The 57,671-nt window shown below is 49.4% G+C and carries 58 protein-coding genes and 1 tRNA gene (1 of these 59 running past the window's edge); 19 read left to right on the top strand and 40 right to left on the bottom strand.

Features of this window, described 5'->3' with window-relative positions; genetic code table 11:
- Positions 1–1,081: the 3' portion of a protein kinase gene (locus V3O24_RS03870; RefSeq protein ID WP_331306286.1), read on the top strand. It extends 641 nt beyond the left edge of the window; 1,081 of the gene's 1,722 nt are visible here — the last part of the coding sequence; its start codon lies off the left edge, out of view; the stop codon is at positions 1,079–1,081.
- 195 nt (positions 1,082–1,276) lie between these two features.
- On the opposite strand, the gene V3O24_RS03865 is transcribed toward V3O24_RS03870, so the two are convergent.
- The 9 genes from V3O24_RS03865 to V3O24_RS03825 form a co-directional block, all read right to left on the bottom strand.
- Positions 1,277–2,263, bottom strand: a complete 987-nt coding sequence (locus tag V3O24_RS03865) for a GTP-binding protein (protein ID WP_331306285.1) — start codon at positions 2,261–2,263, stop codon at positions 1,277–1,279.
- Positions 2,264–2,268: 5 nt separating this feature from the next.
- On the bottom strand, positions 2,269–3,963 hold the full coding sequence (locus V3O24_RS03860; protein ID WP_331306284.1) for a formylmethanofuran dehydrogenase subunit A: 1,695 nt from the start codon (positions 3,961–3,963) through the stop codon (positions 2,269–2,271).
- Position 3,964: 1 nt separating this feature from the next.
- Positions 3,965–4,954, bottom strand: coding sequence for a GTP-binding protein (locus tag V3O24_RS03855; RefSeq protein ID WP_331306283.1), 990 nt, complete (start codon positions 4,952–4,954; stop codon positions 3,965–3,967).
- Between the two features lie 44 nt (positions 4,955–4,998).
- The gene (locus V3O24_RS03850; RefSeq protein ID WP_331306282.1) at positions 4,999–5,667 is read right to left on the bottom strand and encodes a DUF1826 domain-containing protein; all 669 of its coding nucleotides are present in this window, start codon (positions 5,665–5,667) and stop codon (positions 4,999–5,001) included.
- An 8-nt stretch (positions 5,668–5,675) separates the two neighbouring features.
- Positions 5,676–6,461, bottom strand: coding sequence for a ZIP family metal transporter (locus tag V3O24_RS03845; RefSeq protein WP_331306281.1), 786 nt, complete (start codon positions 6,459–6,461; stop codon positions 5,676–5,678).
- Between the two features lie 36 nt (positions 6,462–6,497).
- Positions 6,498–6,704: a hypothetical protein gene (locus tag V3O24_RS03840; RefSeq protein WP_331306280.1), complete on the bottom strand. Its 207-nt coding sequence runs from the start codon at positions 6,702–6,704 to the stop codon at positions 6,498–6,500.
- Positions 6,691–7,899: a zinc metallochaperone GTPase ZigA gene (gene zigA / locus V3O24_RS03835; protein ID WP_331306279.1), complete on the bottom strand. Its 1,209-nt coding sequence runs from the start codon at positions 7,897–7,899 to the stop codon at positions 6,691–6,693. The genes V3O24_RS03840 and zigA overlap by 14 nt, the downstream gene beginning before the upstream one ends.
- A 155-nt stretch (positions 7,900–8,054) precedes the next feature.
- On the bottom strand, positions 8,055–10,100 hold the full coding sequence (locus V3O24_RS03830) for a TonB-dependent receptor (protein WP_331306278.1): 2,046 nt from the start codon (positions 10,098–10,100) through the stop codon (positions 8,055–8,057).
- 114 nt (positions 10,101–10,214) lie between these two features.
- Complete coding sequence (locus V3O24_RS03825; protein WP_104424726.1) at positions 10,215–10,727, bottom strand: transcriptional repressor; 513 nt, start codon at positions 10,725–10,727, stop codon at positions 10,215–10,217.
- 419 nt (positions 10,728–11,146) lie between these two features.
- Between V3O24_RS03825 and nhaD the strand changes: the two genes are divergently transcribed.
- Positions 11,147–12,571 carry a sodium:proton antiporter NhaD gene (nhaD, locus tag V3O24_RS03820; protein WP_331306277.1) on the top strand — a complete coding sequence of 475 codons (1,425 nt, stop codon included), beginning with the start codon at positions 11,147–11,149 and terminating at the stop codon, positions 12,569–12,571.
- A 118-nt stretch (positions 12,572–12,689) separates the two neighbouring features.
- Here the strand turns inward: nhaD and V3O24_RS03815 are convergent, their stop codons facing one another.
- Both V3O24_RS03815 and V3O24_RS03810 read right to left on the bottom strand, forming a co-directional pair.
- A complete protein-coding gene (locus tag V3O24_RS03815) occupies positions 12,690–14,159 on the bottom strand; it encodes a DUF1254 domain-containing protein (protein WP_331306276.1) in 1,470 nt (489 codons plus the stop codon).
- 10 nt (positions 14,160–14,169) lie between these two features.
- Positions 14,170–15,606 (bottom strand): hypothetical protein, encoded by a 1,437-nt coding sequence (locus V3O24_RS03810; RefSeq protein WP_331306275.1) that lies wholly within the window; start codon positions 15,604–15,606, stop codon positions 14,170–14,172.
- A gap of 301 nt (positions 15,607–15,907) precedes the next feature.
- Between V3O24_RS03810 and V3O24_RS03805 the strand changes: the two genes are divergently transcribed.
- Both V3O24_RS03805 and V3O24_RS03800 read left to right on the top strand, forming a co-directional pair.
- A complete protein-coding gene (locus V3O24_RS03805; protein WP_331306274.1) occupies positions 15,908–17,536 on the top strand; it encodes a copper resistance system multicopper oxidase in 1,629 nt (542 codons plus the stop codon).
- A complete protein-coding gene (locus V3O24_RS03800) occupies positions 17,529–18,203 on the top strand; it encodes a copper resistance protein B (protein ID WP_331306273.1) in 675 nt (224 codons plus the stop codon). The genes V3O24_RS03805 and V3O24_RS03800 overlap by 8 nt, the downstream gene beginning before the upstream one ends.
- A gap of 11 nt (positions 18,204–18,214) precedes the next feature.
- Here the strand turns inward: V3O24_RS03800 and V3O24_RS03795 are convergent, their stop codons facing one another.
- Together V3O24_RS03795 and V3O24_RS03790 are read right to left on the bottom strand one after the other, a co-directional pair.
- A complete protein-coding gene (locus tag V3O24_RS03795) occupies positions 18,215–18,925 on the bottom strand; it encodes a SprT family zinc-dependent metalloprotease (protein ID WP_308555386.1) in 711 nt (236 codons plus the stop codon).
- 87 nt (positions 18,926–19,012) lie between these two features.
- Complete coding sequence (locus V3O24_RS03790) at positions 19,013–19,408, bottom strand: group II truncated hemoglobin (protein ID WP_104424731.1); 396 nt, start codon at positions 19,406–19,408, stop codon at positions 19,013–19,015.
- Between the two features lie 139 nt (positions 19,409–19,547).
- On the opposite strand from V3O24_RS03790, the gene V3O24_RS03785 reads away from it, so the two are divergent.
- Positions 19,548–20,216, top strand: coding sequence for a Bax inhibitor-1/YccA family protein (locus V3O24_RS03785; protein ID WP_104424732.1), 669 nt, complete (start codon positions 19,548–19,550; stop codon positions 20,214–20,216).
- Positions 20,217–20,291: 75 nt separating this feature from the next.
- Here V3O24_RS03785 and V3O24_RS03780 read toward each other — a convergent pair whose 3' ends face one another.
- The 16 genes from V3O24_RS03780 to V3O24_RS03705 all read right to left on the bottom strand — a co-directional run bounded on the left by V3O24_RS03780 (position 20,292) and on the right by V3O24_RS03705 (position 33,228).
- Positions 20,292–20,711, bottom strand: coding sequence for a DUF2802 domain-containing protein (locus V3O24_RS03780; RefSeq protein ID WP_104424733.1), 420 nt, complete (start codon positions 20,709–20,711; stop codon positions 20,292–20,294).
- Complete coding sequence (locus tag V3O24_RS03775) at positions 20,711–20,875, bottom strand: hypothetical protein (protein WP_181049917.1); 165 nt, start codon at positions 20,873–20,875, stop codon at positions 20,711–20,713. The genes V3O24_RS03780 and V3O24_RS03775 overlap by 1 nt, the downstream gene beginning before the upstream one ends.
- Before the next feature lie 76 nt (positions 20,876–20,951).
- On the bottom strand, positions 20,952–21,803 hold the full coding sequence (gene motD, locus V3O24_RS03770; protein ID WP_104424734.1) for a flagellar motor protein MotD: 852 nt from the start codon (positions 21,801–21,803) through the stop codon (positions 20,952–20,954).
- A gap of 3 nt (positions 21,804–21,806) precedes the next feature.
- Positions 21,807–22,562, bottom strand: coding sequence for a flagellar motor protein (locus V3O24_RS03765; protein ID WP_104424735.1), 756 nt, complete (start codon positions 22,560–22,562; stop codon positions 21,807–21,809).
- A 31-nt stretch (positions 22,563–22,593) separates the two neighbouring features.
- Entirely contained in the window at positions 22,594–23,322 is a 729-nt protein-coding gene (locus tag V3O24_RS03760; RefSeq protein ID WP_104424736.1) for an RNA polymerase sigma factor FliA, read from the bottom strand.
- Positions 23,319–24,152: a MinD/ParA family protein gene (locus V3O24_RS03755; protein WP_104424803.1), complete on the bottom strand. Its 834-nt coding sequence runs from the start codon at positions 24,150–24,152 to the stop codon at positions 23,319–23,321. Before V3O24_RS03755 ends, V3O24_RS03760 begins: the two co-directional genes overlap by 4 nt.
- A gap of 31 nt (positions 24,153–24,183) precedes the next feature.
- Complete coding sequence (gene flhF, locus V3O24_RS03750; protein WP_331306272.1) at positions 24,184–25,749, bottom strand: flagellar biosynthesis protein FlhF; 1,566 nt, start codon at positions 25,747–25,749, stop codon at positions 24,184–24,186.
- Between the two features lie 16 nt (positions 25,750–25,765).
- Positions 25,766–27,865, bottom strand: coding sequence for a flagellar biosynthesis protein FlhA (flhA, locus tag V3O24_RS03745; RefSeq protein ID WP_331306271.1), 2,100 nt, complete (start codon positions 27,863–27,865; stop codon positions 25,766–25,768).
- 6 nt (positions 27,866–27,871) lie between these two features.
- The gene (gene flhB, locus V3O24_RS03740; protein WP_104424739.1) at positions 27,872–29,002 is read right to left on the bottom strand and encodes a flagellar biosynthesis protein FlhB; all 1,131 of its coding nucleotides are present in this window, start codon (positions 29,000–29,002) and stop codon (positions 27,872–27,874) included.
- A gap of 3 nt (positions 29,003–29,005) precedes the next feature.
- Positions 29,006–29,779 carry a flagellar biosynthetic protein FliR gene (gene fliR / locus V3O24_RS03735; protein ID WP_331306270.1) on the bottom strand — a complete coding sequence of 258 codons (774 nt, stop codon included), beginning with the start codon at positions 29,777–29,779 and terminating at the stop codon, positions 29,006–29,008.
- A gap of 3 nt (positions 29,780–29,782) precedes the next feature.
- Positions 29,783–30,052, bottom strand: a complete 270-nt coding sequence (fliQ, locus tag V3O24_RS03730) for a flagellar biosynthesis protein FliQ (RefSeq protein WP_104424741.1) — start codon at positions 30,050–30,052, stop codon at positions 29,783–29,785.
- Between the two features lie 34 nt (positions 30,053–30,086).
- Positions 30,087–30,845 carry a flagellar type III secretion system pore protein FliP gene (gene fliP, locus V3O24_RS03725; RefSeq protein ID WP_104424742.1) on the bottom strand — a complete coding sequence of 253 codons (759 nt, stop codon included), beginning with the start codon at positions 30,843–30,845 and terminating at the stop codon, positions 30,087–30,089.
- A complete protein-coding gene (gene fliO, locus V3O24_RS03720; protein ID WP_331306269.1) occupies positions 30,838–31,296 on the bottom strand; it encodes a flagellar biosynthetic protein FliO in 459 nt (152 codons plus the stop codon). The genes fliP and fliO overlap by 8 nt, the downstream gene beginning before the upstream one ends.
- Complete coding sequence (fliN, locus tag V3O24_RS03715) at positions 31,296–31,676, bottom strand: flagellar motor switch protein FliN (RefSeq protein WP_104424744.1); 381 nt, start codon at positions 31,674–31,676, stop codon at positions 31,296–31,298. Before fliN ends, fliO begins: the two co-directional genes overlap by 1 nt.
- Before the next feature lie 55 nt (positions 31,677–31,731).
- The gene (gene fliM / locus V3O24_RS03710; protein WP_104424745.1) at positions 31,732–32,727 is read right to left on the bottom strand and encodes a flagellar motor switch protein FliM; all 996 of its coding nucleotides are present in this window, start codon (positions 32,725–32,727) and stop codon (positions 31,732–31,734) included.
- 3 nt (positions 32,728–32,730) lie between these two features.
- Positions 32,731–33,228, bottom strand: a complete 498-nt coding sequence (locus V3O24_RS03705) for a flagellar basal body-associated FliL family protein (RefSeq protein WP_331306268.1) — start codon at positions 33,226–33,228, stop codon at positions 32,731–32,733.
- A gap of 132 nt (positions 33,229–33,360) precedes the next feature.
- Here V3O24_RS03705 and V3O24_RS03700 point away from each other — a divergent pair, with 132 nt between their 5' ends.
- Positions 33,361–34,305, top strand: coding sequence for an Hpt domain-containing protein (locus tag V3O24_RS03700; protein WP_331306267.1), 945 nt, complete (start codon positions 33,361–33,363; stop codon positions 34,303–34,305).
- A 51-nt stretch (positions 34,306–34,356) separates the two neighbouring features.
- Here the strand turns inward: V3O24_RS03700 and V3O24_RS03695 are convergent, their stop codons facing one another.
- From V3O24_RS03695 to adk, 3 genes are all read right to left on the bottom strand, one after another.
- Positions 34,357–37,335, bottom strand: a complete 2,979-nt coding sequence (locus V3O24_RS03695; protein WP_331306266.1) for a FimV/HubP family polar landmark protein — start codon at positions 37,333–37,335, stop codon at positions 34,357–34,359.
- Between the two features lie 54 nt (positions 37,336–37,389).
- Positions 37,390–38,412, bottom strand: coding sequence for an aspartate-semialdehyde dehydrogenase (locus V3O24_RS03690; protein WP_331306265.1), 1,023 nt, complete (start codon positions 38,410–38,412; stop codon positions 37,390–37,392).
- 124 nt (positions 38,413–38,536) lie between these two features.
- The gene (gene adk / locus V3O24_RS03685; protein ID WP_104424750.1) at positions 38,537–39,175 is read right to left on the bottom strand and encodes an adenylate kinase; all 639 of its coding nucleotides are present in this window, start codon (positions 39,173–39,175) and stop codon (positions 38,537–38,539) included.
- A gap of 200 nt (positions 39,176–39,375) precedes the next feature.
- On the opposite strand from adk, the gene V3O24_RS03680 reads away from it, so the two are divergent.
- Together V3O24_RS03680 and V3O24_RS03675 are read left to right on the top strand one after the other, a co-directional pair.
- Complete coding sequence (locus V3O24_RS03680) at positions 39,376–39,852, top strand: CBS domain-containing protein (protein WP_104424751.1); 477 nt, start codon at positions 39,376–39,378, stop codon at positions 39,850–39,852.
- A gap of 71 nt (positions 39,853–39,923) precedes the next feature.
- Positions 39,924–40,490, top strand: coding sequence for a DUF1415 domain-containing protein (locus V3O24_RS03675; protein ID WP_104424752.1), 567 nt, complete (start codon positions 39,924–39,926; stop codon positions 40,488–40,490).
- A gap of 1 nt (position 40,491) precedes the next feature.
- On the opposite strand, the gene V3O24_RS03670 is transcribed toward V3O24_RS03675, so the two are convergent.
- Positions 40,492–40,914: a lysozyme inhibitor LprI family protein gene (locus V3O24_RS03670; protein ID WP_331306264.1), complete on the bottom strand. Its 423-nt coding sequence runs from the start codon at positions 40,912–40,914 to the stop codon at positions 40,492–40,494.
- 4 nt (positions 40,915–40,918) lie between these two features.
- Positions 40,919–41,731, bottom strand: a complete 813-nt coding sequence (locus tag V3O24_RS03665; RefSeq protein ID WP_331306263.1) for a hypothetical protein — start codon at positions 41,729–41,731, stop codon at positions 40,919–40,921.
- 120 nt (positions 41,732–41,851) lie between these two features.
- Here V3O24_RS03665 and V3O24_RS03660 point away from each other — a divergent pair, with 120 nt between their 5' ends.
- Positions 41,852–42,151 (top strand): DUF2288 domain-containing protein, encoded by a 300-nt coding sequence (locus V3O24_RS03660; RefSeq protein WP_331306262.1) that lies wholly within the window; start codon positions 41,852–41,854, stop codon positions 42,149–42,151.
- Between the two features lie 101 nt (positions 42,152–42,252).
- Positions 42,253–42,690, top strand: coding sequence for an NUDIX hydrolase (locus tag V3O24_RS03655; protein ID WP_331306261.1), 438 nt, complete (start codon positions 42,253–42,255; stop codon positions 42,688–42,690).
- Positions 42,691–42,852: 162 nt separating this feature from the next.
- On the opposite strand, the gene gcvP is transcribed toward V3O24_RS03655, so the two are convergent.
- Together gcvP and gcvT are read right to left on the bottom strand one after the other, a co-directional pair.
- Positions 42,853–45,750: an aminomethyl-transferring glycine dehydrogenase gene (gcvP, locus tag V3O24_RS03650; RefSeq protein ID WP_331306260.1), complete on the bottom strand. Its 2,898-nt coding sequence runs from the start codon at positions 45,748–45,750 to the stop codon at positions 42,853–42,855.
- 197 nt (positions 45,751–45,947) lie between these two features.
- Positions 45,948–47,051: a glycine cleavage system aminomethyltransferase GcvT gene (gene gcvT, locus V3O24_RS03645; RefSeq protein WP_331306259.1), complete on the bottom strand. Its 1,104-nt coding sequence runs from the start codon at positions 47,049–47,051 to the stop codon at positions 45,948–45,950.
- Positions 47,052–47,295: 244 nt separating this feature from the next.
- Between gcvT and ychF the strand changes: the two genes are divergently transcribed.
- Both ychF and V3O24_RS03635 read left to right on the top strand, forming a co-directional pair.
- Positions 47,296–48,387: a redox-regulated ATPase YchF gene (ychF, locus tag V3O24_RS03640; RefSeq protein ID WP_331306258.1), complete on the top strand. Its 1,092-nt coding sequence runs from the start codon at positions 47,296–47,298 to the stop codon at positions 48,385–48,387.
- A gap of 53 nt (positions 48,388–48,440) precedes the next feature.
- Positions 48,441–48,517 (top strand) — tRNA-Met (locus V3O24_RS03635).
- A 173-nt stretch (positions 48,518–48,690) separates the two neighbouring features.
- Here the strand turns inward: V3O24_RS03635 and V3O24_RS03630 are convergent.
- The 4 genes from V3O24_RS03630 to V3O24_RS03615 all read right to left on the bottom strand — a co-directional run bounded on the left by V3O24_RS03630 (position 48,691) and on the right by V3O24_RS03615 (position 51,349).
- Positions 48,691–49,218 (bottom strand): GNAT family N-acetyltransferase, encoded by a 528-nt coding sequence (locus tag V3O24_RS03630; RefSeq protein ID WP_331306257.1) that lies wholly within the window; start codon positions 49,216–49,218, stop codon positions 48,691–48,693.
- Positions 49,211–49,393 (bottom strand): hypothetical protein, encoded by a 183-nt coding sequence (locus V3O24_RS03625; RefSeq protein ID WP_331306256.1) that lies wholly within the window; start codon positions 49,391–49,393, stop codon positions 49,211–49,213. Before V3O24_RS03625 ends, V3O24_RS03630 begins: the two co-directional genes overlap by 8 nt.
- Positions 49,394–49,521: 128 nt before the next feature.
- Complete coding sequence (locus V3O24_RS03620; protein WP_331306255.1) at positions 49,522–49,872, bottom strand: hypothetical protein; 351 nt, start codon at positions 49,870–49,872, stop codon at positions 49,522–49,524.
- A gap of 337 nt (positions 49,873–50,209) precedes the next feature.
- Complete coding sequence (locus V3O24_RS03615; protein WP_331306254.1) at positions 50,210–51,349, bottom strand: transposase; 1,140 nt, start codon at positions 51,347–51,349, stop codon at positions 50,210–50,212.
- A 365-nt stretch (positions 51,350–51,714) separates the two neighbouring features.
- Here V3O24_RS03615 and V3O24_RS03610 point away from each other — a divergent pair, with 365 nt between their 5' ends.
- From V3O24_RS03610 to V3O24_RS03580, 7 genes are all read left to right on the top strand, one after another.
- Entirely contained in the window at positions 51,715–52,467 is a 753-nt protein-coding gene (locus V3O24_RS03610) for a DUF2971 domain-containing protein (RefSeq protein ID WP_331306253.1), read from the top strand.
- A gap of 149 nt (positions 52,468–52,616) precedes the next feature.
- Positions 52,617–53,000 (top strand): restriction endonuclease, encoded by a 384-nt coding sequence (locus tag V3O24_RS03605; protein ID WP_331306252.1) that lies wholly within the window; start codon positions 52,617–52,619, stop codon positions 52,998–53,000.
- Complete coding sequence (locus V3O24_RS03600) at positions 52,976–53,836, top strand: DEAD/DEAH box helicase family protein (RefSeq protein ID WP_331306292.1); 861 nt, start codon at positions 52,976–52,978, stop codon at positions 53,834–53,836. The genes V3O24_RS03605 and V3O24_RS03600 overlap by 25 nt, the downstream gene beginning before the upstream one ends.
- 57 nt (positions 53,837–53,893) lie before the next feature.
- Positions 53,894–55,267 carry a Helicase associated domain protein gene (locus V3O24_RS03595; RefSeq protein WP_331306251.1) on the top strand — a complete coding sequence of 458 codons (1,374 nt, stop codon included), beginning with the start codon at positions 53,894–53,896 and terminating at the stop codon, positions 55,265–55,267.
- The gene (locus tag V3O24_RS03590; RefSeq protein ID WP_331306250.1) at positions 55,201–56,160 is read left to right on the top strand and encodes a helicase associated domain-containing protein; all 960 of its coding nucleotides are present in this window, start codon (positions 55,201–55,203) and stop codon (positions 56,158–56,160) included. The genes V3O24_RS03595 and V3O24_RS03590 overlap by 67 nt, the downstream gene beginning before the upstream one ends.
- A gap of 154 nt (positions 56,161–56,314) precedes the next feature.
- Positions 56,315–56,533: a hypothetical protein gene (locus V3O24_RS03585; RefSeq protein WP_331306249.1), complete on the top strand. Its 219-nt coding sequence runs from the start codon at positions 56,315–56,317 to the stop codon at positions 56,531–56,533.
- A 169-nt stretch (positions 56,534–56,702) separates the two neighbouring features.
- On the top strand, positions 56,703–57,392 hold the full coding sequence (locus V3O24_RS03580) for a hypothetical protein (protein ID WP_331306248.1): 690 nt from the start codon (positions 56,703–56,705) through the stop codon (positions 57,390–57,392).
- Positions 57,393–57,671: the final 279 nt, after the last annotated feature.

Raw genomic sequence — 57,671 nt, 5'->3', positions numbered from 1 at the left:
CACAGCTAAAGCGATCGTCGATCAAGCTTACCTGCAAGGCAGTACGGATAACCTCACCGTCCAGATCGTCAGAGTCGAAAACTTACCCAAACAGAGCGCTAACGAGCTTTACCAGTCGTTAACCGAGCTGCCGTTCCCGCCGGTATTGGAAGCGCGGATGCTGTTTGACGGCTATACCATTGTCAGGAAATTACACGCCAGCAGCCGCAGCCACATTTATCTGGCGGTAGATAACGAAACTAACGCTCAGGTCGTTATAAAAACCCCGTCTATCGACCTTCGGGGCGATCCGGCTTATTTGGAACGCTTCCTGATGGAAGACTGGATCGCCCGGCGCATCAATAATGCGCATGTGCTCAAACCATGCGCGCAGACGCGCAAGCGCAATTTTTTATACGTGGTCACCGAATTCATTGACGGACAGACCTTGACGCAGTGGATGATCGACAATCCGAAACCGGACCTGGAAACCGTGCGAGGGATTGTCGAGCAAATAGCGAAAGGCTTGAGAGCTTTTCACCGGCTGGAAATGCTGCATCAGGATTTGAGACCCGCCAACATCATGATCGACAGCACCGGCACCGTGAAGATTATTGATTTTGGTTCAACGAGGGTCGCGGGCATTATCGAAATGACCACGCCGATCAGGCGCGACGGCATACTGGGCACCGCCCAATATACCGCGCCGGAGTATTTTCTCGGGGAACAGGGTTCCGAACGTTCGGATATGTTTTCCCTGTCCGTGATTGCCTATCAAATGTTGACCGGCAAGCTGCCCTATGGCGCTGAAGTAGCCAAATGCAAGACCAAAGCCGCGCAAAACAAATTAATGTATGACTCTTTGCGTTATGAGAATCGCGAAATTCCAGCCTGGGTTGACGATGCGATCAGGAAGGCGGCGCATCCGAATCCTTACAAACGCTACGAGGACCTGACCGAATTCATTTTCGATCTGCGTCATCCGAATCAGGCGTTTCTGAACAAGACCCGTCAACCACTTTTGGAACGAAACCCATTGGCTTTCTGGAAAGGTGTTTCTTTTATCCTCGCGCTTATCATCATAGTATTATTGAATAACTGATGTTACGCACAGATAGTTTTGTCCTGTTTGCCGCGCTGCATGGATCGAGCGGGTAGAAAGCACTCAATTCGCGGCGCAGCGCGCCGTGCAAATCCAGAACCTGCTATTGCGTACCTAGACGGCTTTATTGTCCGGCTACTATCAGCCAGATTTCAGGCTTCCAGCTAACAAATTTGCGATTAGCGAAGGATTCATTCACACATTATGACTGCGCAATTGCGTCATCAGCTCTTCAGCCAAGCCCTTTACTTCACCTTGGGTAATAATAACCAGCCGTCCAACGCCGTCATCGGACGTTCTTACCGGCAGCCGCGTTGCCGGATAAAGCCTTCCGGAGCCCCCTTGCACCAGCAAGGGTTGGTTTTGCCCTGGCGTGTAAACCATGCCTTTTACGCGGACCAGCTGTTTAGGGTAATGGGCAATCAGGTATTCCAATGTTTTTTGCATCCGCTCCCACGGTAGCGGATGCTCAAGCTGCAAGGTGATGCTGCTGAAACCGTGATCCGGTAACTCGGGCAGTTCGGTATTACGCAGCCGCCTGAATTTGTTCGGCAAATTGAGCAGCGCATTGTGGTCAAGCTCGCCTTGCACTGCGGTCAGACGGGTTGCGGCGGGAGCCAAGACCGACAAGCGCGCATCCAGTTTTGCAATCGCTTCCGCTGTCGCCAAGTCGATTTGCGTCATGACCACCGTATCCGCCCAGGCGATTTGGGCCTGGGCTTCGGGAAAATAGTCGAAATGATCGGTATCCATGCTCGCCGAAACGGTGGCGATAACCCCTTGCAAGCTGTAACGCGCAGCCAGCCAACGTTCCCTTAACAAAATATCCAGCACCGGTTCAGGATTGGCGACGCCGCTGGTTTCGATGATCACCCGCTCGAAAGGCCTGTCCCCGGAATCCCAAGCCATGCGCAGGTTTTTAAGCAAGGGCGTTAACGAACCTATCACCTGACAGCACAAGCAGCCGCCGACCAACGTCGATAACGGTACTTTGTGCTCGCGCAGCAATTGTTGGTCGATCGGGGTAGCGCCGAACTCATTGATAATCACGGCGGATTGGGGCGCATGGCTCAATAAACGATTCAGTAACGTGGTTTTCCCGCTGCCGAGAAAACCGCTGATAATGAATACGGGTATGCGTTCAATAACGTTGGATGACCTGGCTAGACTGTAATTATTCATGTGATTTATTGATAAATGGTATTTGCGGCGGCTTCCCGACAGGCCGAATAAGGCTGTCCGGCATCATGGCTGACAAAGCGCTCGCTATCCGCCTGCCTGAAACTGACATCCGCCACCTTAAAATTATCCAGGCTCAGGTTATAAAAGCGGTCGTAGTAGGCCTGTAGTTCGCGTTTGATTTGCCGATCAAAAGGCAACTGAATCATTTGCGTGGCGCCGTTACGGCGCTGCTGTACAACGCCGTTTTTTACCGCCAATTCCCCGTTTTTAAAGACCAGGTCGGCAGCGCTGAACATTGCCTCCTTATCGGCTTCCGGGGTGTACACCGCAATATCGGCAATGGCGCCGGGCATTAAATGGCCTCTATCCTTTAAGCCTAGCATACGCGCCGCTGCGGTACGGGTCATAACGGCGATTTCATACAACGAAAACTCTTTTTTCAGCTCCTTTAATAAACTCATCGCGACCGCTTCCTGATTCAGTTCGGCCATGCATTCCAAACGAAAATCGTAATCCATTAACAGCCGGATCAAATGCGGATAGCGCGTAAACGGGCCGCCGTTGGGATGATCGGTAGTAAAAAACAGGCGCCACGGGTCTTCGGCCAGCAAAAATATTTCCAAGCCGATCAACCATTGCAAGCTGTTAACAAAACTTTTTTGCTGATAATGGTACGGAACAGCGCCGCCGCTGCCTTCGCATTCGGCATCCCACATCACCCATTTGTTGGGCGTCGCATCGTTACGGCGGCTGTATTGGGCAATCACATCGCCGGAAATAGTCACGGTCCGGCCAAACAACACCTGACCGACGTCCATCGTGATATTGCGATGTTGATTAAATCCGTCGATTAATTTGGCCGCCGCCGATGAAAAGCCCCGGCCGCCTTCGTTGCCATAGCCGTAAAACTGGATATGCGCCAAATGCATCGGCAAGCCTTGCGCGGCTTCCATGGTGGCGATAGCGGTATCGACATTGCCGGGAATACCCAAGTTATTGCAATGCACATGTACAGGGTGCGGCAGTTGAATGTCGCACGCCGCGCGTTGCAGCGTTTGCAAAATCTGCCGGGAACTCACGCCGTAATCCGGCACCACATCATCCAACGCAAAACTGCGCACATTCGATTTAAAGGCGTTGGCGCCGCCGGCATTGATCACCTTTAAACCCAAACAGCGGGTCGCCTGTAAGGTCCAGGCCACATAATCGTTGACCTGGTTTTGACTAGCCTTAGCGCGCAGCAGCCGCAACAGGAAATCATCGTTACCGAGAATGGCCAGGCCCGCGGTATCGATGATCGGAATGTCGGCCATTTGCAAGTGGGCATCCAGCGCGTTAGCGGGCAATACCGCCGGTTCAACCACGGTCGTGTAACCCATTTGCGCGTAGCGATAACCGGTTTCCGTGGTTGACCAGCGCGCGGTGCTGAACGCGTGACCCAGCTTGCGAGCCATGAAGTTGCGGTGCTGTTCGGGCAGCAACAAGCGCGCGGTGTTAACGTTGCCGCCGGCAATGTGGCTATGAATATCGATCGCTCCGGCCATGACGATTTTGCCGGAGACGTCATAATCGGCATCAATCCTCACGCCTGAACCGGGCTTGGAAACAATCGCGCCATCGCGGACAAACAGGTCTTGAACGGTGCCGTTCAGGCCTTGGGCGGGATCGAAAACTTGTCCGCCGGTTAAACGCGTCAACATCTCAAATGATCCTGCAACTGTCCAGCGCTTCGTGTATGGCCTGTTTGGGCAGGTTACGCCCGATAAAGACCAAGGTTGACCGGCGGATTTCATCGGCCGCCCAAGGCACGCCAATACTGTCTGCCAGCAGCATGTGTACGCCTTGGTAAATCACCTTGCGGTCGCAGCCCGCTATATGGACGATGCCTTTATAGCGCAATAAATCGTTGCCGTAATCCCTGACCATGACATCGATAAAGGCGATCATTTTTGCCGCATCGAAAGCCTTGTCGGTGCGGTATACGAAAGACGCGATACCGCCATCGTGTTCATGGCTGACGTCTTCCAGAAAATCGGGTTCAATTTCCAGAATGGCATTGAGATTGAAACCGCGTATGTCGAGAATTTCACCGATGTCGGTTTCGCCGAAATGAGCATGAGCGATAGGCGCGCGGGCGTTGATTGCGCGTAACCGCGCTTCCAATGCGGCCAGTTGTTCCGGCGTTATCAAGTCGGTTTTGGATAACAGCAAGCGGTCTGCAAAGCCGACCTGCTCTTCCGCTTCATGGCATTCAGCAAGTTGTTTAAGTGCGTGTTTGGCATCAACGACGGTAATAATCGCATCGAGCAGATAATATTCACCAATATCCTGCTCGACAAAAAACGTTTGCGCGACAGGCGCGGGGTCCGCCAGTCCGGTAGTTTCGATAACGACCCGCTCAAAGTGCAGCAAACCGTTCTCCCGTTTTTCGGCCAACTCGCCCAAAATCCGCACCAAGTCGCCGCGCACAGTGCAGCAAATACAGCCGTTGTTCATTTCAACGATTTGCTCCTCCCCCTGAATCAGCAGGTCGTTATCGATACCGGCTTCGCCGAATTCATTTTCGATGACTGCAATGCGGCGGCCATGTTCCTCGGACAGGATACGATTTAAAAGCGTCGTTTTTCCTGCGCCTAAAAAACCGGTCAAAATGGTGACCGGAACAGGTGTGGAGCGGTTAGAATCAGGCATGGATTATCCTATCGGTTATAAAAAATGAAGTTTGCGTAACAAACTCAGCCAAAATCCAGCGTCAATAACAAACGCCGGGGTGAATTGAGCGTCAATTTTGGCGAGCGATGTATCGCGCCATGCTGTTCATTGCCTTCCCATAAACCGCCTTTCAGCAAACCGATAGCATAAGGCGGCATCTTGTGGATCGCGTTAGTGTCCAAAATCAGGCCCGAGAGTTCGTCGCTTAAGCCGCCTGAACCGCTGCCCAATTTACGCCGGTCGGCATAAGCATCTTCCAGCCATTCGGTGCCGATGCCGCCGTAAGTACACACCAAACGACAAGTCACCGAATCGACATGAAATTTGGGACACATCGCATGATCCAAGGTATTCAAACGCAAGCCGACACGCTTCAACTCGAATAAATCGCAATAAAGCGCGGTTAAAGCGGCCACATCGTTGCAAAATTCCCGGTAACCCGGTAAATGTGCTGCCTGAGGCTGTAGGCTAAAGAAATCGAATGACGCAAAGTCAATGCTTTCAACAAAAACGATTGGATTGGGAAGTCTTAACACATGCTCGACAAAGCGGCTCAGTTCGTTATCAACCTGTCGCTCTACCAGGCAAAGATTGATGCCGGGTTGATAGATTTGGGCCAAATCGGCCACGTCGTCAGACAGGTAAGCTTGAGAATAAAGCGGCTTTGTTAAATGCTGCGCGGCAACAACCATGTTTGTCCTCATTGATTGAATAAAAAACGTTCCAGAATAATAATCGACTGCATGAAGCCGATACCGAATGCGAAAATTGTCGTTTGCCCAAACAGATGGGGCAACGTTGAATGTTCGTGTAAAGCGGGAATCATGTCGGTGGCGGCAATATAGATAAATCCGCCTGCCGCAATCGGCAGTAAAAATACCAAGGACGATTCCGCGACTTGACTGAACAACAGGGTAAATACCGCGCCGACGACAACCGTCAGCGAACAATAAAAGTTATAAAGAACCGCTTTGGCCGGTGGGTATCCGCCATAAACCAGTGCGCCGACATCGCCGATTTCCTGGGGAATTTCATGGGCAATAATCGCCAAGGTCGTGGTAAAGCCTAATACCGGATCCACTAAAAAACTGCCCGCAATCAAAATGCCATCGACAAAGTTATGGATGGCGTCGCCCATTAAGTTCATCTTTGCGATGGGTTTGATGTACCCGGATTGTTCCGATATATCAATGTGATGGTCATGCCGCCAACGCACCACTTTTTCCAGTATAAAAAAGATAAACACGCCTGCGAGGGTTAGCAAACAAACCGTGGAGACCGAACCCTGCCGGTTTACCGCATCGGGAATCAAATGAATAAAGGCGTCGCCCAATAACACGCCGACCGCCAAGGCGACCAGATAAGGAATAATCCGTTTTAATTGTTCCGCCTCGACCCATAAGGCGAACATGCCGCTCATTGAGGTCAGGCTGACCAGAAAACTTGCGCCGATAGCGCCCGCAACTATTTCAAATGAAAGATTCATCGTTATTCATTATTCGGAAATTCTTTTGGGATAAATTTACCGGCGTGAGCCGTAAATGAATTCGGCAATGGCATCCGGCAGCAGATGCAATACCGCATCCGCCAATAACACGCCACCCACTACAGCGATTAAATTCGACGCAATGCGTTTTAAACGTTTGTCCTTAAGCCACGGCGACAACAAGCCCAAGCTTATTAACAGGCCCGCGCCGATGGCATGAACAGTGCAATCAAGACTGCTCATCGGTCAACCATTCCGGGAAATTATCCCGGTAGGTTTGCCATGCGTCCTTACCGGCCGACAATTCCTCATCGTTCAACAAACACAGGTCCAATTCCCGGCACGCCTTATCGGCATCGATGTTTTGACCGATAAAGACCAGTTCTTGCCGGCAATCGCCAAAAGGGGCTTGCCAGTTAGCGCGAATATCCGCGACGTAATCTTCAGGCCATTCCGCTTCAGGCACCGACGCCCACCAGCGTCCGGCGCAGCCATGTTGTAGGGTTCCGCCGGCTTGCGACCAGTTGCCGACCCATTCTGGCCGCGAGGCCAGCCAAAAAAAACCTTTGGAGCGCAGCAAGGTGCCGTTGTTCCAATCGTCGCGATGCAGGTAATCGTAAAAACGCTCGGGGTGAAACGGCTTACGGGCGGCGTAAACGAAACTGGCGATGCCGTATTCCTCGGTTTCGGGCTTATGCGTACCGCGCATTTCTTGCAGCCAGCCCGGCGCCTGTTCCGCCTGTTCGAAATTGAAGCGTCCGGTATTGATGATTTTACGAAGAGGCGCTTGCCCCATGACCATCGGGATGATCTCGGCATCGCGATTCAGGGTGTGCAAAATGGCTGTCAGGTTAGCCAGCTCGTCACTGCACACCAAATCCGCTTTTGAAATCAGAATCACGTTACTGAATTCCACCTGCTCCACCAGCAAATCGGCGATATTGCGTTCATCCTCCTCGCCCAGTTCGGCATGGATGTCTTTCAGCGATTGAGCTTCCAGGTAATCCCGCATGAAGTTGACCGCATCGACCACCGTCACCAGGGTGTCCAGTTTGGATATATCCGACAAGCTAACGCCGTCTTCATCCCTGAAGGTAAAGGTTTCGGCGACCGGCATGGGTTCCGCGATACCGGTCGATTCAATCAACAGATAATCGAATCGGCCTTCCTTGGCCAGTTGCCCGACTTCCACCAGCAAATCTTCGCGCAGTGTGCAGCAGATGCAGCCATTGCTCATTTCAACGAGTTTTTCTTCGGCGCGATTGAGCGCAACCTCGTTTTTAACGAGCGCCGCGTCAATGTTGATCTCGCTCATGTCATTAACGATCACGGCTATTTTTAAGCCCTCGCGGTTGGCGAGAATGTGATTGAGCAGCGTGGTTTTGCCCGCGCCTAAAAAGCCGGACAATACGGTTACCGGTAAGCGTTTTTCAGTCATCACTATGCGCGCTCACGCTGTTGTTGGTTGATTTTGCTCGAGCAACGCTAAATAGCCGGCCCGCTTTATTAATAGCGATACCGTATAAGGCGCGGCCCAAGTATTCTTTTTGTGCTCAGGAATTACGCTGGCTTGATGGATTCTCGACATTTTCATCAGTAACTCACCCTAATGCCTATCTCGGCGCTGCGGCCCGGTTCCGGGGCGAAATTACGCAGATACGATGTCGAATTGCGGATGTTCTCGTTCAGCATGTTCTTGCCTTTTGCAAACAGCAGCATTTCGGAACCGCCAAAACTCGCCAAGCGGTATTGCGCACCCAAATCCAGCAACAGATAGCCGGGGGTGTTGGAGTCATGTTCGCCCACATGATTTTGCGCTTCGCCACGGGTTAACCGGGCATTGGTTGACCAATCGTTTTTCTCGTAGCTCAGTTGCAGCCCATAGCGCAGCGGCGGCATTCGGGGCACGTTGCCGCCCTGCTCAAAGGTGCCTCGGGTATAGTCGCCGAACAAAGTCAGATCGACCGCGCCGTAACGGTTTTCCATCAGCGGAAACACGGTTTTGGCTTCAAAGCCTTTGAAGGTGGCTGCGGCCTGCCGGCTTTCCAATACCGGAATACAGGTTCCAGAGCAAACATCCTCAAATGCTTCGGCGTCTTCGTTAAACAACGAGCCGGTTCGTTGCTGATAAATGTAGTCGTTGACCCAATTGTGGAAAAGATTCAGCTCCGCTGCCATCCAATCGGCATTGTAGCGATAGCCCAGATCCAGGTTATTGGACAACTCCTTATTGAGGCCGGCGTTACCCAATTCATAGCTGTGCGTGGCCTCATGAACGCCGTTGGAAAACAATTCCTGTATCTGCGGCGCGCGTTGCGAATGGGTGAATGCCAGACTAACCTGGTGCCGGTCGGTGATGTCCCACAATGCGGAAGCCGAGCCGCTGAGCGGTTTATAAGTCAGGCTGTTGCCGTTTTCCGGCGTTATGGTTTGCCATTCGCCGCGCGCGCCCAGCTCATAGGTCACATCGCCGATTTTGAACGATTCGACGTCAAACAAGCCGTAGGAATTAAGGTCGGTACGCGGCACCAGGGCTTCTGCGCCGATCGCGGAAAACTGGCTGTTGACCGACTGAAAACCCATCACGCCGTTTAATAAACCGATGGGCTTATGTTCAAGCTCCACGCGGCTTTCGTAGGATTTGTTCAAGAAAGTCGTGGCCGGGGTGCCGTTGTCCATTTCGACATGCTTGTAGTCGGTATAGCCGAATTTCATCCGCAGCTTTTCCGCCAGCGCGAACGGCCGGTTGAGCTGGCCTTTAAAATCGTACTTGGTTTGATTCAGATCAATAGTCACCGGCGCGCCGCCGCTGCCGTCCGGCGGGATGCCGTAGTTTTTCTCCAGGCTGTTGATCGAAACGCCGACTAAGCCCGCATCGCCGATTTTAGAGATGCCGACCGAGCCGCCGCGCGATCTCGCCTTTGAATTGTCAATCAGGCCGTTGGGATTGTTCACAATATTCAGACTGGAATCGATAGAGCGGGCGGCATCCTCGTCTATCGCAGAGCCGCCGATATGGGTGTTGCTCTGATCGCGGTAAAAACCGTCGACATGATAGGCCACGCCGCTTTTTCCGCCTTCCAGCTTGACGGCGCTGGAGGTCTCGTTGGTTGCCGAATCATAGCGCTGCTCGCCGGCGCCGCCGAGCAGCTTGTCCGGCACCTGCTCGGGAATCCGATTGTCGATCACGTTGACCACGCCGCCGATGGCGCCGTTCCCGTACAACAGCGTCGACGGCCCGCGCAACACTTCAATCCGTTCCGCCAGAATCGGTTCCACGCCGTTGGCATGATCCGGGCTTAATGACGAGACATCATTATTGCCCAGGCTGTTCTGCATGACCCGTACCCGAGGCCCCGATTGCCCGCGGATGACCGGCGAACCAACACCCGCGCCGAACGACTGGCTGGTAATGCCGAGTTCATTCTTCAGCGTGTCGCCGATGGTTGTCCCCGTTTTCATCCGCAACTGGTCGCCGGTCAGCACCGTTACCGGCTTGGCCGATTTGGCGGTGGACTGCTTGATGCCGGTACTGATAACGACGATGTCCTCCAGTTTGTGGGCGTCATTATCAGCCGCATGGGCATTGGTTGCTATCGCACTTGTCGATAAGAAAATAACAGTGAGTTTTTTATTCATGGTTTTTATTTATTGTTTAAAAATGTGAGGCATGGACTTGGCTCAAGACGCAGCTATATAATGTTATAACGTAACACCCGGTAAGCCTTCCTGCCTGCCAAAAAAATAACGGTATCAGTTTTGATCGCCCATCGTTTCCGCGCATTGTGCGCAAACGCCATGAATTTCGATGGCTTTGCTATGAACGATAAAGTCGGCCTGCTTGATTTCTTCCGACAGCGCCTGCATGACTTCCGGGGCCGGCCGCTCTTCCACTTCCTGGCAGTTATTGCAGATCAGCAATAACTGCTCATGCTGATGAGCGGAGCAATTGCAGCCGACAAATGCGTTGAGGCTCTCGACCCGGTGGATCAAGCCCTGCTCGATTAGAAAATCCAGCGCGCGGTAAATCGTCGCGGGCTTTGCCGCATCCATCAACGGTTTGATCCGATCCAGCAGCTCGTAAGCCTTAACGGCCTTGTGACTTTCCCAGATCAGTTCCAGCACTTGCTGGCGTATCGGCGTCAATTGCACGCCGCGCACCACACATAACTGAGCGGCTGTGCCCAATGCCTCGCTGACGCATTTTTTATGATCGTGTCCTAAAGGATGGGAATGGTTGTGGCTCGCTTCGGCTGATGTATTCATTGGGAAAAACCGTTTACTTGAAAACGAATGTTATATTATAACATTCGCTGGAGCTTTGCAATCACCTTCCCCACTTGGGCAACAGATACTCCACAGCCAGTCTCATCAACCTTCGCTCCTCTCCCAGTAAATACTTTCACCCATGCCCCTGCTATTTCAAATATAATAATTCCATTAAATTGGTCTAGATTTCCTCCCCAACTAATCTTCTATATTCTTGTGAGTCGCCTATGCAATTTGAAGTGTTTTTATCCATTTTTATCTTAATGATGATTGCCTTAAATGACGCATTCTTGCCCATCAAAACGCAGACACTGTTAAACGTATCAAGTGGACATGGCTACACTATGCGTAAAACTTCTCGACTATTTAAGTTATATAGCCCCCTGTTACTCGTCCTGTTTTTCCCTTCTGTATCAATGGCTGCCGAAGAAGCGCCCGGTGCCAGACCGATAGATTTGACCCAGCACTGGGCGGGCTATACGGCCCTGATAGTGTTCGCGATTGCCTATATTCTCGCGATGACCGAGGAGGTGACTGAGTTAAAAAAATCGAAGCCGATGGTGTTTGCGGCAAGCCTGATCTGGATCTTTATTGCCGCCATTTATGCCAGCGGCGGGATGAGCGAACAAGTCGGGGTTGCATTCCGCACGACTCTTGAAAGTTACGGCGAGCTGTTTTTGTTCATCATGGTGTCGATGACTTACTTGAATGCAATGGAAGACCGGGGCATATTCGACAGCCTGCGGGTCTGGCTGCTGAGCAAGAATTTCAGCTATCGGCAATTATTCTGGATTACCGGCTTTCAGGCGTTCTTTATCTCGTCCGGCTGCAACAACCTCACTACCGCCTTGCTGATGGGTTCGGTTATTTTGGCTATGGGTAAAGAATGCCCGCGCTTTGTCACTTTGTCCTGCATCAATGTCGTGGTCGCCTCGAATGCGGGCGGCTCCTTCAGCCCCTTTGGCGACATCACCACATTATTGGTATGGCAAAAAGGCGTAGTGCCTTTCGCCGACTTCTTTTCCCTGCTGATTCCGGCCATCGTCAACTTTGCAATACCCGCAGCAATCATGCATTTCTTTATTCCGCAACAAAGACCCGCTGCGGTAATGGAAGCCCAAGACATGAAACGGGGCGGCTGGATAATCATCTTCTTGTTCGTATTGACCATCATTACCTCGGCTTGCTTCGAAAACTTCCTGGGCCTGCCTCCCGCTGCCGGAATGATGATGGGCCTGACCTATTTGAAATTTTTCAGTTATTACCTGCAAAAAACCCGCGACTCCCATTCAATATTGATTCCAGTCGATTTGACCGATGTCAAAATCGATCATTTTGCGCCGATGAAATATATGAACAATCCGCAAGCCGAGGTAAATCAACAGCTGGCCAAAGAACTGCCTTTCGATATTTTCCAGAAAGTCGCTAACCTGGAATGGGACACCTTGCTGTTTTTTTACGGTGTCATGGTGGGTGTCGGCGGCTTGAGCTTCATCGGTTATATGGAAATGGCATCCTTTCATCTTTACGGCAGCATCGAGCCCACTATAGCCAATATTATGGTCGGTATCGCCTCAGCGTTCGTGGATAACGGCACCATCATGCTGTCCGTACTGACCATGGCGCCTGATATTTCTGAAGGCCAATGGCTGCTGGTAACATTGACCACCGGCGTGGGCGGCAGCATGTTGGCTGTTGGTTCCGCCGCGGGAGTCGGCTTAATGGGACAGGCTAAAGGGATTTATACCTTCACCAGCCATTTGAAATGGACGCCGGTCATCGTGCTGGGTTACTTCGGCAGTATCGCCATGCACTTTCTGATTAACGGCAGGTATTTTTAGGATTAGCTGTTTATGCCGGTTCCAAAGCCCCTATGCTTGGGAACCGGCAAAACCATGCCACGCACACGCTTCGCTATTGACACCGGCTACACACCTTACGGTCTGCCCGACATTGGCTCTACTGAGCAGTATCGTTGCGCACAATCTTCGGTGGCGCCCAGGATTGCGTGACGCTTATCGCCGGTTCAGGAACATACACCCGGAGAAACAAAAAGAACGTGTCATCATCGGTTCCGCTAGGCGATTGTAGCCAATAGCTTCCTTCTGGAAGTTCCTCCGGCTGCTCGCTTTGAATCAGAATAGTCATACCTCCCAACGAATCCCGGCCTTGATACTCAGGATAATAACTATTGATGCTGTAACTGCTGGAGCCGGGAATAAGATTGTAGGTGGAGTTGTACATCGTGACCGACCAAAAACCATGCTTTGTTGCATCAAACGGCGGAAATTCTCCCGCCTTGAAAGTCAAGGTATAGCTGGACTGTCCAGTCAGCGTTATATTTTCATTGTCGGTAAAAACATTGATGTAAACCGCCTCAGCCGGGTCATTAGCGCAAATGCCGGCCAATGATTGTAGCGCAGCTCGGGTGATAAAATCGCTGTGCTGCCCCGCCCGCCCGATGTCGGTCGGCGGATATGTCCAGCCATTGACCGTTTTCCCCCGGCCTTTGGTCATCTTTTGGAGCATCGACAAACCATCCTTGGCAGCGCGCTGAAGTCCGGCGCGTGTCGCATTGGACTGGTCATCCAGGCTCTGGTTGGGGCCTATACCTATGGTCGCAAACAGTTTGAGCATCTGCTCCTGGTTAATACCGGGCGGCAATCCGGGCGGATTTTCTGTCATTGCCTTGTTCATCGTTTTCCATGCGCCGGCGGTGTTATTGTAATCAACCCCATAGGGCGCCATTACCTTCGTTGGCTGTGGCGATGGGGGGTTAGGCCAATCGGACAGCGGTGTCAAAAGATATTGCTCCTGTATGGCACAGGCTTTGTCCAAATCCTCCTGTGTGGTGTTGTTGACGCCGGTTCGTCCCATCAGCAGAATGCCCGCCGTGCGTGAACGCGGCAGGACATCGAATACACCTTCCGGCGCCTGACCGTTCCAGCCGGGACCTGCGATCAAAAAATTGCCGGCCTGTACACCCGTGGAACGGGTACCCACATAGGCAAAATTGTCTGCGTCCATACACACCATTTCGATGCAATAAAAACGATCTGTAACCATCGGCACAGAAATCACAATAGGATCCTGTGCCACATCCAGCCATGCCGTTGAATACAGCGTATCGCAATTGGGACAGCCACCCGTTTGACTAGCCGGGCTTGCAAGTTTGCTTACATGGTGAAACGAGTTGATCGGTGCATATAGATCCGGCAAACCCTTTTCTTCGCTCAGCTTTTTGCCGCCGAGGCTGGCCCACAGCCAGCGCAATTGGGTATTGTAAATCCACGGGAAGCCATATATATAGGCTTGTATACCAAGCGAATAAGCATATTCCTCTTCCCAGTCACTGCTTTGGGGCAATGTCCTTTGCGGCAAATCAAGGCAAAAATTGCTCTCGTCCTCGGTTTTTGAATAGTCAGTCATTGTTAACTCCTTATTTAGCGGGATATTTGCAATCCGTACTGCCGTCATGCCAAGGCGTGATGCCATAGCCGTTTAGCGCAATTTCGCAAAGCGCCTTGTTGCGATCGCCCGCATCGGCCTGCTTTAACGCATTGCCGACCATTTGAACAATTTTTTGGGTTTCATGCAGTTTTGGGTAGCCGGGTCTGGGCGTCGCGGCTCTTTGTTGCGGGTGGCTTGCAAAGTACTTGCTTGCCTTGACCCAGTCCTGAATTTCAAGATAGCTAAAAGCCAGTGTTTTTACTGATCGCAGGGGCAATTTCTTGTGTCCGGTCTCAGGATAATGCTTCTCCATGTGGTTGATCGTGCCGCATGAGTCAGGGAACCAGACGGAATAGTCGGTACCGGGTGTCATCTTCTCCGGTACCGGCTGTTTCCTGTCCCAGCCCTCGGTAATGAAGGCGGGGTTTGTGCAGTGATCGTGGGACAATCGATCCGCCATCACATGCAGGTAGATGCCCAGACTTTTGGCTGTGCCGTGAATTTTGGCCGCGTAGTCGGGATCGTAAACGCAGACTTCCGCAGTATTGTCGCTGTCGATGTCGGTACAAGTGCCGGCATTGGTGGGGGATATTTTTTGCCAGGCGACCTTGAAGGTGTTTTCGCCTCTGCATTTGTCGCAATCGATGAAAACATAGGGGATAGAGACAAAAATCGTTTTCTTGTCATCTTCGGTAAAACAGGCCGACAAAGGATTGTTCTGGTCTTTCATCAACCCAAAATCGCACAGGGTCTGCCGTCTTCCGAAGGCCCATACGCGCAGGTGGTTGATCAATGCTTCGCTATTGGCGTAGGGCGATGTTTGCCCGTGCCGCAGGTAGGCCTTGTCATAGGTCAAAGACGTGCTGAGTGCATGACCTTCGGTGCGCAGCCAAGGCACGAAATGATAGGAATAGCCGCCTGTTTGGGTATTTAAGCGGGTAATTCCCTGTAAATTGTCGGTTTTCCGAGCCGTCATCGCCTTGCCATACTGATCGGTATTCACATAGCCCCCCACCAGATCGGTGGCCTCAGAATAGGCTGCGGTATCGAAAGCATCGTCGAAGCTCAGTCCCAGCATTCTGGAAAACAAAAAAAGCGAGTCAAAATGCAAGGTGTTTCTGGCATGCAGGCCTTTTTCTATCGTGGCCTTGAGGTATCTTCCCGTGCCTTTTACCACACAACCTGCCGGTGCGTTTTCCGGCTTGGGGCTGTCGGTGCATTGGACATTCCAACAATTAAATGCATACGGGATAACATCCCCCGATTTCGCCTGCGGATCGACATAATGAAAGCAGATGTCTTCGGAAAAGGCATGAGCCGCGCTTGGCGCAAAGACGCTTGCAACAATAAGGGCGCTTGCGCCAATAAAGCTTAGCCAACTCGAGCTTGGAATATTCAGGTGACTTGAACGGGAATTATGAAACATATACTGGTCTGTGATAGGTGGTTCGGGCCGTAATTAAGAGGCGGACTAGATCGCTGAGTCGCCGCATTATCACATACTCAACCATCATGGCCTACATTTATGTCTAACTTACCGAATGTTCTGCAACATATTACGCATTCGATACCCGCAACTGAAGCCGGTCTAACTGTCGACCCTAAAAACTGAAGCTGAAGTCTAACGCTTATCCATTTGGTAAGCACCTACGCGGGCTGCGGGGTATAATCCAACATCAATGTTTAAGCCTGGCTTCCCTATCCGCAATAAACTGCATGTAAACACTATGGCAAAACTCAAATATCCGCTCCTTTTGAAAGTTGCCGTGATCGGCTTCTTAAACAGCTGGCATTGTGCGTCTGCCGACACTTACCATCTCCAGATTGATGAAAAATCCGTCAATTTGATCGGCCTACCGCAACAGGCGGTCGTTGCCGGCGACAGCTTGCCGGCGCCGACCTTGCATTGGCGGGAAGGCGAACAGGTGACTTTGCAGGTCACCAATAACTTGAAAGAACAGACTTCAATCCACTGGCACGGCATCGTGTTGCCGTATCAAATGGACGGCGTGCCGGGCATCAGTTTCGGCGGCATTGCGCCCGGCCAGACCTTTACCTATCGATTTCAAGTCAAGCAAAGCGGCACTTACTGGTATCACGGACATTCCGGGTTTCAGGAACAACAGGGGCTCTTCGGCGCCATCGTCATCGACCCCAAGCATGACCATCAACCTGCCGATAGAGATTATGTGGTGATGCTTTCCGATTGGCCCGAAGCCGACCCGCACCGCACCTTGTCGCGACTGAAAATGCAGAGCGATTATTACAACTTTCAAAAACGTACCGTCGGCGACTTTTTTACCGACATCCAACGATTGGGATTTTCGGACACCGCCGCCGACCGGCTGGCCTGGGGACAAATGCGGATGGAGCCAACCGATCTGGCCGATGTGACCGGCGCGACTTATCATTTTTTGATCAACGGCCGGACGCCGGACAGGCATAAAACGTATCTGTTCCGGCCCGGCGAAAAGCTGCGCCTGCGTTTTATCAATGCCTCGGCGATGACCCATTTCGATCTGCGCATACCGGGTTTAAAAATGCGAGTGATCGCCGCAGACGGTCAAGCGGTATCGCCAATCGAGGTCGAGGAGTTCCGCATTGCGGTTGCCGAAACTTACGACGTAATAGTCGAGCCGCAAAGCGAGCAGGCTTACAGTATTTTCGCCGAAGCGTTGGATCGCAGCGGTTATGCCCATGCTTCGCTGACGCCGCGCGAGGATTTGACGGCGGCGGTTCCGCCGTTACGCCCGTTGAAACTATTGACGCTGGCCGAGATGGGCGGCGCGCACGGCGGCCACGGCTCGCATCAAGGCCATGACCAGCCGGCGGCCGACAACCCGCAACCGACGCATGATCCACATGCCGGGCATCTGTCACATCAAGCGATGCCTGAAACTGAAACGCCCGCCGCATCTTACCCGATCTTAAACTATCGGCATTTAAAATCCGCAATACCTGAGCATGGACTGATGGGAGCGCCGGACCGGGAAATCACGTTGCGTTTGACCGGCAACATGAACCGCTACATCTGGTCGTTCGACGATGTTAAATATTCCGACGCCGAACCGATCCGAGTCAAACTGGGCGAGCGGATTCGTTTTCATTACGTCAACGAAACCATGATGAACCATCCGATTCACATCCACGGCCTTTGGCAATACCTGGATAACGGCAACGGCATGTACAACCCGAAGAAACATGTGGTCAACGTCAAGCCCGGCGAAACGGTGAGCGTCGATGTGCCGGCCGACGCCGAGGGCGAATGGGCGTTTCATTGTCATTTGCTGTATCACATGGATACCGGCATGTTCCGTAAACTGATCGTCGAGAAAGCGGAGTCCGGTCATGAATAAAGTCTGGTTATGCCTGCTGTGGGTATTCTGGCAGAGCCAAGCTTACGCGCACGGCGATGACGAAATTTTCAGTCATTTCAAGGCCGAGCGCCTGGAATACGAGGGCAACCAGGATCTGCACCTGTTCAAATGGGACGTGCAGCACTGGATCGGTAACGACGACCACAAGCTGTGGCTGAAAACCGAGGGCGACTATTCCGGCGACCAGGATATTTTCGGCCGCGCCGATTTGCAAATGCTGTACAGCCGCAATGTCGATACCTTTTGGGATTTCCAGATCGGCGCGCGGCGGGCGTTCGAACCTGAACGGACGTTTGACGCAGTGATCGGCTTTCAAGGTTTGGCGCCGTACTTCATCGAGGTTGACAGCGCCATGTTTATAACCGATACCGGCAATGTATTGGGCCGCTTGAGTTTGGGCTACGAACTGTTGTTGACGCAGCGCCTGATTCTTGCACCGAGATTTGAGGTCAATGTCGCGGCATCGGATTTGGAAATTCGCGGCGTAAAGGCGGGCGTGACCGAACTTGAAGCCGGCATGCGCTTACGTTACGAGATCGAGCGTGAGTTCGCGCCGTATATCGGTTTCGATTATGTCGAGGAAGAATCGCTGCGCGAACATCATCACAGTTTGCGCGGCGTGGTGGGAATGAGGATTTGGTATTAACGCCCCGCTCATCACAAGCCCATCATCAAACTGCCGCCATGCTTTTTCAGCCAATGCCTGCGGCTTTGGTAGTCCGGCAAATGTTCGGCAACCAAGGCCCAGAAATGGGCGGAATGGTTCCTGACTTTGATATGGCAAAGCTCGTGGACCACGACGTATTCCAATACTTCGGGCGGAGCTATGATTAACAGCCAATTGATGTTGATGTCGTTATGAATGCCGCAACTGCCCCACCGGCTTTTTTGGGTCTTGATTTTAATGGTCTGCGGAAATAGCTGCTTTCTTTCCGCATGACGGTTTACCAGCTGCTCCACCTGGATTTTCGATTCCTTTTTCATCCAGCGGATAAGCGCATCCTTTATCTCGGCGCTGTGGTCTTGAATCATCAAGGCGTCGGGAACGTGGGCAATAAATTCCCGGCTAAATTCTATTTTTATCCTTTTTAATTTTGTCGGCCGCACCGCCAATTTATACGATTCCCCCTGATAAGGAATGTCGGCGCCATGCCCGTAAACAGTGGGCGCTAAGGTTTTATGTTGATGAGTTTTAGCTGCGATTTTATCCATCGCCTGGACTATCCACTGCTGCTTGGACTGAACGAATTGATGAATTTTATGTTCGGCAACTTTTACCGGTGCGACGACTTCGACTTTGCCGGGCGTCACGATGATGCGCGTCTGCGTGGCCCGCTGACTACGCCGGATTTGATAAGAGAATGGCAAGTTAGAAATGACGGCTCTCTATGTGACTGAGGTAAGAAATAGTATTTGCTCTGATATAAACAACGTTGGTTTATTGTGTCACGCGCCCTATTCATCCTGATTAATCATGTGCGTCGCCAGCTGCTGCAATGCCTGGCGTACATTTTCCCTGAAATTCGCATCCATGGGCATTTCATCTAAGGCTTTATTCATGCACAACATCCATTGGTCTCTTGCCGACTCGTCAATCGCAAAGGGGAAATGCCGCTGCCGTAACCTTGGATGTCCGAATTCCTGCACAAACAAGTCGGGACCGCCCAGCCAGCCCGACAAAAACTTGAACAGCTTGGTGCGCGCGCCCGACAAATCCGCCGCATGCATGGCGCGAATACCGGCGGCTTCGGGCAAAGCGTCCATAAAGAAATAAAACCGGTCCACCAGGCCAAGTATCGCGGCCTCACCGCCTATCGCTTGATAAGGCGTTATTTGTCTATTTTCTGTCATAATCCGTCGTTGTGAAAAATCATTTTGTCAGTAATATGCTATTCTACTAAATATTCTTACCGATACGGGCAAACTCTTGTAAGATTTAAAGGTCCGTATCTTTTTTGTTAACCGTTTATTTTTTAGGAGTCCATATAAAATGAGACTAAATACCGCCATTCCTCGCTCGGAAGCTAGTGTTCTGGCTACCAATAAAGTATTGAGAAACACTTACCTGTTGTTGTCGATGACATTGCTTTTCAGCGCGATGACGGCAGGCGCTGCAATGGTCCTGAATCTGCCGCATTTTGGCCCGATCATTACGCTGGTTGGTTATTTCGGCCTGCTGTTCTTGACGACCAAATTCAGCAACAGCAGCTTGGGACTGGTTTTTGTTTTTGCTTTGACCGGTTTTATGGGGTTAACGCTGGGCCCTATTTTATCCATGTACGTTGCCGCATTCAGTAACGGTCACGAACTGATTATGACCGCATTAGGCGGCACTGGCGTGATATTCCTGGGACTTTCCGGCTACGCCTTAACAACGCGCAAAGATTTCAGCTTTATGGGCGGCTTCCTGATGGTCGGCGTTCTGGTGGCGTTTCTGGCGGGTCTTGGTGCGATGTTTTTCGCTATCCCGGCTTTATCGCTGGCTGTATCGGCCATGTTTATTCTGCTGATGTCCGGCATGATCCTATTCCAAACCAGTGAAATCATCCACGGCGGCGAAACCAACTACATTTTGGCGACTGTTTCGTTATACGTGTCTATCTACAACCTGTTCCTGAGCTTGTTGCAGTTGCTGGGCGTATTCAGCGGCGAAGACTAAAATAGTTATTTTGCCTATCCCACATAAAAAAGCCCGGCTAACTTGGTTCGCCGGGCTTTTTTATGTGCTGTCTTTTCACGGCTTGGTTTTAGAACCATGCAAACGGATCAATAAAGCCGCTTCATCATGGCTTAATCCCGAATTTTGCATCAATTCGTCGACACTGGCCCCGCTTCTTACTTTGCGGATGTCTCCGCTGTAGGGGTGAGAGGACTGGTCATGTTGCCCGACTTCCGCAATCTTTGCCGCCAGATCGTCGAGATGTTCGTCCGCAACGGCTATTTTGCTGTCCACTGTGGCTATTCGGCTGTCCACGGTCAAAGCAGCGGAACACAAACCCGCAATATCATTGGTGTTGCCGTGGACAATATCATTAAGAACGTGATAGTCGTGCTTGAGTTTCAGCAGGGTACGCGCCAGCCAGAAAAGCGCAACCAGCATGATCGCAATCGCCGCGCCCTCAACGATAAGGGCAATCATCAAAAGATTATTCATTAAACAATCTCGTCAATATGTTGCATGGGTTCTGCATCATCCAGTTCTTCCACTTCTTGTTTTTTTCTACGCGGCTGTTGTTTCTCAGGGTAACTATCATCCCTTTTAATCTTGTGGGACTTTACGACGGATAAAGAGGGTAATACCGGTTGTATTTCTAGCATATCGGCCTCCCGTAACTGACATTGCGTGAATCGTAATATTAGCAGGCTTTTTACTTTATTGTTAAGACATTCAGTATCATGGCTGAACGGTAGTCTCCACTGTCGGCGCCAAATTCAATAACTTGGCGCGCTCTTCATCGTTAGCGCCATAACGGGCAAAAGCTTGAGCCATTAACACCAAAACTACCCGCCTGTTTTTAAATCGCCCTTCCTCTGTCTTGTTATCGCCAATAGGATGAAATTCTCCATAACCGATTGCCGACAAACGGGGAGGAACAATTCCCTCCTTAACCAACTCATGCACAACGCTGGTCGCACGGGCCGATGACAAATCCCAGTTCGACCTGAACTTCAGGTTATCGATAGGAACATTATCGGTATGACCTTCAATATTAACCATATTGGGTAATGGATTAATCACCTCGGCAATCTTCTTCAGCACGGGTATCGCTTTTTTGGATAATTCCGCCTCACCGCTCAAGAATAACATTTCGCTATTCATTTCCAACTCTATCCAATAGTCGTGCTTCTTGACTGAAACCAGCTTTTCATCGATAAAGGGCGTTAAAACCTGCTCGAATTGATCGGACACCTGGCTCAACTGCTGTCTTTCTTTTAGAATTTCATCACTCAGCTCCCGTCTTTTTTCAACGTCTGCCGTCGCAGGGTTTTCCAATGGAATGGGATCTATCGTCGTCGGCAAAGTCCCTATCTGAATAGGATCGATCTCATCGCCCTGCTGCCCGTTATTCGAGAATGCATGGCCTAATGAATCGGACAGCGTTTTATATTTCCCTTCATTGACCGAAGAGATTGCGTACATGACCACAAAAAACGCAAACAGCAAGGTGATGAAATCTGCATATGACACCATCCAGCGGTCATGATTATTAGTGTTCTCTCTATGTCTCTTCCTGCGCCTAGTCATAGCCTAGTCTTTATAGGCGCCATTCAGATAGCCGCCCAGTTTCAACTTGATGTTCCTGGGATTTTCGCCTTCTGCAATGGAAATAATACCCTCTGCCAACATTTCCTTGGCTTGGGTCAATGCAAATACATGGCTTTTTAATTTGTTGGCGATCGGCAAAAAAACAAGATTGGCCGAACCCACGCCATAGATTGTCGCGACAAAAGCCGTGGCTATTCCTTCCCCTAAAAGCTCCGGGTTGGTCAAGTTCTGCATCACATGGATTAAGCCCATCACCGCGCCGAGAATACCGATGGTCGGCGCATAGCCGCCCATCGCCTCGTACAATCCTACCGCCTGTAAGGCTGTGCTTTCCTTGGCGTCTATATCCAGATCCAATATGTTGCGGATGGCGTCGGACTCATTTCCATCAACCAGCAACTGCAAACTTTTTTTTATAAACGGGTCCTTCTCATCGGGTATCGCATTTTCAAGACCTAACAAGCCTTCCTTGCGCGCCAGATGACTCCAGTAAATGACCTTGTCAATTTGCGCCGACAGATCGACTTGTTTTGAGATTAACACCCACGACAGCATCTTGACGCTTCTGACAAAAACAGCCGGTGGAAATTGCAACAGCGTCGCCCCCAATGTGCCGCCAAACACAATGATAAGCGCGGGCACGTTCACCAACGAATCGATGTCGCCGCCATCCAGTATGATTCCCAACAGAATTGCGCCGACACCGACCAAGATGCCGGCAATACTTAAAATATCCATTTTTAGTTTTCAGATGAGCGACTGAAGACCATTAATCGCTTGTCCATTCGGACATTCTTGAACGCAGCCTCAGTACGGCCTGGGTGCTGATTTGGCTGACTCTGGATTCGCTAATATTCAAAACTTCGCCGATTTCGCGCAAATTAAGTTCTTCATCATAATACAACGATATAACCAGACGCTCACGTTCGGGCAAACTTGCGATCGCGTTTGCCAACGCCTGCTCAAAACCTTCACGGCTTAAAGCGTCCGCGAGACCTTCTTCATGATCCACGGCTTCATCGAGATAATGGTCTCCATCTTGCGCCAATTCTTCGACGCTGAACACGCGGCAGCTGCTTGAATCCTGGAGTATGCGGTTATATTCATCGATGGCTATGCCTAAATGCTCAGCCACGTCGGCGTCTCTGGCCTCGCGGCCGGTGCTGTTCTCGATGGTGCGTATGGCCTCCGAAACCATGCGTGATTTTTTATGCACGGAACGAGGCGTCCAGTCGCTGCGCCTGACCTCATCCAGCATAGCACCCCGAATACGGATACCGGCATAGGTGTCAAAACTGGCTCCCTGCGAAACATCATAATTCTTGATGGCTTCCAGCAAGCCGAGCATCCCGGCCTGAATCAAGTCATCGACTTGGACCGAATCAGGCAGTCTGCTCAATAAGTGGTAGGCAATGCGCTTGACTAACGGTGCATGCTGCATGACACGTTCATCCGTGCCTCCAGCTTGCACCGCTGTGTACATTGCCACACCGCTCATGCGACATCCTTTTGGGAACCGTATTGAATCATTCTCTCAATAAAAAACTCAATGTAACCGCCCGCCTGGGATTTCAGCGGCCAGCTGTCAATTCTTGCGGCTATCGTTTTCAGCGCAAGCGCGGCCTTGCTTCTGGGAAAGCCCATTACTACGGGCATTTGTTTTTGAACGGCCTTACGCAAATATTCGTCGTAAGGCACCGCACCGGCAAACTTCAGCGTAACATCGAGATAACGATCGGTTACTTTGCTTAATTTTTGAAATAACGCATGCCCTTGCTGAACGCTTTGAACCATATTGGTTATCACATGAAAATGGGACAAACCGTAATCCCGGTTAAGCAGTTTAATGAACGCATAAGCATCGGTTAACGACGTCGGTTCATCGCAGACAACCACGATAATTTCCTGGCAGGCGCGGGCAAAATTGACCACGCTTGCCGATATACCGGCCGCGGTATCGACAATCAATACGTCGATATTTTGATCGATTTCGCTAAACGCATGAATCACTGAGGCTTGTTCGATTGTGGTCAGCTCAGACATTTTCTGAATGCCCGAAGCGCCGGGGATCACTCTCAAACCTGCCGGCCCTTCCATCATGATTTCATTTAATGTTTTCTCGCCTGACAGCACATGGGAAAGGTTGAACTGGGGGTACACGCCTAACAGAATATCAACATTAGCCAAACCCATGTCGGCATCCATTAACACTACATTCTGCCCCATTTGAGACAGCGCTATACCGACGTTAACCGATAGATTTGTTTTGCCCACTCCACCTTTGCCGCTGGTGACTGCGATGACTCGGACAGGTTTTATTTTATTCATTTTTCTTATTCCGGCTGCTTGGTCAGGTGGATTATGCATAGCCTTGCGCCACCCAAGCTTCGTTATTTTCATCGTTATAATCGCTTTCCTCATCCAGCTCAGCCGCACATTGCGCGACTAAAGTCCGGGCACAAGGGCTGTGCATATCTTCAGGCACTTGCTGGCCGTCGGCAATAAACGACAACGGCAGGTTATTCTCTATTATTGAAGAAACCGCCGAGCCAATCGTTGCCGCTTCGTCAAGTTTAGTCAAAATACTGGCTTGCGGCTCAAAAACCTCGAAGGCTTTGATAATTTCATTCATAGCTTTGTATTCAGTCGCAGCCGACATCACCAGATAAGATCTAATAGGTTGTCCGCTTTGTTGCAAGGTATTAATCTGCTCGGCCAGCTTCATATTGCGTTGGCTCATACCGGCAGTATCGATCAAAATAAGACGTTTGTCTGCAAAACCATCGATAAGATTGCGTAACTCCGCAGCGCTGGACGCCACCCGAACCGGAACGTCAAGTATACGTCCATAGGTGCTCAATTGCTCATGAGCGCCGATACGGTAGTTATCGGTGGTTATCAATGCAACCTGTCTTGGTCCGTGTTTCAAAATGAACTTGGCGGCCAGTTTGGCGATCGTTGTGGTTTTTCCGACGCCGGTAGGCCCTACCAGCGCGGCAATACCGCCGTGCTGAAGCAAGTCGTCGTCAGCCACCGGCAATACTTTAGCCAGCAGCTCTTGAGCTTGGCTAAAAACCAGTTCGGCGTCGGTGTGGTTGGCAAAGCGATTGGCGATTTTGACACTCAATTTTCTCGAAATACTCATGCCGGCCAAACGCTGTAGCAAATCAGCCCTGACCGGGTTGGCTTGAGACATGGCGGCCCAGCTGACGTTGGACAATTTGGAATCCATCGCGGATCTTAAAGATTTCAGTTCCTTGCTCATTTCCATTAACAAGTTATCCGCCAGAGTGTTCTGTTTTTCGGTTGCTTCCGCTACAGAAGACACGCGAGAGGCCTGAGCCGCAGCCTTGGCAGGTTGAATAGGCCTTTCTTTTGCAACAGGCGCAACCGGTTTGGAGACTCTTGCTGTTTCAGAGGCGCCGCGTAGATGTACTTTTTCCGCATAACCCACATATTCGTCAATATTCCGGCGGCCACTAGCAATGCTGGAAGTATTGGAGTCGGCAAGGAATCGATTCGCCCGGTTGCTATGGAGGGATGAAGTTTCGTGATCGCTAGAGAATCGTTGTTGCTGCCGCACCGGAGCGCGCTCGGGCACGAATCCTTCCGCGCTTTGTTTTCTTTGACTGCTTAACACATGCAAATGATTTTTTTCCGTTTCAAAATCAGGCAAATCGAGTTTTCTAGTTTCATGACTGGAAGCATCGCGATACGACCGAGCAGGAGCAGGAGGCTGTTGCTCTGCGGCCTGTTTTTGCAACTTGCTCTGAATCAGTTGCTCATCAAAGTCTCGCGCTGCAACGATCTCAACACCGCCGTCGACAGACTTGTTTGACATGATGACTGCATCCGCGCCCAGCTCCTCTTTTACCATTCGCATGGCTTGGCGTATATCCGCTGCAAAAAAACGTTTAATCTTCATAATTTAGCCCCATGTGCTATGTTCGTCGTCCGACTGTTGAAACTACTTTGATCTGCCGATCCGCCGGTATTTCATTGTATGCCAAGACATGTAATCCGGGAATGGAGTGGCGAACGAACCGGGATAACCACGGACGGATATATGAAGAAACCAGCAACACCGCCGTCTGTCCCTCCATTTCCATTTTTTGCATACTTTCCTGCAAGGACGTATGCATTTGTTCTGCTAACCCCGGCTCGATCCCAACACCGCTTTCACCTGCCGTTTGCAGAGATTTATGCAACAACTGTTCCAACTCGTGATCCAATGTAATAACCGGCAATTCATCCTGCATCCCACTGATTTCATGAATAATTAGCCGGCCTAATGCCGCGCGTACCGCCGACGTCAAGATGTCGGGATCTTGACTTCTAAGCCCGTACTCCGCCAAAGTTTCGACTATGCTGCGCATATCCCTAATGGGCACATGCTCTTGTAGCAGGTTTTGCAATACCTTGACCACCACACCCAGCGGTAATGTTTTCGGCACCAGATCCTCTACCAGCTTGGGGGCTGACTTAGCCAGATTGTCGAGTATTTTATGTGCCTCTTCGTAACCGAACAACTCATGAGCATGCGACTGCAAAAGATGACTCAAATGGGTCGCCACCACTGTTCCGGGATCAACCACCGTATAACCCAGGGTTTGCGCATGATCTTTCTGGTTGGGTTCTATCCACACCGCATCCAGGCCAAAAGCCGGATCCCGACACTCCCTGCCTTTTAAGGTGCCGAAAACACGCCCCGGATTAATCGCCATTTCCATGTCCGGCATGATTTCGGCTTCACCTACGGTCACGCCCATCAGAGAAATCCTGTAGGCTGTCGGACTCAAGTCAAGGTTGTCGCGAATATGCACCGACGGAATTAAAAAACCCAATTCCTGGGACAGTTTTTTCCTTACGCCTTTGATACGGACCATCAGTTGCCCGCCCTGATTCTTGTCCACCAACGGAATCAGCCGATAACCCACTTCCAGGCCGACCACATCAACCGGCATTACATCATCCCAGCCCAGTTCCTTGGTTTCAGGGGGAGGCAGGTTCTGAGTCATCTCCTGAGGATAATCAAGAGTAACCAATTCAGCGTCTTTCTGTTTCTTTTCAATTAAATAGGCGGCGCCGGCTAAAGCCCCAGCCAGCAAGATAAAAACCAAATTAGGCATGCCCGGAATAATACCCAACGCGCCGACCACTGCCGCGGTCACCGTCAAAGCCTTGGGATTCGCAAATAGCTGCGCGGTAACTTGCTGACCGATATTCTCACCGGTGCTGCCGACCTTGGTCACAACCAAAGCCGATGCCACCGACAATAACAAGGAAGGGATTTGAGCGACTAAACCGTCACCGATAGACAGTAAGACATAAATTTTTCCAGCCTCGGCAAAACTCAAATCGTGTTGAAGCACGCCGATGGCCAAACCGCCGATCATATTGACAAATAAAATAATAATCCCGGCAATCGCATCGCCCCGGACAAATTTGCTCGCACCGTCCATAGAACCGTAGAAATCCGCTTCGGTCGCCACTTCGGCGCGCCGCTCGCGGGCTTCGTCCTGAGTCAGCAACCCGGCATTCAAATCCGCATCAATAGCCATTTGCTTGCCCGGCATCGCATCCAGCGTAAACCGAGCCCCGACTTCCGCAATCCGCCCGGCGCCTTTGGTAACGACCATGAAATTGATGATTACGAGGATCGCAAAAACCACCAGACCCACGGCAAAGTTGCCGCCGATAACAAAAGCGCCGAAAGCCTCAATCACCTTACCGGCCGCGTCGCCGCCCTTATGCCCTTCCATCAATACGACACGCGTCGAAGCCACGTTCAACGCCAGGCGCAATATCGTTGCCAGCAGAATAACGGTTGGAAATGATGCAAACTCCAGCGGTTTAAGCGTATAAACAACAACCAACAGGATGATTAACGAAAAGGCGATATTAAAGGTAAAAAACAGATCGAGCACAAACGCCGGCAACGGAATTATCAACATCGACAAAACCATCACGATAACTAATGGGGCGCCCAACTCAGCCTTACCCAATACCCCCAATGCTGCTTTTAATTTAGTAAAATCCATACCCTGTTAATCCCGTTTAAATTCGTCAGGCACGTTAATGTCTTCCGGCGGCAATGGTGCTCTCCAGTCATTTTTCTGCGCCGCTTTTAACTGATAAACGTAGGCGAGTATTTGAGCTACCGCCAAATAAAGCCCCTGCGGTATCTCTCTGTCCAGCTCGGTTGAATAATACAAGGCTCGGGCTAAAGGCGGCGACGCCACCAACGGCACATCGGCGCCTATAGCGACATTACGGATTTGCGCGGCTATCAAATCAACACCTTTGGCAACCAGCTTCGGCGCACTATTGGAACTTTGGTCATACTTTAAGGCCACCGCATAATGGCTGGGATTGGTCACAATAACATCGGCTTTCGGCACCTCCGCCATCATCCGGTTTTGCGCCATATCCATTTGCATTCTGCGCTGCCGTCCCTTCACCTCGGGACTGCCCTCGGATTCTTTATGCTCATCCTTGATTTCCTGCAAGGTCATTTTCAGTTTCTTATTGTGATCCCACAACTGATAAGGCACATCAACCATCGCAATCACGACCAACGAGGCGCTGAGCAGTAAAAAACACATGCCGATGATATTTAGCGCATGGCCGACCGATTGTTCCAGCGGCTCGGCATCCAAGCCAAGCAACTCGGTTATATAGGACCTGTACAAAGCAACCGCGACGCCAAAAACCAATAAAATCTTCAACATCGCTTTCAGCATCTCTATCTGTCCCCGCATCGCAAACAGCCGGGGTATGCCCTTAATGGGATCCATTTTGCCGAACTTCGGTGAAACCGCATCCCAGCTAAATAGCCACCCGCCCATCGATATGGGGGCAATAATGGCGACAACAATCATTAGCGCAAAAAACGGCGCAAACATCACGACGCCGTCAATCATCGTTTGTTTAAAATGCACAATGATTGTGGCCGGATCGAAAATACTTGCACGACTCAATTGAAACTCCGTCCGCATCATTGCCAACAGTTCATGGCCGATTTTCTCTCCCTGCATAAGCAATAATGAGGCGCTTACTATCATCATCGCAAAGGTATTAAGCTCCCTGGAGCGGGCAATCTGACCTTTTTTCTTGGCGTCTTCTAAACGCTTACCGGTGGGTTCTTCGGTTTTATCTTCATCAGAATCTTCAGCCACAACTTACAACCTCAACAACTGCCCGATCAACTCGTAGGCATCCGTTAACATTCCGGAAAACTGATCCAGCACATCAGGCAACGTTTTCCAAACCAACAGCAATCCCAGCATCAACGTCACCGGGAAGCCTACCGAAAAAATTTGTAATTGCGGAGCCGCTCTGGCCGCAACCCCAAAAATGACATTAACCAACAACAGGCTGGCGACGATAGGCATGGACAACAACAACCCGCCGGAGAACATCTGGCTGCTCCAAACGATAATTGACCAAATACCGGTCGCATTGATACCCTCGACGCTAATGGGCAAAGTTTTAAAACTGTCCAGCAGCATTTGTATCAACACCAAGTGTCCGTTCAAACTGATAAAAATTAACGTGGCGGTGACGGTGTAAAGTTGCGCAACTACCGGCACCTGTTGTCCGCTTTGCGGGTCGACCATCATCGAAAAGCCCAGGCCCATGCTTAATGCTATGCCTTGACCGGCAAAAACGACCGCCGCAAAAGCCAGCTGTAAAATAAAACCGCTGGTTAATCCGATCATGACCTGGGCAATAGCCATCATCAATCCGGTGTAACTGAACATTTCGACAGTCGGCAAAGGCGGAAGCAACGGTATGACGACCAGTGTTATCGCCACCGAAAGCACCAGCCTGACCCGGGCCGGCACGGACTGAATGCTAAACAACGGCACGGACACAAACATCGCACTGATGCGCATTAACGGCCAGATAAATGACGCCGTTTGACCGAGAATCAGCTCTTCGGTGAAGTTCAATGTTTAACCAATCAAATGTGGAATGTCCCTGATCAATTCTTGAAAATAATCAAGGAACATTTGCAGCATCGACGGCCCCATCAGCATCAAAACTATCGCTATAACGATTAACTTGGGTACAAACGTCAGCGTCGACTCATTAATCTGGGTGGCCGCCTGAAACATCGCGATAATCAGGCCTACTGCCAAAGATGGAATCAACACCGGCGCAGTCAGCTTGACCGCAACAATCATCGCTTCCTGCCCAACCATATAAACAGTTTCCGGCGCCATAAACTACCTCGAATGGGCGGCCAGCCGGCCGTCCCTACACAACATAAAAACTCGCCGCCAGCATTTCCATGATCAAAGACCAGCCATCAGCAAGAACAAACAACATGATTTTAAACGGCAGGGAAATAACCATCGGCGACAACATCATCATACCCATGGACATCAGTACGCTGGCGACCACCAGATCGATGATCAAAAAAGGCAGGAAAATCAGAAAACCTATCTGGAATGCCGTTTTCAATTCACTGGTTACAAAAGCCGGCAGCAATAACGAAAACGGCACATTTTCGGCTGACTGCAACTCATCATTGCCGGAAATCCTGATAAATAATTCCAGATCGGCCTCTCGGGTCTGTTTCAGCATAAATTGCCGAAATGGCTCTGAAGCCTTTTCCATGGCGACAGTCACGTCAATTTTCTCTTCAAGATAAGGCTGGACGGCTTCTGCATTCACCTTGTCAAGGACCGGCATCATGATGAAAATAGTCAAAAACATGGACAAGCCTAACAACACCTGATTGCTCGGCGCCTGCCCGGTTCCTAGAGCTGTTCGCAGCAAACTCAGCACAATCATGATCCGGGTAAACGAGGTCATGGTCAACAACAGCGCCGGCAACACCGTTAACAGGGTCATTAACGCCAGAATCTGGATTGTTACCGTATAGGTCTGTGCGCCTTGCTTGCCTGTAGTCACGGTGACCGCTTCAATCCCTGCGGCGGCGAAAGCGGGGGTTTCGATAAACAGAAAAGCAATGCCTATAAGCAGCAAGCGAAATAAAATGTTTTTAGCCATCAGACCGTCCTTTCATGGCTTGCATCAATTTTTGCGCAAATCCGTTGTCTATGCCGGCAGACGGCGATGCCTCCTGCATTCCGGCAGAGGTGTTCAGGCAATCGTCGCCCTCCAGCACATGCAAGGCGTCTATGCGCCCCGGCGTCACGCCTAAAACGAGCTGTTTCTTTCCAATCTGGAGCAAAATAACTCTTTCCCGTACACCCAACGACAGGCTGCCGATAATACGCATTTTTCCCGCGCCGTAGGCGGTAATCCCGCTTAACTTGCGCATACTCCAAACACAAAGAAAAAAAATGCCTAAAACTATCAGCAGGCCAATCCCCCAATGGAGCATGTCCCCGGAAGAAATTGTCCTGACGGTTTGCTTCGGTACATCAGCGCCCGGTGCGGCAAAGCTGGGAGAAAACCACAAGAACAACAACCAAGCGACGCACTTTTTTCCAGGCATCAGGCTAATCTTTTAACCCGTTCCGACGGGCTTATAACATCGGTTAAGCGAATACCGAATTTATCATTGATCACCACCACTTCACCGTGCGCAATCAGAGTGCCGTTTACCAACACATCAAGCGGCTCCCCGGCGAAACGCTCCAATTCAACCACAGAGCCTTGATTTAACTGCAAAAGATTCCTGATGTTAATCTGGGTCCGGCCTATTTCCATCGAAATCGTAACCGGAACGTCCAAAATCACATCCAGGTTAACTTCATCACTTGAGACCGAGGACGATCTTTTATCTTCAAACTGGTTATTAAATTCCTGAAATGCGGCGGCCTCAAAATCATCAACCGTTTCCCCATCATCAGGTGCATTTGGATATTCGCTCATCTTATTTCCCAATTTAATATTGTTACCATCAAACCCCGGCGTGCATCGGGTTGATTCAAGATCTTACCTTATCAATAATCTGTATTGCATAATTGCCGTCCGATATACCGACCTTGCCTTCAAAAACGGGAATTCCTTCCGCTTTCAGAGTCACCGTTTCCGGCATATCGATAGGTATTACATCGCCTTTTTTTAACCGCATAACGTCTCTTATGGTCATGTTTTTTTCGACCAGAAGACTGTTTATACTCACTTCCGCTCTCAGCACTTCGCCGCGCAAAGCAGCCTGCCAGCTGCCGTCAACCTCGCCACTGTCGCTACTGATGGCATCCAGCAATTCCCGGATCGGTTCCAGCATCGCATAAGGCATAGCAATGTTGACATCGCCGCCTCCGCCTTCCAACTCGACATGAATAGTGGAAATTACAATAATCTCACCAGGGCCGATAATATTGGCAAACCGCGGATTGATTTCTGCGCCCACATATTCAAAATCGAGCTCCATAACCGGCTTCCAGGCTTCCTTCAAGTCTTTGAAAATCATATCAATGATAATTCTGACCACACGCATCTCGGTCGGCGTAAACTCCCTGCCTTCGGTCTGGTTATAAAATTGTCCTGCGCCGCCAAAAAAATTGTCCACCACCGTAAAAACCAGTCGCGGATCGATGACGATCAACGCCTTGCCGCGCAAGGGGTTAAACCGGACAATCGTCAGATTGGTGGGAACCAGCAACCCTTGTATATATTCGGAAAACTTTTGAACCTGAATGCCCGATATAAAAATTTCCGCCGAACGGCGCAAGAAATTAAATAATGAAATACGGATAAACCTGGCAAACCGTTCGTTAACCATTTCCAAGGTCGGCATACGCCCGCGAACAATTCTTTCCTGGCTGGCAAAGTCATATTCCCTGACAACGCCTTTTTCATGAAATTCTTCGTCATCCGCTTCAGAATAAAACTCGGACTCATCCTCTGTTTCGATGTCTCCGTCGCTGACACCGTTCAGCAGCGCATCAATTTCCGCCTGTGAGAGTAAATCACTCATAAGTTATTTCATTACAAACGAAGTAAAAAATATTTCATCAACCTTGCCCTTCCCTGACATTTTTACTAAAACGGCGGTCACATCATCTAATATGGCTTTACGCAACATCTCTTTGCCTTCAGCGGTATTTAGCACACTGCTGTCCTGCGCGCCAACCAACATCAACAAATTGTTTTGTATCATGGGTTCATTTTTCTTCAGAACATCAATAGTTTCGGCGCCTTCAACCAACATGGAAACCGTAATCCTCCCATGTTTGACTGCTGAACCGGAGGGAAAATCAACAATAATGGGCTTACTCATATCAAAATAGAGCTTTTCTGGATGAACTGCGGCCCCGTCTTCATGTGCAACTTTTTCCCCTTTAGACGAATCCCCTTTCATAAGAAAGAAAGTGACACCGCCCCCGGCAATCAATAAAACCAATGCGGCGGCAATTATAATGATAAGTTTTTTAGGAGATTTCTTTTCCTCTCCGTCTTCTTGCTCAAGTTCAGCCATGTTGCAACCCCTCCGATTTTAATCCATAAATACGCAATTTAAAGACCATAAAACAATAACACATATATAAACAATTATTTATATTGCAACTTCAATCTGCTCATCCCTGCGCTAACATTAATTAACAGTTGAATGCTATCATGGATCCACATCAGAAAACCAAATCATACAAGAAAAAAGATCCTTTTAAAAGAACAGGATAGGAATGCTTGTAAATGTCAACAATTAACTACATTCAGCGTCACCTATAAGTATCGAATAGTTAAGCAAATAAATTCAGCAAGAGGCACAATCTTAAAATATGAAAGCGTCATAAAACCGACACCTCTATCAGGAAACATAAAAATGCCTTTAAAAACCAAGCAGCCTGGACAATTTATTGCCTTGCTAACCGGCGACACGGTCCGCTCGCCATCAAAACGCCACAATCAAAACATTATTGTCGCCAACGAACATGATGACATTTTAAGACTCATTGCAACGACTCAATTCGACCTGATACTGCTGGACTTGACTGTAAATGGCCACTCCAGGCAGTCTGAGCTTATCGATTACCTCAAAGATCCACTCGGTATAAACAGCAAGACACCGATCATAGCTATCATTGATCGGAAGGAAAAGCCCCAAAACGAGAAGCAATATCCAGTGGAGTTTGATGATTGGCTGATTAAACCGATAACGGAAGAACGACTTAACGAGATCCTGGATATTTGGCAAACAAAGGCTTCGGTTTTTAATTATACCCAAATAATCCTGGGCAAAACCAAAAACAACCCTCATCTTGCTTTAACCATTTTTGAAAAACTGTTCGAGGAATTACCGCTACAACTTATTCAAATTAAAGATGCACTGGAAAACAGTCAATATGATCTTGCCCGGGAAGTTACCCATAAACTGAACGGATCTGTAAGTTTTTGCGGCTTACTCGAGATTCGACAGCCGGCAAACGATCTGGAAATCCGCCTGTTAAACAACAATTATGCCGACACTCATCAGCACTTTTTAACGCTGCAGCAATGCATCTTAAATTTCACTCGCCACCAAAAAGCCATCCTGAGTATTCTCGGCCAATCCTAGTCCCACAAAAAAAGCCCTTCTAGGGCTTTTTTTGTGGGAAACAAAATCCAACTAATCCAACTCGTCAAGTAATCCTTGGGCCGTCTTTTTCTGTTCGGCCGTGCCCCGCTCAAGCACTTCTCTGGCAACATCTTTGGCGGCATCCGCATCCCCCATATCGATATACGCTTTAGCCAAGTCCAGTTTGGTTTCCAACTCGTCCATATCGGTAAGATCGGAAACGCCAAAGGCGTCATATTGATTGGAATCCTTCCCTTTTGTTGTTAGAGGCAGGTCCAAGTCAAAATCAAAGTCAAAGCCGCCCACCCCTTCCAAATCATCATTAAAATCTAAGATTCTATCCGCATCAAAGTCAACATTCTTGCTGCTCTTATCGCCAGATTCCAAAGCACTGAAATCAAGGTCGTCGCTTTCATGATTGGGACTGAAATCAAACTCATACGATTCAAACGCCTGCTTCTTGTTGGCCGGGTTTGTTTCTACCGAGGTGATACCCGACAATCCACCGGATGCATTAATATCTTTATCGGTCTTCTCATCCGCTTCCTGAGCACCACTCGAAAATGAACTTAAATCAAAATCAATGCCGTCTATCTGCATGCTGGAAGCTGCGCCGCCCTTTTCCGCGTCATCCGCAGTTTCAGCGTCCGCCGAAAACAAGCTCAAATCAAAATCGAGATCGTCTAACTGCGAACCGAAAGCCGTGTCGTCCTTTTCCGCTTCATCCGCCGCTTTAACGTCCGTCGAAAACGAACTCAAATCAAAGTCGAGGCCGTCTAACTGCGAACTGAAAGCCGTGTCGTCCTTTTCCGCTTCATCCGCAGTTTCAACGTCAGCGCTCGTCGAAAACGAATTTAAGTCAAAATCAATATTTTCTACCTGCGCTACTGAAGAGGCATTCGATTGCGGGGCAGAAGCGATGACGCCCTTTTCCGCTTCATCTGTTTCTTTAAGACCCGCCAAAAACAAACTTGAATCAAAATCTATGCCGTCATTATTTTTCTGATCGTCAACAAAAGAATCATGTTTAACTCGGTCAACATCGACTGCTTCCTTAACAACATTCTCATTGACTAACGTCTCAAAAGAAACCGCTCCCGTATTTGCAGCTTCCCTGTTGACGCCTTCGACAACGATACTTCCATCGCCATGCTCAAGGTCCGCATCGCCAGCCACCGCAAATAGATCGTCACCGGAAGAAAACAATGGCGAATCAGGACAAATATCACGCCCCATTTCGGTCGCTTGCTCCCAAAACTCGGCCTCATTTCGTTTGCCCGCCTCCGCCAGTTCATTGGCGTAGGCGTCAAAAGCGGCTTTGTCTTCGTTGGCGTAAAAAATCTCCAGTAACTTCAGCTTACATTCATCACGATTCGGCTGATCTTTAATCGCCTGACGTATCAATTCCTCAGCTTGCTGATAACGGCCATAAGCAAGATACACATCAGCTTCGGATATAGGATCGATTTCCCCCTGGTCGGTGTCGAATGAATCAAAATCACTCGGTGTAAATTCGTTTAAGAAAGAACTTTCCCCGACGGTACCCGCATTATGAACCACACCCTCTTCGACAACCGGTGCAGTAAGAGGCTCATCGACTTCAGGCATTTTAATCAGAGTGGAGGCAAACATACTCTCGGTATTCGTTTCCTCATCGACCTTACGTTTTCGCCACCAAAGCCAGCCAAGCAGCGTTAAAACTATCGCTCCGGCGCCGCCCATGCCCAACGAGTAGAAGTCAGATGAGCTGTCCACTCCCGGTTGGGCCGCCTGTTGCGTTTGTTGCGTTTGCTCAGCGGGTTTAGGAACCGCTTGTTGGGAAGCGACCGCAGCTTGATCTACAGGTTTGGCTACCGCCTCGGCAGGCACTACCCGCTCTTGAACAACAGGATTTGCCTGAACTTGGACTTGGTTCTGCAAAGCCGCCAGCTGTTGATCTTTTAATGCAATCAACTCCTGCATCATCACCAGTTGTTTTTCCAGCGCTGCTATCTTGCTTTGTATCTCACTATCTGCCGGTGCGGTTTCACTCGCACCTTCAGCCTTACCACTAACTACTTTCGACGCATCGGCTGTTTTCTTTTCGGCGCTTACCTGCTCATTCACCGGCGCGACAACGGCATGGTCAGCGACCACCGCTTTGGCCGGGGCAACCAGCTTTAACTGATTATCGACAATCTCTTCGGCTTTGCTCTGGACGCGCTCTTCGACTTGACTCGAGACCGGCTTTTTCTTTGCCGTTTCCGCCTGGGCTGGAACCGAGCGAGTTTTCCAGGCTCTCGTATGTCGGTTGAACTCCTCTAATGCCTGGTTTCGCGATAATTTTAGAACGGCCTCTCTTTCAGGAATCTTGAGCATTTTTCCAGTGGTCAATGCATAAACATTCCCCTTATAGAAGGCATGAGGATTAGCTTCAAAAATCGCCATCATCATTTGTTCCACAGAAACGTCGCTCTGTCCTCTTGCGCGTTCGGCCACGCTCCAAAGCGTATCGTTTCCAAGTGTAGGGCCATATTCTCCGTCACTACTTTGCCCATTTGTATACGCTTGCCGTTGAGGCGCGGCAACCGGCGTTTGCGCATAGCTGTCAATATTGGTTGAAATGGGACTGCTTGCCTGGTTATAAACTGATGGAGGGTCCACCAATACGGTAAATTCACGGTACAAACTGCCTTTGGGCCAGCTGACTTCGAGCAGGAAATCCAAAAAAGGTTCTTTTAACGCTTCCTTCGAAGTCAGCTTAATGACTGCCGAGCCATTAGAACGAGTAACCGTTTCGAATTTAATTTTCGACAGGAAATAGTTCCATGATACTCCCGCCTCACTAAATTTTTCAGGTGGAGCCAAATTGACCTTGATGTCGGATACGTTTTCGCCGGACAGTGATAACGAAATTTCAGCATCCAGATTTTGATTAAGAGCCGAATGTAACTTAATATCGCCAATCCCTAACGAATGGCCGCTAACAGGCGCCAGCAAAGACACAACTGCTAACGTTTTAGTTAACAGTCGCACCTTGCCTTTCTTCACAATAGTTCCCACAATCTCTTACCGCGTCCAGTCAAATATGTAGACAAGCTTAGCCTAGATGTATTTTTTTACTAGCACTTCCGCTATTTGCACACTGTTAAGCGCGGCGCCTTTCCGAACATTGTCGCCCACCACCCATAAATCTATGCCTCGGGGATGCGATATGTCTTCCCGGATACGCCCTACAAACACATCGTCGTTGCCTGACGACTCGGTCACAGCCGTCGGATAGCCGCCATCCTTGCGCTCGTCCATCAGCGTCACACCGGGCGCTTGCCCAAGCAAAGCCCTGACTGTAGCCACATCAATTTTTTTACGGGTCTCGATATGCACGGCCTCGGAGTGCCCGTAAAAAACCGGCACCCGTACTGCGGTCGCATTAACCAACACGCTGTCATCACCCAAGATCTTTTGGGTTTCCCAAACCATTTTCATTTCTTCTTTGGTATAACCGTTATCCATGAACACATCGATCTGCGGCAATACATTAAAAGCGATCTGTTTAGGATAGACGTTGGTGATAATGGGCTGCATATTAAGCAGACTGGTCGTTTGCTTAACCAACTCTTCTATCGCTTCCTTACCCGTACCCGAAACGGCCTGATAGGTGCAGACATTGATTCGCTCAATCCCGACTGCATCGTATATGGGCTTTAACGCCACCAGCATCTGGATAGTTGAGCAATTCGGATTGGCGATGATGCCGCGATTTTTATAATCGGCGATTTTTTCAGAATTGACCTCCGGCACCACCAACGGAATATCATCGTCATAGCGAAACTGCGAAGTGTTATCGATAACAACGCAGCCGGCCGCGGCAGCCTTGGGCGCATATTCCGCCGAAACGGATGCTCCCGGCGAAAACAAACCGATTTGCGCCTTTGAAAAATCAAACGTAGCCAAATCCTGTACGACTAAAGAGCCGCCTTTAAAAGGGATTCTTTTACCGACTGAATTGCTGCTGGCCAGGGCATACACCTCGCCGACAGGGAAGTCGCGCTCTTCCAGAATAGACAGCATGGCCTCGCCTACCGCACCGGTCGCGCCAACCACCGCAACATTATATAACTTGGTCATCTTAGCCACCCTTCCGTACAACGAAATAACTATCAGCCGGTAAAACTGCAACTTTCTTTATCATGAATTTTAAAAACCTGTAATCCTGAAATTTAAACGCCTTTGGGAGAGGAATCAAAAACCATCATCCCAGAACGGCAAAAACTTTTTTGGTGATTTCATCGACACTGCCGACACCCGTTATCGAACTGAACTTCACCTTTTGTCCCGGCGCCGAATAAAACCCTACCAACGGCTTAGTCTGCTCATGATAAACACTGAGCCGTTTACGCACGGTTTCTTCTTTATCATCATCGCGCTGAATCAACGGCTCGCCAGTAACGTCATCGACGCCTTCAGCTTTAGGCGGATTAAAATCGACATGATAGGTGCGGCCGGATTGCAAATGCACTCTTCTGCCCGCCATCCGTTTTACAATTTCCTCATCCTCGACGACGATTTCAATAACCGTATCGATGATAACGCCCATTTCGTTCAGGCCTTCAGCCTGGGCAATCGTGCGGGGAAAGCCGTCCAGCAAAAAGCCGTTGGCGCAATCGGCTTGGGCAATGCGTTCCTTAATCAATCCTAAAATAATGTCATCGGAAACCAGGCCGCCGGCATCCATCACTTTTTTTGCTTCAATGCCCAACGGCGTTCCTTCCCGCACTGCGGCGCGCAACATATCACCCGTTGAAATTTGCGGAATAGCGTACTTTTCAGTAATAAATTGAGCTTGAGTTCCTTTGCCGGAACCGGGGCTTCCTAACAGGATGACGCGCATAACTAACTCCATTGTGTGTGTCGCTAAGACAGATTTAGACTCTAAATAACACTCGTGCAGATCGATTCAACATACTCAGACCTGCAAAAACCAAACAAAACCGTGACCGATTATTTTATAACACATCAAATTTTATCTCTTGTAAAAATACGTTTATTTCCCTATTCTTACTCAGTTTTTTACAATCATGGAGAATAATAATGCGTGTTGAAGATTTAATGACTTCAAAAGTATTTACAGTCGAGCAACACGATTTGATTGATCGTGTCTTTTTCTTAATTCATTACGAAAGAATCCGCCACTTACCCGTCGTTGAAAAAGGCAAAGTTATCGGCATTGTATCGGACCGGGACCTATACAAAGCACTCGGACCTAAAAGCAACTCTAACGCAATTGAAGCGGCAACCGGCACAGGCGCGACAGAACTGCATGTAGTACCGAAAAAAGTACAACATATCATGCACCGCGGCGTGATAACCGTTACCCCTGAAACTTACGCATCGGAAGCGGCGGCAAAAATGGCCGACAATAAAATCGGTGCATTACCTGTCGTCGATAAAGACAACAAGCTGCTCGGCATTTTATCGTCCACCGACATACTCCGGGTTTTTTCAAAGATCGAAAAAGCCAGCGAAGAAAGAGAGAAAAGAATCGTAGCCGGCACCAGTCATAAATAAAATAATATAGACTTGCGCCCTTCAAAAGCCCCCATACAACGGGGCTTTTTTGTTTTAACCGGCAACCGACCATGACCGATAAAACCCCTCCAGACCAAAACGTTATAACCGCGACACAAGCCTGGTTAAAATCCGTCATCATTGAATACGGCATCTGCCCGTTCGCACAGCGCGAACTGGAACGAGGCAGTGTTTATTTCAGCGTCAATCACGATACGAAAATAGAGCCATGCCTGCTACACCTGATGCTTGAATGCGATAGACTGGATGCGGAACCCGGCATTGAAACCACGCTACTGATTTATGCCGATGCCTTTGCAGAATTTGACGACTACCTGGATTTCCTTGAAATCGCCGAGTCCCTGTTGGCTGAACAGGGCTATGAAGGCGTCTACCAGCTGGCGAGCTTCCATCCCGATTACTGTTTTCAAGGCGCGGAAGCGGACGATGCGGCAAATTACACCAACCGCTCACCTTATCCCATGCTGCATCTGCTGCGGGAAACCAGCATAGCTCAGGCCGTAGCCAGCCACCCCGACCCGGAAAGCATCCCGCAACACAATATTGAGTTAACCCGAAAATTAGGCTTGTCCAAAATGCAAGCCTTATTAGCGGCATGTTTTCCGGTTGACCGATAACTCAATCTTGGGGTTTTAAAGCCTCCAACTCCTTAGCCCGCGCCGCAGTAGCGGACATGAAACAGTCATTGGCATTGACCCTGGCTATCGTTCCCCCTTCGGGATCATAATAAAAGTCGCAGTTAGCCTTTCTGTATTTAATCCATAACCGTTGGGCTTCCTGCAACTGCTTCTTACGTTCAGCAGAAAGTCCGGCCATAATATCCCTGTAAGCGTTATTCAACCTGAGGTCCTGCCGCTCCGTTTCAGCGCCGATACACTCGACCATTGATTGGGTACCGCCACCGGCTTGATCCATGCAGTTTGAAAAGGTCTGACTTAGGCCGTCATCAGCCGCGAAAACCGGTTGAACGAATCCCGCCATCAACCCGGCAACCACCGCGTATTTAAAGCAAAACATCGCTATTTCTCTTCCTGCCGTCATACCACTATTTAACGCCTTCCGCTACGGCATCCGGTTCAGCCGCGTCTTCATCGGCTTGGGCTTTATGCTCAATAACGGCCTCGGGTTCGGCAACAACAGCGGCATTTTCCACAGAACCCTGCTCTATTTCGGCCTTTTTAGGCTCATCTGTGGCGCCAGATTCAGCGGCGCTTTCGGCAACCGCCTCGCTAATTTCGGCAGCAGGCTCGGGTTTTTTATTTAACGACTCTATAAAATCGGCAAACCAATCCTGGTCTTTAACGCGATTAAGGTCCGGGTCGGCAAGAATATCGGCGACAACCGGTAAATAACCCTTGTTTTTAGAAATTTCCAGCGCATTCAGGCAAGCCTCTTTTTCGCCCCGCAAACCATAAATACAAGCCACATTATAAGAAGCCGAACCGGCCTGAATCGCATTGGCCTTTTCAAAATAGTTTTTGGCTCTTTCGTATAGACTGTCATTGGGTTCAACCGCTTTAACGCGGGCCAATTCCATATAAGCCACACCGCCATCCAATGCCGCGCCAAGATAGGCGGGCTCAATAGTCAGGCAAAAAGAGAATTTGGCGATAGCATCCTGATAAAGACTGGCCGCCTGCTCGCGCGATTTGGTTCTCGCCTGATGCAGCAACGCAAGCCCCCAATTATATAAGGCTTCGGCAATCAACGGCTCGTTAGCGACAACCTCGGCATAGTCCTGATAGACTTTTTTGAATAATTGGTCGGCCGTACCGCCTTCGCTGCTGCGTGCGTCCATCGTTTGCTTGATAGCGGCTTTCAACTTGGATTTCTTTGTTATTGACTCAAAAAACGACATGATTTATCTCTCTTGACTTAGTAATTTATAATCGCAGGCTATAGAATAACAGCTGAGCTGATAACGACACCATTCAAATGTGTAAATAACGCATTACCGACCGACAATAAAGAGAAAATCATGTACGAATCAAACGCTTGCGATCTTGCCAGAGAAAAAGTCAATCTGGAAACCTCACAAATCGCCTGGAAGGAATTGCAACGCTTTTTTGCAAGCGGCTCGGCGGTATTTGTCGCTCCGGCCCTGGATTTGGTCGAGGTGGCCTACCAGTTTTCGATCGACAATAAAGACCAAGTCGCATCATGGATGCAAAACAATCAGCTTGCCCCGGTCTCCGATCAACAGGCCATTGCCTGGCTTGAGGAAGATGCCGATGTATGGGCTGTTGTAGTGAAACCCTGGATACTGGTTCAGAAGTAAACGACCCGCCGCGCGAATCGGTGCGAAAAGCCCGCAAGATAGCTCCACATTCAGCTCCGCCAGAAATTTCAACCACTCACCCACGGCTTTCAGGAGATAACATGCCAAAACCCGTCACCCCTTTATTGGCGGCCGATATTTTAATCGAGCTGACCGACCAACCCGAGCGGCCCTTTGTGCTGATCGAACGCGCCTATCCGCCTTACGGCTGGGCCATACCGGGCGGCTTTGTCGATGTCGGCGAAACCGTAGAACATGCCGCGATTCGCGAAGCCAAGGAAGAAATCTGTTTGGATATTACCCTGACGGCTTTGCTCGGCCTCTACTCCAATCCCGCACGCGATTCCCGCAACCATACGGTCACCGCCGTCTATATTGCCGAAGCGGCCGGAATGCCGCGGGCCGCCGACGATGCCAAAAATTTCGGTATTTTTACCTTCGACACTCTTCCGGTCGTGCTGGCATTCGACCATGCCCAGGTTGTCGAAGATTACCGGAATTACCGGATGACAGGAAAAGTTACCCCCTTGCGGGTGTAATCGGGAGATAAATTATTCACCACGAACGACTTGCATGGATGCAGGAGGTGGAGCAACGCATGGAGCCGTTGTCGAAACACGAAGAACGCGAAGGAAAATAGAGTAAAAAACTTCGAGCTCTTCGTGTCTTCGTGGTGAATTTTTTAGTTTACATAACATCAGTTATTCATCATCCACCACCGGCGGCGGACAGCTGCAAAACACATGCCTGTCGCCGTAAACATTATCGATACGCCCGACCGGCGGCCAATATTTATCGTCATGCTGATCGTTATTTGGAAAAAAGGCTTGTTGCTTGGAGTAAGGCAGATTCCATTCTTCCAATAACAAGCGGTGGGTATGCGGCGCATGATGCAGCAGGTTGTTTTCCGCATCGGCTTCGCCGGTTTCTATGGCCCTGATTTCCTCGCGGATAGCGATCAGTGCCGCGCAGAATCTGTCGATCTCCGCCTTATCCTCGCTTTCCGTCGGTTCTATCATCAAGGTGTCGGCGACCGGAAACGACACCGTTGGCGCATGAAAACCGTAATCGATCAATCGCTTGGCGATGTCCTCCACGGTGACGTTGCAGGTCTTTTTAAACGCATGGCAATCGATAATACATTCATGCGCGACCCAGCCGTTTTTGCCGGTATATAAAACCGGGTAATACGGCGCCAACCGTTTGGCGATGTAGTTGGCGTTCAGGATCGCGGTCAAGGTTGCGCGTTTCAAGCCGGCTGCGCCCATCATTGCGATATAGGCCCAGGAAATAGTGTAGATGCTGGCCGAACCCCAAGGCGCGGCAGACACGGCGCCGATAGTGCCGTGCTCACCCTTCGCAGGATTAACGCCCTCGACGACCGGATGGTCGGGCAGGAAAGGGGCCAGGTGCGCCCCTACGCCTATCGGACCGACGCCGGGACCGCCGCCGCCATGCGGAATGCAGAAAGTTTTATGCAGATTAAGATGGGCGACGTCGGCGCCGATTTTGCCGGGACGACTCAAACCCACCAACGCATTGAAGTTGGCGCCATCCAGGTAAACCTGTCCGCCGTGCCGGTGGATCAGGTCGCAGATTTCCCGGAACGCCTGCTCGAACACGCCGTGCGTGGACGGATAGGTAATCATTAACGCGGCCAGGGTGTCGCGATATTCGGCGGTTTTCGCGCGCAAATCATCCAGACTGACGTTGCCGTTTTCGTCGCAGGCGACGACCACGACCTTAAGCCCCGCCATCGTCGCGCTGGCCGGATTGGTGCCGTGCGCGGACGCGGGTATCAGGCAGATGTTGCGCTGCGCCTGGCCCCTGACCTCATGATATTTGCGGATGACTAACAAGCCGGTGTATTCGCCCTGGGAACCGGCATTGGGTTGCAGCGAAAAAGCATCGAAACCGGTCAGGTCGCACAGCATATCTTCCAGCTCGGCAAACATTTGTTGGTAGCCGTGGGTTTGGTACTGCGGCGCGAACGGGTGCAATGCGTTAAATTCATAATAGGAAATGGTCTGCATTTCGGTCGCGGCGTTCAGCTTCATCGTGCATGAACCCAGAGGTATCATCGAGCGGTCCAGCGCTATATCGCGCCTGGCCAGACGGCGCATATAACGCATCATTTCGGTTTCGGAATGATAACGGTCGAAAACCGGATGTTGCAGGATTTGATCGTTCCGCAATAAGGCTTCAGGGATGCACTCGCCCAATGCGGCATCCAACACATTGATGTCCGGGAGATCGGCCGTGGCCGATGCAAACACCTGCCAGACATCCCTTAAGTTTTCCCGCGTGGTGGTTTCGTCCAGCGATATGCCGATATGATCCGCGTCGATAACACGCAGGTTGATATTGGCTTCCGTGGCTTGGGCGGCGATGCGTTTCGCCCGGTTCGGGGCGCTGATAACCAGGGTATCGAAATAACATTCGCTCAGCACCTGATGGCCCAGTTGGGTGATGCCCGCCGCCAGGATCTGCGTATAGCGATGCACCCGGCCGGCAATCAGGCGCAAGCCTTTTGCACCGTGATAAATCGCGTAAAATCCGGCTATTACGGCAAGCAGCACCTGGGAGGTGCAGATATTGCTGGTGGCCTTGTCCCGGCGGATATGTTGCTCGCGGGTTTGCAGCGCCATGCGCAACGCAATCTGTCCGTGACTGTCTTTGGACACGCCGATAATGCGTCCGGGAACCGAGCGCTTGTACTCGTCCTTGGTCGCAAAATACGCGGCATGCGGCCCGCCATACCCCATCGGCACGCCAAAGCGCTGGGAATTGCCGACGACGATATCGACGCCGAATTCGGCGGGCGGTTTAAGCAGCACCAGCGCCAGCAAATCCGCCGCGACCGTAACCAGCGCCGACTTGGCCTGGGCTATCGCGGTGACTTCCGTTAAATCTCTTATTTCGCCGGTGCAGCCGGGATATTGCAGCAGCAGCGCAAAAAAATCATGTTGCTCCAGCTCCCGGTAAGGATCGGCGACGATAACTTCATACCCGAGGGAACGGGCGCGGGTCTTGATCACCGCGATGGTCTGCGGGTGGCAGTCCCGGTCCACGAAGATACTGTTGGCCCGGCTCTTGGACAAGCGCCGCGACATGGACATGGCTTCCGCCGCCGCCGTGGCTTCATCGAGCAGCGAGGCGTTGGCAAGCGCCATGCCGGTCAAGTCGATAACGACTTGTTGAAAGTTAAGCAATGCTTCCAGCCGCCCCTGGCTGACTTCGGACTGATAAGGCGTATATGCCGTATACCAGGCGGGATTTTCCAGCACATTGCGCTTAATCACCGCCGGCATGACGGTGTCGTAATAGCCCATGCCTATCATCGAAGTGAACACATTATTGCGTTCGCGCATTTTGCGCAGATGCTTGATCACCGCGCGCTCGCTGACCGTTTCGGTCAACTTTAACGGCTCATGGTTCAGAATATCGGCCGGAATGGCCTGATCGATAATGTCTTCCAGATCATTTAAGCCCAGCTCCGCCAGCATCTCTTGGATTTGCTGCGAATTGGGACCGATGTGGCGGTTGATGAAATTACCGCGCATTTCCAATTGGGCCAGGCTGGGACGAAATGGGGTCATGATTTTTACCTACTCAGCAGTTTGGGAAACAGCATTGTCCACGAAAGACACGAAAAGCACGAAAAAAATCTGTTAGCGGGTGAGCATGTGCAACCCGGCATGAATGACGGCTTCTCACACCGCTTCAAGCCCCAATATAAAGCCTTTCCCCGGCCGCCATGTCGGTCGCCGTTATCCAGGTTCCATTGCGGAACCGGCTATGCTGGAACATCCCCATTCTTTCTGTAATAGCGATGAGGGACAAAAGGCAGCGGGGTCACGGCAACTTCAATCCGATGATCACGCACTTGAGCATATAACGGATTGCCCAAGTCAACGGTATACGGATCAAGCAGCGCCATAGCAACCGGATAGCCCAAGCTGGGAGAAAAACTGCCGCTGGTCACATAACCTACACCGATACCTTCGCTGTTACAAATGATACTGCCTTCCCGCACCGGTATTTTGCTATCGACCAGCAAACCCACGCGGATTTTTTCCGCGCCGTATTGCAATTGAGCCAGAATCTTGTCGGCCCCGGGAAATTGGTCATGGTTTTTTTTAAGCAGCCAGTGGAGACCCGCCTCTACCGGCGTAATCGATTCATCGATTTCGTGACCGTAAAGGCATAGCCCGGCTTCCAGGCGCAAGGTGTTTCTGGCGGCCAAGCCTATAGGCTCAACCTCGTCTTCGTCCAGCAGCAGGCGGGCAACCTGTTCGGCATAATGATTGCCTACCAGAATCTCAAAACCGTCCTCGCCGGTATAGCCGTTACGGCTGACGTTGCATTTTATGCCGTCGATGTAGGCGCCGCAGGCCTGCATAAAGGAAAGTTCAGCGACTTGTGCGGAAAATTTTTTCATGACTGCTGCGGCGGCAGGTCCTTGCAAGGCAAATAAAGACTGCCCTGTCAATTCGTTAAAACAACACCGGCCGGATAAATGGCTGTAAAAATACTTAAAGACTTTGTCTTTACTAGCGGCATTTACAATAATCATCAAGCCCGAATCGATACGGGTAATGACGATATCATCGATAATCCCGCCATCGCTGTTGGTTAATACCGTATATTTCTGCTCTCCGGCTTTAAGCCCGGCAATGTCGCTGACTATCAGTTGGCCAATTTCATGAACCGCCTCGTCGCCCAGAATCAGGCACTGTCCCATGTGAGAAATATCGAAAAAACCGGCATGGCTGCGGCAGTGCAGGTGTTCGTGCAGCGTGCCTTTACCGTATTGCATAGGCATAAGGTAACCGGCAAACGGCGCCATTTTGGCGCCCAACTCAAGATGAAGATTGTAAAGCGACGTCTTTTTCAGCATGTAGTTTTTATCTTGGCGTGTAAGCAATATGCTCTAGTGTAGCCATTTGTTTGATGATTTGCCACGAGCAGCGCAACGAACGCGAAGAAAAAACCTGACGGCTGCGATGAACTCCAGCACAAGCTCCCACCCCGTCATTTGTTTTAGTTTTTTAGATTAAAGCCATAGCTTGTATAATCCCCGCTTTGTTTCGGCTTGATCATCTTGCCGCACTCACTTCTTATCTAATACCTCAGAGAACCCTATGGCGCTGTATTGTGGAATCGTCGGTTTACCCAATGTCGGGAAATCGACCTTATTTAATGCATTAACCCGTGCGAAAATCGCGGCCGAAAACTACCCTTTCTGTACAATCGACCCCAATGTAGGCGTGGTTCCGGTACCCGACACCCGGATGGATAAGCTTGCGGAAATTGTAAAACCCGAGCGTGTGCTGCCGACAACGATTGAGTTTGTCGACATCGCCGGTCTAGTTGCGGGCGCGTCAAAAGGCGAAGGCTTGGGCAACCAGTTTTTAGCCAATATTCGTGAAACCGATGCGATAGCCCATGTTGTGCGCTGCTTTCAGGATGACAACGTGATCCATGTCGCCGGAAAAATCGATCCCCTCTCCGACATCGAAGTCATTAATACCGAATTGGCCCTGGCCGACATGGCTTCCGTTGAAAAAGCCCTGTTGCGCGCCAGCAAAGCCGCCAGAACCGGCAACAAAGACGAACAGGCAAAAAAAGACGTGTTGGAAAAAGTCTTCAAGCACCTGGACGCAGGAGAACCCGCGCGAACATTGCCGTTAACCGACGATGAAAAAGCCCTGTTTAAAGACCTGTGTCTGATGACGCTCAAACCCGCCATGTACATCGCCAATGTTCAGGATGACGGCTTTGAAAACAACCCGTTATTGGATAAAGTGCAGGCCTTGGCCGACAAGGAAGGCGCGATGGTAGTGCCTATCTGCGCCGCGATAGAAGCCGAAATAGCCCAACTGGATGAAGACGAAAAGAAAGAATTTCTTGATGATTTGGGGCTGGAAGAGCCCGGTTTGAACCGTGTCGTAAGAGCCGGATACAAACTGCTGAATCTCGCCACCTATTTCACTGCGGGCGTAAAAGAAGTCAGGGCATGGACCATTCCGGTCGGCGCAACCGCCCCCCAGGCGGCCGGAGTGATTCACAGCGATTTTGAAAAAGGCTTTATCCGCGCCGAAGTCATCGCCTATCAGGATTTCATCGACTATAAAGGCGAACAGGGCGCCAAAGACGCCGGAAAATGGCGGCTTGAGGGCAAAGATTACATCGTCAAAGACGGCGACGTCGTGCATTTCCGATTCAACGTTTGACAAAGGAAGAGCGGGTATTTATAATTCCCGCTCTTCAAAAGGCCCGCCCAAATGGCGATATAGCTCAGCTGGTTAGAGCACGGGATTCATAACCCCGGGGTCGGTGGTTCAATTCCACCTATCGCCACCATACAAATCAAGCGCTTAGGTTAAAACCAAGTGCTTTTTTTATGCCTAAAATTCTCCACGTTGCACTCGCGTTGCAGTTGAAAATAAAAAGCCATAATAAACCGCAACGATTGCCAACAATTTAGGCACAAAAAAGCCGGTGTTACCCGGCAATATACCCAAGTGGCAATAGCGCTAAACCAAACCCACTAAATCCAAAAACATCAAATGATGTTCAGTTGACTGATTGCCTTCGGAATCCAGTAAAACAAACCCTTGTTTTTCGTAAAAGCTGACAGCTTCACTTTTGGCATCGGTCACAACAAAACGACAGCCAACATTTTCGGCTACCCGGTCTTGTATCAACGCAACGGCATAATCAACCAGCGTCGAACCAATACCGCTGTTTCTGTACCGGTTATCGACCGCCAACCGTGCAATTTTGACAGCGGGTAAAAACTCGTAATTGTTTGCATGGCTACAGTCGGCCAAGTCATAGCCGTTTTGTAAGTCTATCTCACTACAGGTCAACGTCACGAAACCGATAATGGTTTTATCGCCGGTCACTGCAACATAGGTTTGCGCGATACTGGATTGCTGAAATTGTTTGGCTTGTTTTTGCAGGAAGGTTTTTAGCGGCAAGAATGATTGATTGCCAATCTTGAAGTTTTGGACGGTATCGGATGCCTCGAGTTTGCGAATGTAATAATCTGAATCAAGCATTACGTTTCAGTTTAAACGCTTCGCCCTTTTTGATTTTCTCGCTGATTTCACGTCCACGCGCCAACGCCGCCAACGCCAAAGGGTTAGCTTTATCTTCGTTCATGTGCTGGACAAACCGCGCCGCATCTTTGCCGCTTAACTCGACTCGACCAAATGTACTGCTTTTGATTGCCATAGGATTCATGCCCCTACTTAATGAATTACTTAGAGGTATTGTATTATAAACAATGACAAATAAGTACAGTCCGCCACAATAAAAAGCCGGTAACCCGAAAGCTACCGGCCTTGATTGGTCAAAATTGCTTATGCCAGCTCGGTTGGTTCGGCTTCATTATCTGCGACATGCTGCGCCACCAGTAGAAGCCGCGCTGTTGCTGCCAGAGTCAATTCAATACTGTTTTTGAGATGCTGCTCATATTCACCTATCTGCTCTATCATGGAAAAGTATGCATCTGCCGTCTCATCCTCGGCTAACATTGATGTCAGGTTATCAACAAGATTTTGCCCACTTTGGGTTAGCACCATCATCGTAATACGGCGATTTTCGCCCCATGTGGTGTTATATTCCCCTTCGGCTTTAAAGACTTGTGCCTTAGTAAAAACAGGATCGAAATTAATATTAAATTGGTTTTCAGCTCTATCTACTATGCTCATAATTACACCTGTCCTTTGGCTATGTCGGCGTCGCAATAGGCGCTGACGGTGGATTTTATGTCGTCAATCTCTTGTATTACTGAATCAATAGCCATACAGAAAACGGCATCAGAAGGACGCCCAATAACATCAGGGTGCTGAAAATGCCAGAAAAGCAGATTTAAGACTCCACTAGCTCTATCGGTCATTAAGCCGATGTTATCCACTAGGAGTTTGTCGGATTAATAGAGCCAACCAACTCGCCTAATCAAGTTTAAAACTCAAAAAAGTTGTTTGTTACAATTTTTCATGTTCCCGGTTCTGTTTTACGAACCGACCGAGGCTACTTTTCTCGCTATTACCCTCTTAATACATGCATTCTTTTCAAATTCCAGCCGATACAGACTAAATTCCATTCACTTTGGACGGATCCCAGACCTCGAAGATGGAATTGCCTGAATCCCTGAACGTGTTTAATGATGCCGAACACGGTTTCGACGGTAGATTTACGCTTGCTGTAAAGTGCTTTGCCCGTTTTAGTGGCTAATCGATGAGTCATGGCTTCCAGTGGCAGCAAGGTGGTCTCGTCTATTTCCGGCTTGTGCTGATGTCGGGCTTCAAGCGACTGATTATGGCTTTGCCGCTTTTGAGCAATGTACGGCTTTATCTTTGCATCAGCACAAGCATTTACATTGTCTTGGCTGAAGTAACCCGTGTCGGCTAACAGGTTTTCAACGGTTCCCAGGCATTCCGGGAGCTGCCCCAGTTTGGCTAACGCCGGTTCGATTTCTTGTTTGTCGTTGGTGTGCTGAGTAACGTGATGACCAACGATCAGGTGGGTGGCAATATCAACGCTGGCTTGGGCGTTATAGGCTTGTTCAAAACCATTAGGGGTCGGCATGATGCGGGACTCTTCATCGGTTAAGCTGACTTGATCTTTGGCTTGGGGCGCATCGGTAGGCGCTTGGGGGGCTTTGCCGCCCATTTTCTTGCCGGTTTCACTGAGGTGTTGTTCACGCTTGGCCAGCTTTTCGTCATACTCGGCTTTTTCTTGCGCGTAGCGCACCTTGGCACGGGCCTGGATTTCCTGCTTAGCTTTGGCAATTACCACTAATCGGTCTTGGCGGCGCTTAAGTTCCTTGGGCACATCCATGTCTTCGGGAAGCGGCGTGTTATCGGCAGCTTCCGCCAGCTTCATCAAGGTTTCAACTTCCTGCTTAAATTGAGCTTCCAGTTGATTGGCGTAATCCCAGCTCAAGGCTTTATGTTTGCTGGCATTGGCTTTAATTTTGGTGCCGTCCAGGCTCACTGTGCCCAGCTTAAGCAGACCCAAGGTTTGTGCAAGCACCAATATCTCGACAAACAGGCCTTCTATCTCTTTACCAAAGCGCTTACGAAAGCTGTTAATAGTGTCGTGATCTGGGTTTTCGTTGGCGCAGAGGTATTTACAGGCCATCGAATCATGAGTGGCTTTCTCCAATGCAAAATTGTATTGCACTTGCACACCCAATTGCATAGCAATTGCACACCCGCGACCTTTCAAGTTGAACACCGCAAACAATTATTTGCACACATTAACATTTAGCTGGCTTATAGCAGATAGTGCAGTCATTCATGGTGCTGCTCACGAAATGGAAGGTAGTACGTTGTAAAAAGCGTGGAAAATTTGCTCGTTTTGTCAGAAAAGAGCATTAAAAATTCACCAGCAGTCTTTGTTGTCATATCGATATTAAAGGTGCATTTCAACGCGGAGCGTGAGAATGTACAAATTTTGCCTATCTTATTATGTTAGGGCACACTGTGCGGAACCATTAAACAACTGAAGGGATGCAGAGTGCACCCTGCTGCACACGGGCGACCTATATGAACCATGTCTACAAATACTTGCCGCCAGATCGGGTTACATACCTTGATGATGAGTTGTTACGATACACGCAGCCTGCGGCGCTGAACGATCCATTTGAATGCCTACCTGTTATCACTCACCGTCAGGCAATTGATGTATTTAAATCAGACCTCGGGAGTCATGAAGAAAATTTATTGTTAGCGGAGAAACGACAGATCATCGAGGGCATCGAAGGTAATCCAGTTGTGGTTCACAACTACCTACAGAAGAATATAGGGGAGCGGTTCAATTTAGACATTGGCATCTTCTCGGTATCCAGTCGTTGGAATAGCGTTTTGATGTGGTCACACTATGCAGCGTCACATGCCGGGTTCTGTGTGGGGTTCCTGCGCACAGCGCCAGTGTTCATGTCACTCCAGAATGAGAGCTTGCTTCGTCCAGTGAGTTACTCTTCAGAGCGTGCTTCATTGTCAACTAAATCCAGTCAGTCTATCGATGAGGAGGTTCTCTACACAAAGTCAATCGATTGGTCTTATGAAAAAGAAGAGCGCGCAATTGGGAGATTGAAATCTGAAAATTTACACCCCACCATACCAGACTGTTATCTAAGCAAGGTTCCGCATGATGCCATCGGCGAGCTAATTGTTGGGGTCAATACGGGCTCCGAACTCAAGGCTAAAGTAGTAAGCTTGGCACGGCGTCTGGGTTGTCCCGTCTATCGCACCATCATTTCTGAACGGACGTTTGATGTCGAACGTGAAATTTTATAAGTTTGTAGTTGCGATTAGATCAGCGCACATATAGCGCCACTTCGTCTGTTCTGAGAAACCTCCACACGGTACCGTTTCCAATATTTCCAGCGAACAACCCAAAGGATGGTTTATCATCAACCGATAATAAAACCAATAAACTCTAATCAGTGGCTACTTTTCTCGAACTCTACCAAAGCTTGGACGATGACCCTTTAAAGCGGGGCAAGCAATTTGAACGATTTACTAAATGGTTCCTCAAAAATGATCCCGAATGGTCAACTCAGGTTGATCAAATCTGGCTATGGGAAGAATACCCCAAGCGCTGGGGTATCGATTGCGGTGTCGACCTTGTTTTCCAGCATAAGAATGGCGAAACGTGGGCGGTACAGGCTAAGTGTTACTCACATAAGCATGACATTACCAAACACGATGTAGACAAGTTTCTCAGCGAGTCTAACCGCATGGGCATCGACAAGCGCCTGCTGATAGCCACCACTGACCGGATCGGCAAGAATGCAATACAGGTCTGCGAAGCCAGGAAAAAACGGTAGTCAGATTCCTGCTCTCAGACTTCGAACATTCAGAGCTTGAATACCCATCACGTTACAAAGACCTCCATAGCGGTAAGCGCAAAGAACCTCCCAAGCCGCGCCCACACCAGCTTGAGGCAATCGCCACGGTAGCTGATAATTTTCAAAATGCCGAACGTGGTCAACTGATCATGGCGTGTGGAACAGGCAAAACGTTCACCACGCTTTGGATCAAAGAAGAACTTGCGTCCAAACGGACATTGGTACTGTTGCCATCATTAAGCCTGTTGTCACAAACCCTCAGGGAATGGACATTTGCCGCAACTCAGCCATTCGATGTGCTTTGTGTATGCTCAGACGAAACCGTTGGAAAACGAGGCGAGGATGAAGCCATTCATTCGGTTTCCGACTTGGCTTTTCCTGTCACTTCAGATGTAGAGGAAATCAGGCGATTCATAAAAGGGGATGGAGCGAAGGTCATCTTCTCCACCTACCAATCCTCGCCAATAGTAGCCGATGCGCAAGCCGGTGACTCCACTCTGGGATTTGATCTGGTGGTCGCCGATGAAGCCCACCGTTGCACCGGCAAAGTCACCAGTGCATTCTCCACCGTATTGGACAACAACCGCATCATCGCCACCAAACGCCTATTCGCAACCGCTACGCCACGTACCTATACCGCCTCGGTAAAGAAAACCGCCGAAGATCGCGGCATTGAAGTGGCTTGCATGGATGATGAAGCCGTGTTCGGTAAGGTGCTGTATTCGCTACCTTTTGGTGAAGCTATTAGGCTTGAGCTGCTTACCGATTACCGGATCGTGATTATTGGCGTAGATAGTCCGATGATTGCCGAATGAATTAAAAATAGAGAATTCATTAAAACCGACTCCGGTATTGAAAACGATGCAGAATCCTTGGCCGCCCAGATTGGTCTGCTCAAGGCCATCAAGGATTACGATCTCAAACGGGTCATCAGTTTCCACAGCCGTGTCAGTCGGGCGGAATCATTCAAAAATGACGTACATCAGGTGCTCGAATGGATCGACGAAGAGCATCGCCCCAGCGGTGAGCTGTGGACTGACTTTGTGTCTGGAGCAATGCCAACGGATAGAAGACGGCAGAAACTGGATTACCTGAAAGGCTTGGATGACAACCAAAGAGGACTGCTCTCCAATGCCCGGTGCCTGTCCGAAGGGGTGGATGTTCCCTCATTAGATGGTGTTGCCTTCATTGATCCAAAAAACAGTCAGGTGGACATTGTTCAGGCAGTGGGTCGTGCCATTCGCTTAAGTGATGACAAAAAGTTTGGAACCATTGTTATACCGGTGTTTATTGAACAGGGCGACAACGCAGTAGCCTCAATTGAAGCCAGTAACTTTAAACCTGTCTGGGAGGTACTGAATGCATTCAAATCACATGATGAAGTCTTATCGCAGCAACTGGATACGCTACGTACCGAGCTAGGCAGAAAGCCAGGGTCGAAGGTCAATCAACTAGATCTATCAAAAATCACCATTGATCTACCAGCCTCTGTAGACAGGGATTTTGGTGATTCGCTGCGTACCTATTTGGTTGAGCAGAGTACTGTTCCATGGAATTTCTGGTATGGGTTGATGGAGAATTATGCACAAAACCACGGCAATATAAAGATTCCGCAAAGGCATATCACCGCAGATGGCTTCAGTCTTGGGACGTGGGTTTCTACCCAGCGCCAAAGCAAATCCAAAAAACTCCTTAGTCAGGATCGTGTAGAACGTCTTGAGGCACTTGCTGGATGGTCTTGGGATCCGATTACGGAACAATGGGAAGAAGCATTCGAACAGCTTCAGTCCTATGTGAAACTGCATGGCAATGCAAGAATTTCAGCCAATTATGTAACTCCTGATGGTTTCAATCTTGGATCGTGGATTACTACCCAGCGCCAAAACAAATCCAAGAATCTTACTAGCTTAGATCGGATAGAACGTTTTGAAGCCATCTACGGATGGTCTTGGGATCTCCTTACAGAAAAATGGGAAGAAGCATTTGAACAGCTTCAGTCCTATGTGAAGCTAAACGGTGATGCAAAGATTCCCGGTCTTTATGTCACCTCGGATGGCCTCAAACTTGGATCGTGGACAGCCACTCAACGTAAAAACAAATCGAAAAACCTTCTTAGCCAAGATCGAATAGAACGCCTTGAAGCTCTCTCTGGGTGGGCTTGGAATCCCTATGCGGAACAATGGGAAGAAGGGTTCGAACCCAGCGTTATAACAAATCCAAAAATCTCCTTAGCCAAGATTATGTAGAGCGTCTTGAAGCACTTGCTGAATGGTCTTGGGATCCGGTTACGGAACAATGGGAAGAAGCATTCGAACAGCTTCAGTCCTATGTAAAACTGCATGGTAATGCAAGAATTTCAGCCAATTATGTAACTCCTGATGGTTTCAATCTTGGAACGTGGATTACTACCCAGCGCCAAAACAAATCCAAGAACCTCCTTAGCCAAGATCGGATAGAACGTTTTGAAGCTCTCTCTGGATGGTCTTGGGATAGACTTGAACAATGGGAGGAAGGGTTCGAACAGCTTCAGTCCTATGTAAAACTGTATGGCAATGCAAGGGTTTCCGTCACTTATGTTACTCCTGATGGTTTTAATCTTGGAACGTGGATTACTACCCAGCGCCAAAACAAATCCAAGAACCTCCTTACCCAAGATCGGATAGAACGTTTTGAAGCTCTCTCTGGATGGTCTTGGGTTCTCCTTACGGAAAAATGGGAAGAAGCATTCGAACAACTTCAGTTCTATGTGAAGCTAAACGGTGATGCAAGGGTTCCTGCTCTTTATGTCACCCTGGATGGCCTCAAACTTGGGAGGTGGGTTACTACCCAGCGCCAAAACAAATCCAAGAACCTCCTTAGTCAAGATCGGATAGAACGTTTTGAAGCTCTCTCTGGATGGTCTTGGGATTTGATTACGGAAAAATGGGAAGAAGCATTTGAACAACTTCAGTCCTATGTGAAGCTAAACGGTGATGCAAGGGTTCCAGCTACACATATTGCCTCTGATGAACTCAATCTTGGAACTTGGGTTCGTATCCAACGCCAGAACAAATCCAAGAACCTCCTTAGTCAAGATCGGATAGAACGCCTTGAAGCTCTTTCAGGTTGGGTATGGTCATTTAAAAAAGAAAGTAAATAATTTCCAACTACCTAGCTTTTTAAGCTTGTGTTCTATTTCAATAATTACAAATTGATATGGAATTTACAAAGTACAATTTACTTAATACCATCAATCAGATATGATTTTTCAGAACCCTAAATCGGAGGGCCAATTACACTAAGGAAATATAAAAATGTCTACTGAAGAAAATAACCTAGAAGTTGAAAAAATACTCGAAAATTTTTTTCTGGGTAATGACCCCAGAAATTGTGACGAGAAAATAATGCTTAATAAGCTTAACAAGTATTTCGGCAAAGTAAAAACGAACAACCCTAATTTACTTAGGAGTTTACAAAATGGACTTGAAATAGGGTATGGGTATTCAATGAACGACGAATGGCTGATTACTTAATCCAAACCTTTATCTGGTATTTTTTTGCTAGTTCCCAAGCTCCAAGCTTGGGAATTCGGTATTGGAAGCTCTAGCTTCCCGTCTCGCGAAGCTAGAGCTTCGCCTTCTGGAGTCCATTCGGGTCAGACTCTTTTAGACCGTTTTTTTTGATAAAAAGGCATTACTTTAAATGAACAAGAAAAATTTTGCTCCAACTCCAATTTCATCTGCAAATCTCCTTACAGAAATGATTAAGCTCCATACTACAGGCAGGCTTGAAGAGTTTCGACGATTTACTTGTGAAATCGAGTCAAAATTTAATTCTGATAAAAATGATTTACATGAATACTGCATCAAGGCAGCTGAAGGAATTTCTGATGAGGAAGTAATGGAAATACAAAGATACTTTTCCGATGAACACTATATGATTGAAGAAATATATATTGGCATGTACAGAAAATCTACTTTGGTTTCCATTTATTCTTTTGTAGAAAATTCATTAAACGATTTATGTAAGCATTTAAACAAAAAAAATAGTTATCCTATAACGCTAGATGACCTCAAGGGAGAGGGCATAGAAAGAGCAAAGAGTTACCTGGAGAAATTGGCTAAAGTAGATTTTCAAGTTCTAAATGGTGAGTGGTGTCATTTGCAGGATCTAAATAAGATTCGTAACTGTATTGTTCATTGTGAAGGCGATATAAAGTCTCTTAAAAGTGATTCACAGATAAAAAAGATAAACAATATTGTGGCGCAAACCACCAGCTTATCTCTTAAAAACGAAAGAAACCTATCGATAGAAAGGGAGTATGTTGATTTTTGTATTACAAAAACAGAAAGATTTCTTGAAAAACTTTATCAGGAAGTATTTGCTGACTGAATACATAACAAGCAATTGAAAAAAGCCCCTGCATAATGCGTCCTGGCCGGGCGTGGACGGATAGTTGACGCTGGCAATATTACGCTAGATAGTCACTCCTGAAAAACCCTCTATCCAATTGAAATATTTAATTAATATCTACTTTTAAGCCCATCTTTTTGACCGGAAATGCTAAAATATGCCCCTGTTTTCCGGTCGAAAGGGTGAAAAATGTTGATTACTTCCAGTACAGGTCATCAGACCAATTTATTCGGCACCGATCTGCTGCAACAACTCGAT

Source organism: Methylobacter sp. Wu8 (assembly GCF_036440755.1).
Taxonomy (GTDB): domain Bacteria; phylum Pseudomonadota; class Gammaproteobacteria; order Methylococcales; family Methylomonadaceae; genus Methylobacter_A; species Methylobacter_A tundripaludum_A.
This window is presented reverse-complemented; position numbering and strand designations above follow the sequence as displayed.

Coding starts and splice junctions, on each gene's coding strand:
- V3O24_RS03865 (WP_331306285.1), bottom strand. CDS start 2,263: ATGAATAATTACAGTCTAGCCAGGTCATCCAACGTTATTGAACGCATA.
- V3O24_RS03860 (WP_331306284.1), bottom strand. CDS start 3,963: ATGTTGACGCGTTTAACCGGCGGACAAGTTTTCGATCCCGCCCAAGGC.
- V3O24_RS03855 (WP_331306283.1), bottom strand. CDS start 4,954: ATGCCTGATTCTAACCGCTCCACACCTGTTCCGGTCACCATTTTGACC.
- V3O24_RS03850 (WP_331306282.1), bottom strand. CDS start 5,667: ATGGTTGTTGCCGCGCAGCATTTAACAAAGCCGCTTTATTCTCAAGCT.
- V3O24_RS03845 (WP_331306281.1), bottom strand. CDS start 6,461: ATGAATCTTTCATTTGAAATAGTTGCGGGCGCTATCGGCGCAAGTTTT.
- V3O24_RS03840 (WP_331306280.1), bottom strand. CDS start 6,704: ATGAGCAGTCTTGATTGCACTGTTCATGCCATCGGCGCGGGCCTGTTA.
- zigA (WP_331306279.1), bottom strand. CDS start 7,899: ATGACTGAAAAACGCTTACCGGTAACCGTATTGTCCGGCTTTTTAGGC.
- V3O24_RS03830 (WP_331306278.1), bottom strand. CDS start 10,100: ATGAATAAAAAACTCACTGTTATTTTCTTATCGACAAGTGCGATAGCA.
- V3O24_RS03825 (WP_104424726.1), bottom strand. CDS start 10,727: ATGAATACATCAGCCGAAGCGAGCCACAACCATTCCCATCCTTTAGGA.
- nhaD (WP_331306277.1), top strand. CDS start 11,147: ATGGCTGCCGAAGAAGCGCCCGGTGCCAGACCGATAGATTTGACCCAG.
- V3O24_RS03815 (WP_331306276.1), bottom strand. CDS start 14,159: ATGACTGACTATTCAAAAACCGAGGACGAGAGCAATTTTTGCCTTGAT.
- V3O24_RS03810 (WP_331306275.1), bottom strand. CDS start 15,606: ATGTTTCATAATTCCCGTTCAAGTCACCTGAATATTCCAAGCTCGAGT.
- V3O24_RS03805 (WP_331306274.1), top strand. CDS start 15,908: ATGGCAAAACTCAAATATCCGCTCCTTTTGAAAGTTGCCGTGATCGGC.
- V3O24_RS03800 (WP_331306273.1), top strand. CDS start 17,529: ATGAATAAAGTCTGGTTATGCCTGCTGTGGGTATTCTGGCAGAGCCAA.
- V3O24_RS03790 (WP_104424731.1), bottom strand. CDS start 19,408: ATGACAGAAAATAGACAAATAACGCCTTATCAAGCGATAGGCGGTGAG.
- V3O24_RS03785 (WP_104424732.1), top strand. CDS start 19,548: ATGAGACTAAATACCGCCATTCCTCGCTCGGAAGCTAGTGTTCTGGCT.
- V3O24_RS03780 (WP_104424733.1), bottom strand. CDS start 20,711: ATGAATAATCTTTTGATGATTGCCCTTATCGTTGAGGGCGCGGCGATT.
- V3O24_RS03775 (WP_181049917.1), bottom strand. CDS start 20,875: ATGCTAGAAATACAACCGGTATTACCCTCTTTATCCGTCGTAAAGTCC.
- motD (WP_104424734.1), bottom strand. CDS start 21,803: ATGACTAGGCGCAGGAAGAGACATAGAGAGAACACTAATAATCATGAC.
- V3O24_RS03765 (WP_104424735.1), bottom strand. CDS start 22,562: ATGGATATTTTAAGTATTGCCGGCATCTTGGTCGGTGTCGGCGCAATT.
- V3O24_RS03760 (WP_104424736.1), bottom strand. CDS start 23,322: ATGAGCGGTGTGGCAATGTACACAGCGGTGCAAGCTGGAGGCACGGAT.
- V3O24_RS03755 (WP_104424803.1), bottom strand. CDS start 24,152: ATGAATAAAATAAAACCTGTCCGAGTCATCGCAGTCACCAGCGGCAAA.
- flhF (WP_331306272.1), bottom strand. CDS start 25,749: ATGAAGATTAAACGTTTTTTTGCAGCGGATATACGCCAAGCCATGCGA.
- flhA (WP_331306271.1), bottom strand. CDS start 27,865: ATGGATTTTACTAAATTAAAAGCAGCATTGGGGGTATTGGGTAAGGCT.
- fliQ (WP_104424741.1), bottom strand. CDS start 30,052: ATGGCGCCGGAAACTGTTTATATGGTTGGGCAGGAAGCGATGATTGTT.
- fliP (WP_104424742.1), bottom strand. CDS start 30,845: ATGGCTAAAAACATTTTATTTCGCTTGCTGCTTATAGGCATTGCTTTT.
- fliO (WP_331306269.1), bottom strand. CDS start 31,296: ATGCCTGGAAAAAAGTGCGTCGCTTGGTTGTTGTTCTTGTGGTTTTCT.
- fliN (WP_104424744.1), bottom strand. CDS start 31,676: ATGAGCGAATATCCAAATGCACCTGATGATGGGGAAACGGTTGATGAT.
- fliM (WP_104424745.1), bottom strand. CDS start 32,727: ATGAGTGATTTACTCTCACAGGCGGAAATTGATGCGCTGCTGAACGGT.
- V3O24_RS03705 (WP_331306268.1), bottom strand. CDS start 33,228: ATGGCTGAACTTGAGCAAGAAGACGGAGAGGAAAAGAAATCTCCTAAA.
- V3O24_RS03700 (WP_331306267.1), top strand. CDS start 33,361: ATGCTATCATGGATCCACATCAGAAAACCAAATCATACAAGAAAAAAG.
- V3O24_RS03690 (WP_331306265.1), bottom strand. CDS start 38,412: ATGACCAAGTTATATAATGTTGCGGTGGTTGGCGCGACCGGTGCGGTA.
- adk (WP_104424750.1), bottom strand. CDS start 39,175: ATGCGCGTCATCCTGTTAGGAAGCCCCGGTTCCGGCAAAGGAACTCAA.
- V3O24_RS03680 (WP_104424751.1), top strand. CDS start 39,376: ATGCGTGTTGAAGATTTAATGACTTCAAAAGTATTTACAGTCGAGCAA.
- V3O24_RS03675 (WP_104424752.1), top strand. CDS start 39,924: ATGACCGATAAAACCCCTCCAGACCAAAACGTTATAACCGCGACACAA.
- V3O24_RS03670 (WP_331306264.1), bottom strand. CDS start 40,914: ATGACGGCAGGAAGAGAAATAGCGATGTTTTGCTTTAAATACGCGGTG.
- V3O24_RS03665 (WP_331306263.1), bottom strand. CDS start 41,731: ATGTCGTTTTTTGAGTCAATAACAAAGAAATCCAAGTTGAAAGCCGCT.
- V3O24_RS03660 (WP_331306262.1), top strand. CDS start 41,852: ATGTACGAATCAAACGCTTGCGATCTTGCCAGAGAAAAAGTCAATCTG.
- V3O24_RS03655 (WP_331306261.1), top strand. CDS start 42,253: ATGCCAAAACCCGTCACCCCTTTATTGGCGGCCGATATTTTAATCGAG.
- gcvP (WP_331306260.1), bottom strand. CDS start 45,750: ATGACCCCATTTCGTCCCAGCCTGGCCCAATTGGAAATGCGCGGTAAT.
- gcvT (WP_331306259.1), bottom strand. CDS start 47,051: ATGCTGAAAAAGACGTCGCTTTACAATCTTCATCTTGAGTTGGGCGCC.
- ychF (WP_331306258.1), top strand. CDS start 47,296: ATGGCGCTGTATTGTGGAATCGTCGGTTTACCCAATGTCGGGAAATCG.
- V3O24_RS03630 (WP_331306257.1), bottom strand. CDS start 49,218: ATGCTTGATTCAGATTATTACATTCGCAAACTCGAGGCATCCGATACC.
- V3O24_RS03625 (WP_331306256.1), bottom strand. CDS start 49,393: ATGGCAATCAAAAGCAGTACATTTGGTCGAGTCGAGTTAAGCGGCAAA.
- V3O24_RS03620 (WP_331306255.1), bottom strand. CDS start 49,872: ATGAGCATAGTAGATAGAGCTGAAAACCAATTTAATATTAATTTCGAT.
- V3O24_RS03610 (WP_331306253.1), top strand. CDS start 51,715: ATGAACCATGTCTACAAATACTTGCCGCCAGATCGGGTTACATACCTT.
- V3O24_RS03590 (WP_331306250.1), top strand. CDS start 55,201: ATGGGAAGAAGGGTTCGAACCCAGCGTTATAACAAATCCAAAAATCTC.
- V3O24_RS03585 (WP_331306249.1), top strand. CDS start 56,315: ATGTCTACTGAAGAAAATAACCTAGAAGTTGAAAAAATACTCGAAAAT.
- V3O24_RS03580 (WP_331306248.1), top strand. CDS start 56,703: ATGAACAAGAAAAATTTTGCTCCAACTCCAATTTCATCTGCAAATCTC.